This window comes from Kitasatospora sp. NPDC001159, assembly GCF_053598235.1.
In genome coordinates this window covers 55,306-112,780 of sequence record NZ_JBSFJV010000002.1, presented here as the reverse complement: position 1 = coordinate 112,780, position 57,475 = coordinate 55,306, and the positions used below count along the sequence as shown (strand labels likewise).

Sequence of the window (57,475 nt, the reverse complement as noted above, 5' to 3'; positions counted from 1 at the left end):
ACGGGTACGCGCCGGAGGCGGCGGCCCGGGCCAGCGCCGTCACCACGGCGGTGGACAGCGGCGGCGTCCACGGGGCGGCGCAGGCGCCGAGCAGTTGGAAGGCCTCGCCCAGGCCGTGCACCTCGATGAAGGCGGCCGTCCAGGCGGCCCGCTCCTCGGGCGGCAGGACCGCCAGCAGCTTGGCCGGGGCGCCGGTGACCCGCTGGGCGCGGGCACGTCCGGCGCCGCGGGCGGGTGGTACCGGGGCCGGGCCGAGCAGTGCCCGGGCCCAGTCGGCGTCGTGCTGGCGGACGGCGGCGCGGGCCCAGGCCTCGCGCAGGTCGTCGGCCCAGCTGCTGCTGGTCTCGTCCACGCTGTCGCCGACCCGCAGGGCGAGCAGCTGCTCGGGCGTCAGGCCGGTGCTCCGCGACCAGGTCGCGAGCGGCGCGGCCGCCACCACCTCGCCGAACCACCAGGCCCGTTCGCCGCGCCCGGTGGGGGACTTGGGGGCGATGCCGTCGCGCTGCATCCGCTCGTCGCACTCGACGGGCGGGGTGACCAGCAGATGGGTGCCGCTGTCGGCGAGGCGGACGGCGGTCCGGGCCCGCTCGGCCATCCGGAGCGCGAGCGCGGAGCCGGGCAGGGTGGAGAGCAGTTCCGCGGCGGTGGCCCGGACGTTCTTGCTGCGGTCGCCGAGAGCGGCCTCCAGGAACGGTTCGTCGGCGGGGGAGAGGCCGTCCTGCAGGGCGTCCAGGAAGAGCAGCCGGTCCTCGGCGCGCTCGGTGGACCAGGTGCTCCGCAGCAGCTCCAGCCCGGCGGCCGGGTCGCTGCGGCGCAGCAGGGTGAGGTGGGTGACCCGCTCGGCGAACAGGCCCTCGTGCCAGAGCCGGTGGTCGGTGGGGTCGTCAGGCCGCCCGGCCGGCTCGGGTGGCGCGGGCGGCGCGGTGCGCAGCACGAACCGCCAGTCGGGGTTCTGTTCGGCCAGCCAGCGGCCCGGTGGACCGGCCAACGCGACGGCGTCGGAGCGCAGTTCGCTGCGCGCCCGGGCGGCGTCGAGCAGCCCGGGTATCAGCGCGGCGGGCGGCCGCAGGCCCTGGGCGCGGGCGGTGGCCAGCCACTGCGGCAGCAGCTCGGCCAGGTTGGCCAGGGTGCCGCCGCCGCTGCCGCCGGTGCGCCCGGCGAGCAGCACGGCCAGCCGGCGGGCGGCGGCCTCGGGCAGCTCGGGGCGGGTGTCCTCGGGCGCGGGCGGGCCGGGCGGTTCGACGGCCGGCACGGGCAGCGCGCCGGCCCGGCGGCGGACGGTGGCCAGCGCGGCCAGCTCCAGCAGGGCGGTGGCCGGGTCGCTCGGGTCCACGGCGCCGGCGAGCGGAAGGGCGGTGGCCGGGACCGGGCGGCGGTCGGTGCCGAGCAGGGCGCTGGTCCGCAGGGTCTCCCACGGGTCCTGGGTGATCGTCATTCGGTGCTCCTAGGTGAGGCGTGTCCTGTGGATCTGGGCGGGCCCGGCAGGGATCCGCAAGACACGCCTAAGTGAGGCCGACCGGGCGGTGCTCGGCGGTCCAGGCCGTGACCGGGGCGAAGCCCTGGTGGCCGTACTCGCCGAAGACCGCCAGCGGGCGGCCGGTGGAGACCGAGGCCAGCCGCCACAGCGCCGCCTCCGGGACGGCCGAGGTGCGGACGGGGACGATGTGGTGGCCGTCCGTCAGGTGCCAGCCGTCCGGGGTGCGGACCGGGACGACCTCGGCCAGCAGCGTCGGCCAGCTGTCCAGCCACGGGTCGTCGGCCACCGCGGTGCCGTACCCGGCCACCGCCTCGGCGACGGTGAGCCCGGCGGGCGCGCCGGCCGGGCCGGGCCCGGGCGCGCCGTAGCGGGTGCCCAGGGCGGCGCGCAGCGGGCGGGCGCCGGGGTGGTAGGCCAGCTCGGCCTCCAGCAGGTGGCCGGTGGGCAGGGCGAGGTCGGGGGCCTGTCCGGGGCGACCGAAGGCGAGCAGCAGGGCGTGGCGGCCGGTCTTGGCGCCGCGCAGCCAGACCCGGCGGGTGGTGAGCCGTTCGTCGGACGTGTCCCGGCTGCCGAGCACCAGCCAGCGGTCCCGGACGGTGGGCCCGGCCAGCACCTCGGCGGCGTCCAGGGTGTAGCCGACCCGGGCGCGGACGGTCGCGGCCAGCTCGGGCGGCAGCTCGTCGATCCGGGTGGCGGCGGTGGCCAACAGGTGCAGCATCGCGTACTCCTCCAGCATCCGCTCCTGCGGCAGGGCGTCCAACTCCCGTACCCGAGTGGCCAGTCCGGGGGCCTGCGCGTCGACCATCCGGGCGGCGACCTCCTCCCAGGGCCCGGCGGTGGACTGGTCGGCCAGGCCGTGCCGGACCCGGTCGGCCAGCCGCAGCCGCAGCTCGGCCGCGCCGGCCGCGACCCGGGCGCCGCGCCGCTCGGCCCGGCGGCGGGCGGCCTCCGGGTCGGCCGGGGGCGCCGCTCGCTTCTCGGCGCGCTCCTGGCGGCTCTTGAGCCAGTCGGCCGCCCAGTCGGCGGGTTCGCCGGCCGGGACGGCCCCGGGGGTGCCGCTCCACAGCAGGAGGAGTCCGAGCGCGTGCTTGCACGGGAACTTCCGGCTGGGGCAGCTGCACTGGTAGGCGGGCGTGGCGAGTTCGATCACGGTGCGGTACGGCGTCCGGCCGCTGCCCCGGCACTCGCCCCAGAGCACGGCGCCGTCGGTGCCCGTTCCGGACCAGGGCGCGGACGAGGAGAGCTTGCCCGCGGCCTTCCGCGACGCGGCGTCAGGTGCCAGGGACAGGACGTGTTCGGTGCTCCAGCGTTCCTCCATGCGACCGACGGTAGGCGGCGGCACTGACAGCGGCTGACCGTCCGTCCGGCGCCCGACCGGTCGTTGTCAGCCGTTGTCAGTGGTGCGTTGCAGGGTTGGTTCCCACAGGCCGTGACGCCGACCTGGCTCCCCCCCCCCGATCACCCCGTTGCCGGGCCACCCGTGTGCCCGGCGGCCGACCCGAAGGAGTCTCAATGACCGACGTTCTGCGGCAGCACGCCGAGGACGCCTTCGCCGGTGAACTGGCCGCGCTGGCCGCGCAGGACGACCGTCCGCGCCCCGAGCGCTGGAAGCTCTCGCCGTGGGCCGTGGCGACCTACCTGCTCGGCGGAGACCTGCCCGACGGCACCGCGATCACCCCCAAGTACATCGGCCCGCGCCGGGTCGTGGAGGTCGCCGTCACCACCCTGGCGACGGACCGCGCGCTGCTGCTGCTCGGTGTGCCCGGCACCGCCAAGACCTGGGTGTCCGAGCACCTGGCCGCGGCGATCAGTGGCGACTCCACGCTGCTGGTGCAGGGCACCGCCGGCACCCCCGAGGAGGCCGTCCGGTACGGCTGGAACTACGCACAGCTGCTCACCCGCGGCCCAAGCCGGGACGCCCTGGTGCCCTCGCCGCTGATGCGGGCGATGGCCGACGGCAAGATCGCCCGGGTCGAGGAGCTGACCCGCATCCCGGCCGACGTGCAGGACAGCCTGATCACCATCCTGTCCGAGAAGACGCTCCCCGTACCGGAGTTGGGCACCGAGACCCAGGCGGTCCGCGGCTTCAACGTGATCGCCACCGCCAACGACCGCGACCGCGGCGTCAACGAGCTGTCCAGCGCGCTGCGCCGCCGCTTCAACACCGTGGTGCTGCCGCTGCCGGGCTCGCTGGAGGAGGAGGTCGACATCGTCACCCGCCGGGTCGACCAGCTCGGCCGCTCCCTCGAACTGCCCGAACTGCCAGGAGGCGCCGAGGAGATCAGGCGGGTGGTCACCGTCTTCCGCGAGCTGCGGGCCGGGATCACGGTGGACGGCCGGACCAAGGTGAAGACCCCGAGCGGCACCCTCTCCACCGCCGAGGCGATCTCGGTGGTGACCAACGGCCTGGCCCTGGCCACCCACTTCGGCGACGGCGTGCTGCGCGCCGGGGACGTGACGGCCGGCATCCTCGGCGCCGTCGTCCGCGACCCGGTGGCGGACCAGGCGGTGTGGCGCGAGTACCTCGAAGGGGTGGTGCGCGAGCGCGACGGCTGGAAGGACTTCTACCGCGCCGCCCGCGAGGTGGGGGCATGAGCGAGCGAACCATCAAGAGGTGCCACGTGCGCTCAATGCCTGCCGAGCGAAGCGAGGTGGGGGCATGAGCGAGCGAAGCGAGCGAATCATCAAGAGGTGCGCGTTGCGCTCAGCGCCTGCCGAGCGAAGCGAGGTGGGGGCATGAGCGAGGTCGAGGTCGCCCTGCTGGGCATCCGGCACCACGGCCCCGGCTCGGCCCGGGCGGTGGCCGCCGCGCTGACGGCGTGGCAGCCGGACGCGGTGCTGATCGAGGGACCGCCGGAGGCCGACGGCATCGTCCACCTCGCCGCCGAGAAGGACCTCGTCCCGCCGGTCGCCCTGCTCGCCCACGCGGTGGACGACCCGGCCCGGGCCGCCTTCTGGCCGTACGCCGAGTTCTCCCCGGAGTGGGTGGCGATCCGGTACGGCGTGGAGCACGACCTGCCGGTCCGCTTCATCGACCTGCCCGCCGGGTACGGCTTCGCGCCCACCGCCGAGGACGCCGACGAGCTGCCCGCCGACCCGATGGCCCTGCTCGCCGAGGCCGCCGGGCACGACGACGCCGAGCGCTGGTGGGAGGACGTGGTCGAGCACCGCGCCCCCGGCGCCGACGCGCTGGCGCCCTTCGCCGCCGTCGCCGAGGCGATGGGCGCACTCCGTGCGGAGGGTCTTGGCGAGTCCCGCCGGGACCTGCTGCGCGAGGCGTACATGCGCCAGCAGATCCGCGCCGCCCGCCGCGCCGGGCACCGCCGGATCGCCGTGGTGTGCGGGGCCTTCCACGTCCCCGCGCTGGCGGCGATGCCCACCGTCGCCCACGATCGGGCGCTGCTCGCGGAACTGCCGAAGAAGGTGAAGGCGGACATCACCTGGATCCCGTGGACGCACCGCAGGCTCTCCCAGGCCACCGGCTACGGCGCTGGCATCCAGTCACCCGGCTGGTACCACCACCTGTTCACCACCGAGGGCGACCCGGTGCCGCGCTGGCTCACCCGGGCCGCCGAACTGCTCCGCGCCGAGGACCACCCGGTCTCCTCCGCGCACGTCATCGAGGCGGTCCGGCTCGCCGAGACCCTCGCGGTGCTGCGTGGCCGCCCGCTCGCCGGGCTGACCGAGACCCTGGACGCCGTCCGCGCGGTGCTCTGCGAGGGCTCGGACGTCGCGCTGGAACTCGTCCGGGACCGCCTGGTGGTCGGCGACGAGCTCGGCGAAGTCCCGGACGCCGCACCGGCGGTGCCGCTGCAGCGCGACCTCGCCCGGCTGCAGCGCTCACTGCGGCTCAAGCCCGAGGCCGCGCCCAAGGACCTCGACCTGGACCTGCGCAAGGACACCGACGCCGCCCGCTCCCGACTGCTGCACCGGCTGCGGCTGCTGGGCGTCGAGTGGGGCATGCCCGCCCGCTCCTCGGTCGCCTCCACCGGCACCTTCCGGGAGAGCTGGCGGCTGTGCTGGCAGCCCGAGTTCGCGGTCCGGATCGCCGAGGCCGCCCAGTGGGGCACCACGGTCGAGGAGGCCGCCGTCAACAAGGCGGTCGGCACCGCCCGCGCCGCCGTCGAACTCGCCGAGCTGACCGGCCTGGTGGAGACCTGCCTGCTGGCCGGGCTGTCCGGCGCGCTGCCCGCCGTGATGCGGGTGCTCGCCGACTGCGCGGCCCTGGACACCGATGTCGCCCACCTCGCCGGCGCGCTGCCCGCGCTGGTCCGCGCGCTGCGCTACGGCGATGTGCGCGGCACCGACCACGGCGCGCTCGCCGAGGCCGCGGCGGGCCTGGCCGAACGGGTCTGCGTCGGACTGCCGCCTGCCTGCGTCGGCCTGGACGCGGAGAGCGCGGCGGCGATGCGCGCCCGGATCGACGAGGTCCACGGCGCGATCGGCCTGATCGACTCCGGTGACACCGCAGCCCCGGACGGCCTGACCGACCGCTGGGCCGCCGCCCTGCACTCGCTGGCCCGCCGCGAACCCGTCGGCGGACCGGCCACCGGCGCCCCCGGCCTGCTGCGCGGCCGGTCCGTCCGGCTGCTGCTGGACGACGGCCGGCTCGACTCCGAGGAGGCCGGCCGCCGACTGCGGCTGGTGCTGTCCGTCGCCAGCGCACCCGCGGACGCGGCCGGCTGGGTCGAGGGCTTCCTCACCGGCGGCGGCGCCCTGTTGCTGCACGACCCCCGACTGCTCGTCCTGCTCGACGAGTGGCTCACCGGCGTCAGCGCCGAGGCGTTCACCGACGTCCTGCCGTTGCTGCGCCGCACCTTCGCCGGACTGGAGGCGGGCGTGCGCACCACCATCGGCGGCCGGGTCGCGGCCGGCCCGCTCGGCGCGGCCCCGGCGGCGCCCGAGACGGCCGGGGAACTCGACCGGGCCCGCGCCGACGCCGCCGTCCCGGTGGTGGCCCTGCTGCTCGGCGTCCACCCGGAGATCCCGCGCCAGGCCACCGGCCGCAACACCTGACCGAAGGAGGAGGACCCGATGGCGACCACGACCGACGAACGGCTGCGCCGCTGGCGCCTGGTGCTCGGCGGCGAGGCCGACGGCACCGGCTGCACCCTGCGCGGCCGCGACGCCGCGATGGACGGCGCCCTCGCCGCGCTCTACCGGGGCGCACCCGAGGAGGCAGGGCGGCCCCCGCGCGGCGGACGCCGCAGCGCAGGGCTCGGCGGCTCGGCCCCGCAGGTGGCCCGCTGGCTGGGCGACATCCGCGAGTACTTCCCGTCCACCGTCGTCCAGCTGATGCAGCAGGACGCGATCACGCGGCTCGGCCTGGACCGGCTGCTGCTGGAGCCGGAGATGCTGGAGGCCGTCGAACCGGACGTGCACCTGGTCGGCACCCTGCTGTCGCTCAAGCACGCGCTGCCCGAGACCACCCGGGAGACCGCCCGCGCCGTGGTCGGCAAGGTGGTCGCCGACCTTGAGCGCCGACTCGCCGACCGGACCAGGGCCACCCTGGGCGGCGCCCTGGACCGCAGCGCCAAGGTGAACCGGCCCCGCCACCGGGACATCGACTGGGACCGGACGATCCGGGCCAACCTGAAGAACTATCTGCCCGAGCACGGGACCGTCGTCCCCGAGCGGCTGGTCGGCTACGCCCGCGCCCAGCGCGCGGTGAAGAAGGACGTCATCCTCTGCATCGACCAGTCCGGCTCGATGGCGCCCTCGGTCGTGCACTCGGCGGTCTTCGGCGCGGTGCTCTCCTCGATGCGCACCCTGTCCACCCGGCTGGTCGTCTTCGACACCTCGGTGGTCGACCTCACCGAGCAGCTCACCGACCCGGTGGACGTCCTGTTCGCCACCCAGCTCGGCGGCGGCACCGACATCAACCGCGCGCTCGCCTACTGCCAGTCGAGGATCACCCGGCCCTCCGAGACCGTCGTGGTGCTGATCAGCGACCTGTACGAGGGCGGCATCCGGGACGGCATGCTCAGGCGGGTCGCCGCGATGAAGGCGGCCGGCGTCCAGTTCATCGCCCTGCTCGCACTCTCCGACGAAGGCGCCCCGGCCTACGACCACGCCCACGCCGCCGCGCTGGCCGCCCTCGGCGCCCCGGCCTTCGCCTGCACCCCGGACGCCTTCCCCGAGATCATGGCGGCGGCGATCGAGAAACGCCCGATCCCGCGGCACCTGGTCAAGGGCGCGGACCAGGGGGTGTGACGGTCTCACCCGGGCGGGTGAACTCACCCGATCGGTGGACGGGGGGTCCGGGCTGATCTGTGACGGTTCTCACCCAAGACGGACAGGCCCCGGGCGGAACAGGCCCGTCCCTCGGGGATAACCTGCCAGACGGACGTGACGCGCGTGTTGATTGACGTGTGCGCCCGTGGCTGTGTGGGCCGCAAGGCCGTACTTCTGCGTACCCGCACCGCCCCGACGACCCGCAGCGAAGATCCTGCCGTGGCACGCTCGTAGAGACACAATCCGCGACCACGAACAAGGACAAACACGTGGACCTGTTCGAGTACCAGGCGAGGGACCTCTTCGCCAAGCACGGTGTGCCCGTGCTTGACGGCGATGTCATCGAGACCGCCGCAGACGCTGCCGCCATCGCGGAGCGCTTCGGCGGCCGCGCCGTCGTCAAGGCTCAGGTGAAGGTGGGTGGCCGAGGCAAGGCCGGTGGCGTCAAGCTCGCCGCCGACCCGGCGGACGCCGTCGCCAAGGCCGAGCAGATCCTCGGCATGGACATCAAGGGCCACACCGTCCACAAGGTGATGCTCGCCCAGACCGCCGACATCAAGGACGAGTACTACGTCTCGTTCCTGCTGGACCGCACCAACCGCACCTTCCTGGCCATGGCCAGCGTCGAGGGCGGCGTGGAGATCGAGGTCGTCGCCGAGGAGAACCCCGACGCGCTCGCCAAGATCCCGGTCGACGCCAACGAGGGCTGCACCCCGGAGAAGGCCGCCGAGATCGTCGCCGCGGCGAAGTTCCCGGCCGAGGTCGCCGACCAGGTCGCCGAGGTCCTGCAGAAGCTGTGGAAGGTCTTCATCGCCGAGGACGCCCTCCTCGTCGAGGTCAACCCGCTGATCAAGTCCGGTGACGGCAAGATCATCGCGCTCGACGGCAAGGTCTCCCTGGACGAGAACGCCGAGTTCCGTCAGCCCGAGCACGAGGCGCTGGAGGACAAGGCCGCGGCCAACCCGCTGGAGGCCGCCGCCAAGGCCAAGGGCCTGAACTACGTCAAGCTCGACGGTCAGGTCGGCATCATCGGCAACGGCGCGGGCCTCGTCATGAGCACCCTCGACGTGGTCGCCTACGCCGGTGAGAAGCACGGCGGCGTCAAGCCCGCCAACTTCCTCGACATCGGTGGCGGCGCCTCGGCCGAGGTCATGGCGAACGGCCTGGAGATCATCCTGGGCGACCCCGACGTCAAGTCGGTCTTCGTCAACGTCTTCGGTGGCATCACCGCCTGTGACGCGGTCGCCAACGGCATCGTGCAGGCCCTGGAGCTCCTGAAGAGCAAGGGCGAGAACGTCACCAAGCCGCTGGTCGTCCGCCTGGACGGCAACAACGCGGAGCTGGGTCGCAAGATCCTCGACGACGCCAACCACCCGCTGGTCCAGCGCGTGGACACCATGGACGGTGCGGCTGACCGCGCCGCCGAGCTGGCCAACAAGTAAGGAAGGGGACTTTCACACCATGGCTATCTTCCTTACCAAGGACAGCAAGGTCATCGTTCAGGGCATGACCGGCTCCGAGGGCATGAAGCACACCCGCCGCATGCTCGCCTCCGGCACCCAGATCGTCGGCGGTGTCAACCCGCGCAAGGCCGGCACCACGGTCGACGTCGACGGCACCGAGGTGCCCGTCTTCGGCTCCGTCGCCGAGGCGATGGAGAAGACCGGTGCCGATGTCACCGTCATCTTCGTGCCGCCGAAGTTCACCAAGGACGCCGTCGTCGAGGCCATCGACGCCGAGATCGGCCTGGCCGTCGTCATCACCGAGGGCGTCCCGGTGCACGACACCGCCGCCTTCTGGGCGTACGCCGGTTCGAAGGGCAACAAGACCCGCATCATCGGCCCGAACTGCCCCGGCCTGATCAGCCCCGGACAGTCGAACGCCGGCATCATCCCGGCCGACATCACCAGCTCCGGCAAGATCGGTCTGGTCTCGAAGTCCGGCACCCTGACCTACCAGCTCATGTACGAGCTGCGCGACATCGGCTTCTCCTCGGCCGTGGGCATCGGCGGTGACCCGGTCATCGGCACCACCCACATCGACGCCCTCAAGGCGTTCCAGGAGGACCCGGAGACCGAGATCATCGTCATGATCGGTGAGATCGGTGGCGACGCCGAGGAGCGGGCCGCGGCCTACATCGCCGAGCACGTCACCAAGCCGGTCGTCGGCTACGTCGCGGGCTTCACCGCCCCCGAGGGCAAGACCATGGGCCACGCCGGCGCCATCGTCTCCGGCTCCTCGGGCACCGCCCAGGCGAAGAAGGAGGCCCTCGAGGCCGCCGGTGTCAAGGTCGGCAAGACGCCGTCCGAGACCGCCCGCCTGGCCCGCGAGATCATCGCCGCCACGGCCTGATCCCCATCCTCGCGCAGTGAGCGCCCCCGCCCTTCCCGGGCGGGGGCGCTCACCCGTTTCGCTGCCTCGGCGTTTCAGCGCCTCGGGCCGGTGGTGCAGGGCCGCGGGGACCACATCGGGCAGGCCGCCGGACCCTGCCGCGGAGGCGGGGCCTGGACCCCCGTCGTGGCCGGCAACTCCCAGCGCGTCACCGCCTGCCGGCCCACCACCACGGCCTCCAGGCCCGGCGCCGGGCTGCACCACAGGCTGCTGACGCCGTTCGGCGCCCCGCCCGGCAGCAGCGGCACACCCGGCGGCCCCACGTTCGCGTCCGCGGCCGGTACGCACACCGCGGGGGGCGGCGGGTCCGACGGCTGGAACAGCGCCGCCGGGCGCAGCCCCGCCAGGGTCGCCAGCGTCGCCCCGCCCACCGCCACCGTCAGCAGCGCCGCCGCGCCCGTCCGGCTCGCCGTCCACAGCCGGTGCCGCGCCCGCAGCACCGGCACCGGCGAACGGCGCGGCTCCGGGCAACCCCGTACCGCCGCCCGGTGCAACAGCCCGCTCAGCCCGTCCGCGAACCCCGGCGCCGCCGGATCCGGCCCCACCAGCTCCGGCACCCACTGCGCCAGCGCCGCCCGCGCCGCCCACACCCGCCCCTCGGCCGCCGTTCGGGTCGACTCCACCTCCACCGCGATCGCCGCCGCGGGCAGCCCCAGCCCGTCGTGCAGCACCAGCGCCCGCCGCTGCGGCCGCGGCAGCCGCCGCAGGGCCTTCAGTAGCGCCTTGTCCCGGTCGGTCAGCCGGTCGTGGCCCGGCAGCACCGCCTGCGCCTCGTCCGCCGGCCGCACCTTGCTCCGCCAGTGCGACAGCGACCACGCGTGCGCCCACCGCGGCCCGCCCCGGTGCCACGGCGACAGCGCCGGCTCACACGCCCGCACCCGCACCCAGCCCTCCGGATCCCCCGACCCGACCACGTCGTCCCACTCCCGCCGCGCCTCCCCGAACGCCCGCCGCACACAGTGCACCGCCCGATGGCGGCACGCGGTCAGCAGGAACACCTGCTGCACCAGCCGGGTGTGCGCCTCCGCGTAGAGGTCGTCGAAGCTCGGGACGGGTTCGTCGGAGAGGTCCCGCCTGCTCCCGGCTTCGGTGAGGGCCGTGTCGATGCGCTCCCTGCGGCCGGAGAACGTGGGGGCGCACTGCTGCGGTACGGGCTGCCGCTCCGCGCTCGCACTCCGACCGGTGGCCGCGCCGCCGCGCTTCCGGGCATCGGCGGGGGCGGCCGGCAGGTCACGCCGCGCCGCGGGGCACTGCTCGTCGCGTGCCGCCTCGGCCGGGGCCGTCGGCCTCTGCCGCGGCGAGGTCGGGCCGTCGGTCCCGGCCCGGCCAGGGGCCGCACCGGTGCGCTCGGGGACGGGTGCCGTCGGCAGGTCGCGTCGGGAGGCGGGGGGCGTCGGCGCGTTCCCCTGCGGGGCCGAGGCTCCGGGCTCGGTGGGTGCGGTCGGCAGGCTGTGCCGCGAGGCCGCGCTCTCCGACGCGTTCGCGGCCTGGTCATGGGCCCCGGTGCTGCGCTCCTGGGGCGGCGCCGTCGCCGGGTCGCGCCGTGACGTGAGGTCCCGATCGTCGGCCGCGTTCGAGGTGGGGGCCGTCGGGGTGTTCCGCTGCCCGGCTGCGCTCTGCCTCCCGGTCGCAGTCGGGCCGGGCGAAGCCACTACGCGCCCCGCGCCGGGGCGGCTCACCTCCCCGGCTGAGGGTGCCTCCTGCACCACGTCGCCCGTGGCGGCCGCCCGGCCGCCGTCCCGCCGTTCCTTCGCGGCCGTGGTGACGGTCCGGGCCCCGTGTGCGCGGAGCTCCGGGGCCTCGACCACGGCCCGGGTGCGCGCAGCGCCGGCCGGCCTGGTCGCAGCGGACCCGGCCGCCGTCTCCGAGGTCGCGGCGGATCCACGCTGGCCGCCGTGCTCCGGCCGTGCCTCCGGTGCGGTCGTCCCGGGGCCGCTTCCGCCTTCCTTCCCGCGTTCGGTGCCGAGGACGGGGGAGCGGTGGTGCCGGTCGCTCCCGACGGGTTCGCCGGTTGTCGGGGGCCGGGTCGCGGAGGGGGCGGTCGTCATACCGCCGTGTTCTCCCGAGGCCGTGGGGCCCACTCGCGTGCGGGTGCCGGCGGGGGGTGCGGTTCCGAGGAGGGCGATGGCGGCGGCTTCGGTGGGGCAGCCGAGCTTCCGCAGGGCGCGGTGCAGGTAGCTGCGCGCGGTGGTGGGGGCGACACCGAGGGCGGCGGCGGTGTGGTGGATGTCGTGGCCCGCGGCGAGGTGGGCGAGGGTCTGGGCCTCACGGGGCGTCAGTTGCCGCAGCGGTTCGGGGGCGCGAGTGGGTGGCGTGGTCATCAGACGCTCCGGGCCGGGGCGTGGGCGGCTTGGGGGTAGGGTCTGAAAAGGCGCATAAGCCAATAATCTGGGACACGGCGGCGGTTTGCCGCTTCGCACAGCATGGCGAGTCGCCTTGGCAGCATGAGCCTCATGACACAGCTGATGGGCCGTCCGATCCTGGAAGCGCCGGGCCAATTGGGCGGACACCCCGTGCTGGCCGACCTGTTGGCGGGGGTGCGGACGGCACTGCTCGGACTGGCGGTGGTCACGGTACCGGTGCTCGGGCTCTGGATCGTGACACCGTACGCCGACTCGGGCGCGGCGGGTGTCACCCGGTTGGCGGGTGCGCTCTGGCTGCTGGGGCACGGCGCGCCGGTGCTGCGCGGGGGCGGGGGCGCCCCGCTGACGGTGACTCCGCTGCTGCTCGGCGTCCTGGCGGTGGTGCGGCTGTACCGGGCGGGGGCCGGGGTCGCGGCGCGGCGCGGGCTGCGTTCGCGCTGGGGCGGCCCGCTGGCGCTGTGTGCGGGCTACTGGGCGGTGGCCGCCGGGGTGGCGCTGTACTGCGCGGGTGCCGGGCCGTTCCGCAGCCGGGTGCTGCCGGACCTCCTGGTGGTCGGTCTGCTCGCCGGACTGGCGACGGCTTTCGGCGTCCGCTCGGCGCGGCCCGCACCCGTCACGGTCCTGCCGCTGCTCGACCGCGTCCCTGCGGATTGGCGGCCGACCGGTGGCGCGGTCGCGGTGCGGCGGGCGGCCGGCGCGGCCGGGGCCGGGCTGGTCGCGGCCGGCGGGGTGTTGGTGGCGGTGGCGGCGGCGCTGGACGCGGTGGCCGGCGGCGGGCGCGGGATGGCGCTGCTCAGGGGCGGGCCCGCCACTCTGTTCGGGTTGCTGCTGCTCACCGTGGTGCTGCTGCCGAACGCGGTGCTCTGGGGCGCGGCGTACGCGCTCGGCCCGGGCTTCGAGGTCGGCACCGGGACGCTGGTGTCGCCGGGCGGTACGGAGCTCGGCCCGGTGCCGGAGTTCCCGCTGTTCGCCCTGCTGCCCCAGGAGGGCCCGGGCGGCTGGCGGCTGGCGGTGCTGGTGCTGCCGCTGCTGGCGGGGCTGGTGCCGGCGGTCCTGCTGGGCCGCGCGGCGGCGGGCCGGCGCTCCCTGTACGAGGACGGTGACCCCTGGCGGCCCGCCGCGACGGTGACGGCGGCCCTGGTGGCCGCGCTGCTGCTGGGTGCCGGGGCGGCGGCGCTCGGCTGGTTGTCGGGCGGTGCGCTGGCGGGCGGGCGGATGGCCTGGCTGGGGCCGGTGCCGTGGTGGACGGGCCTGGCGGCGGCGGGCTGGCTGGCGCTGGTCGCCGTCCCGGGCGCCCTGCTGGTACGGCGCCGCGCGCTCGGCCCGAGGGTCGACCGGACCCCGGCGGCCGCCCCGGTCGGGTACGCCCGGCTCGCGGTGCACGCGCGCCGGAGCGCGCTGCGGCTGCGCGCCCGCACGTACGTCCTCGTGCTGGGGCTGTCCGGCCGGGGCCCCGCCGACTGAAGCCGACGGCTACTCCGCGTTCCCGGTGAAGTCCACGTACCACTGCGGCGCGTAGCGGTCGCAGTTCTCGGCCCCGACGTTGGTCAGCGAGTCCCGGACGCAGGTCGCGTAGTCCTGGTAGTAGACCCCGAGCCCGATCACCAGGCCGACCATGGCGACGGTCATCGCCCCGGTCAGGATCCCGGCCAGCGCGGCCGGGGTGAGCGGGTTCGGCGTCGGCACCCCGGGGGCGGCAGCGGCCTGGGCGCCATCGGCCTGGCCCGTCGGCTGCTTGGCCCGCAGCGCGCTGACGCCCCAGTAGATCCCGAGCGCCCCGACCAGCAGCGCGATCCAGTGGAACTCCGCGAACAGGCAGACGAGCGCGAACGGCCCGGCCAGTGCGGCGTTGCGGGCCCGGCGGTGGGCCGGGTTGGTCGGGTCGAGCCGGGGCGGCTGCGGCGCCGGAGGACGCTGGCCGGGGCGGCCGTCGCCGATGCCCTGGCCCCACGGCGGCGGGAGCTGCGGGCGGTCGCCGCCGCCCTGGCCGCCGTTGCCCTCCTGGCCCTGGCCGGGCCAGGAGCCGCGCGGCTGCCACGGCTGGTCCGGGGCGTCCGCCGGCGGCGGCGCGAAGGGGTTGTGCTCGCCGTTGTCGTCGCCGCTGCTCATGGGTTCAGCCATTCCTTCTCGGTCGGGGCTCGTTCGGGGGTCTCGCGTCGGAGCGGTCTTCCGCGCCCCCAATGATCCCGCAGCCGTTCGGGGGCCCGCCGGGGGCCCGTACCCCGAGCCGGGGCGGGCACGCGCAACTCCGGTGTGCCACCTGAGGAGATCCCCGTCTCAACTACGCGCGTAGCGCCGCCGGGAGGGTGCGAAGGCCGTCCGACCAGCCGTTATCGTGGTGACGGTCAGCAGCTCACATAGGTTCCCCGGGGCCCGCGTCGCGGCGGGTTCTCCTGGTGTTCCCCTTCGCTCGACCTGCCGTTCGTAGTGGCCCCACCGCCGGTGGACGTACCAGCGGACGGCGCCCGACCTACGGAGAATCGCGCAGTGGCCGCCGCCCCCGCCCAGCTCTTCCCGCCCCGAACACCCGGACCGGCCCGCCTGGTGGTGCTGGTCTCCGGCTCCGGCACCAATCTGCAGGCGCTGATCGACGCCGTCGCCGACCCGGCCTACGGCGCGGAGATCATCGCGGTGGGCGCGGACCGGGACGGGATCGTCGGCCTGGAGCGGGCCGAGAAGGCTGGCCTGCCGACCTTCGTCCACCGGGTGAAGGACTTCCCGGACCGCGCGGACTGGGACCGCGCGCTGACCGCCTCCGTCGCCGCCCACCAGCCGGACCTGGTGGTCACGGCGGGCTTCATGAAGATCCTCGGCCCCGAGTTCATCGCGGCCTTCGGTGGGCGGATCGTCAACACCCACCCTGCACTGCTGCCCTCCTTCCCCGGCGCCCACGGCGTCACCGACGCGCTCGCGCACGGGGTGAAGGTCACCGGCTGCACCGTCCACCTGGTCGACGCCGGGGTGGACACCGGGCCGATCATCGCGCAGGGCGTCGTCGAGGTCGTCGACGCCGACCACGCCGATGGCGGCGAAGCGCTGCACGAGCGCATCAAGACTGTCGAGCGCAAGCTGCTCGTCGACGTCGTGGGCCGGCTGGCCCGCGAGGGCCACCGCATCGAGGACCGAAAGGTATGGATCCCGGCACATGAGTGAGCGGAGCGAACGAATCATCGAGAAGGGTGCCTGGCGCGCAGCGCCCGCCGAGCGCAGCGAGGTGGGAGCATGAACGCCGGCTCCACCACCGCGCCCGTTTCGGAGAACGTCCGTCCGATCCGTCGCGCGCTGATCAGCGTGTACGACAAGACCGGTCTGGAGGAGCTGGCCCGGGGCCTGCACGCCGCCGGGGTCGCCATCGTCTCCACCGGCTCCACCGCCGGCCGGATCGCCGCCGCCGGGGTCCCGGTGACCGAGGTCTCCGAGCTGACCGGCTTCCCGGAGTGCCTGGACGGGCGCGTGAAGACGCTGCACCCCCGCGTGCACGCTGGCGTGCTCGCCGACCTGCGCCTGGAGTCGCACCGCGCCCAGCTGGCCGAGCTGGGCGTCGAGCCCTTCGACCTGGTCGTGGTGAACCTCTACCCGTTCAAGGCGACCGTCGCCTCGGGCGCCACCCCGGACGAGTGCGTCGAGCAGATCGACATCGGCGGCCCGAGCATGGTCCGCGCCGCCGCCAAGAACCACCCGTCGGTGGCCGTGGTGGTCGACCCGGCCCGCTACGACGACGTGCTGACGGCCGTTCAGGAGGGCGGCTTCGACCTGGCCACCCGCAAGCGCCTGGCCGGTGCCGCCTTCGCCCACACCGCCGCGTACGACGTGGCCGTCGCCTCCTGGTTCGAGGCCGGCTACGCGCCGAGCGACGAGCGTTTCCCCGAGTTCCTGGGCTCCACCTGGGAGCGGCAGAGCGTGCTGCGCTACGGCGAGAACCCGCACCAGGGCGCCGCGCTGTACAGCGACGGCACGGGCGGCCTGGCCGGCGCGCAGCAGTTGCACGGCAAGGAGATGTCGTACAACAACTACGTCGACACCGACGCCGCCCGCCGCGCCGCGTACGACCACGCCGAGCCGGCCGTCGCGATCATCAAGCACGCCAACCCGTGCGGCATCGCGACCGGCGCCGACGTCGTCGAGGCGCACCGCAAGGCGCACGAGTGCGACCCGGTCTCCGCGTACGGCGGCGTGATCGCGGTCAACCGCCCGGTCACCGTCGAGCTGGCCGAGCAGATCGCCCCGATCTTCACCGAGGTCGTCGTGGCCCCCGGCTACGAGGAGGGCGCCGTCGAGGTGCTGGCCCGCAAGAAGAACCTGCGGGTGCTCGTCGCTCCCGAGGCGCCGGCCAACCGCCAGGAGGTCCGCCCGGTCTCCGGCGGCGTGCTGCTCCAGGACGCCGACCGGGTGCAGGCCGAGGGCGACGACCCGGCGAACTGGACGCTGGCGACCGGCGAGGCGCTCTCCGAGGCCGAGCTGGCCGAGCTGGCCTTCGCCTGGCGGGCCTGCCGGGCCGTCAAGTCCAACGCGATCCTGCTGGCCAAGGACGGCGCCTCGGTCGGCGTCGGCATGGGCCAGGTCAACCGGGTCGACTCCTGCAAGCTCGCGGTCGAGCGGGCCGGCGAGCGGGCCAAGGGCTCGTACGCGGCGTCGGACGCCTTCTTCCCGTTCCCGGACGGCCCGGAGATCCTGATCGCCGCGGGCGTCAAGGCGATCGTCCAGCCGGGCGGTTCGATCCGCGACGAGCAGGTCATCGAGGCGGCCGCCAAGGCGGGCGTGACGATGTACTTCACCGGCGCGCGCCACTTCTTCCACTGAGCCGCCGACGGCTGACGGTACGACAGAGCGGCCCGGCCCCCGATGGAGGGAGCCGGGCCGCTCTGTCCGTGCTGGTGCCGGCCGGTCAGTAGCGCGGCCGGTTGAACCAGGCAATGCCGTCCTGGGTGCACATGGCGACGATCCAGATGACGGAGATCGCGATCCACAGCCCGCCGATGACCATGCCGTACCCGGCGCCCGCGCCCACCGTGGAGGCCCCGGTGATAGCGCTGATCAGCACCCCGATACCGAGCAGCACGGCGATCGAGCCGTACACGATGGTGGTGATCCTGGTGGCGTTGCCGCCACGGCCGAACTTCACCCCGAGCGTGATGGAGAGCACCGAGGCGAGCAGATAGACGATCCCGAGGACCAGGCCGATGCCCGCCGCCATGTTGCCGAAGACCGCGGCGTCGCTGGACGCGCTGTGCTTGTCGGCGTTGTTCTTGGCACCCGCGGCCACGAGCAGCAGGAAACCCGTGATGAGGACCTGCGTACCGCCCACGACGAACAGCAGCACCCGGGCGGTCATCACCAGGCCCGGCATGGACTGCGGCACGTTCGGCGGGTAGCCGTAGCCGTAGCCCGGGGCCTGCTGCGGGTAGCCGTAGCCCAGGCTGGCCTGCGGGGCCTGCTGCGGGTAGCCGTAGCCGGGCGCGGCCGGCTGCTGGCCGTACGGGTTGTTCGGGTCGGGCGGGTAACTCATGGATGCCTCCGGGCAGTTGCGGGGACAGGGCGGCGGAGGACCGGTTGCGGCCGGTGAGTCGGCCTGTCACCGGGGCCGGGTCACGGCATCAGTACCGCGGCCGGTTGAACCAGTTGACGCCGTCCTGGACGCACATGGCGGTGATCCAGATGACGCTGATCGCCAGCCACAGGAAGGCCATCACCAGGCCCACGGCCGTGCCGGCGCTGATGGCGGCCAGCAGGATCAGCAGGCCGACCAGGCCGCCGAGCGCGCCGTACACGATGGTGGTGACCCGGACGGAGTTGCCGCCCTTGCCGAACTTGGCGCCGAGCGTGATGGAGAGCGCGGCGAACAGTCCGAACAGGACGGCGACCACGATCACGACGGCGGCGGCGGCGTCGCCCATCGCGGTGAACGGGTTGTCGCTGGTCGTGTGCTTGATGCTGTTGGTGGCGTCCTTGGCGGCAGCCCCGATGATCAGGTAGATGATCGCGAGGATCGTCTGAACGCCGCCCACGATGAACAGCAGCACCCGGGCGGTCATCACCAGGCCCGGCATGGACTGCGGCACGGCCGGCGCGTAGCCGTAGCCCGGAGCGACCGGCGGGGCCTGCTGCGGGTAGCCGTAGCCCGGGGCGACCGGCGGCGGGGCCTGCTGGGGGTAGCCGTAGCCGGGAGCGGCCGGCGGCTGGCCGTACGGGTTGTTCGGGTCGGGCGGGTAACTCATGGATGCCTCCGGGCAGTTACGGGACGCGGGGACGGGACGGCGGAGGACCCGGTTGCGGCCGGCGAGTCGGGTCGGCGACAGAACGGGACGGTAGCGGGGCACAGTGACAGCCCGGCGGCGGTGACGGGCGCGGCCGGCTCAGCAGTGTGATGAGGAACGGGCGAGCAAGGGCCGGGACGGGCACGGCACGGCGAGGACGGCGCCGCGATGGTCGGGCTGCTCGGTCTGCTGTGGTCGGATCACTGGCTCTTTCCCCCGGATACGCCCCGCCGCGGGATCCGTCGGCCCGTCACCGGGCCGGGTCGCGGCAGGGAATGCCCGCATATCGTCAACCGGACGGCAGTACCGTGTCCAGCCGGTTCCGGGTGCCGGGCCAAGACTGTGGCGCAACCGCAATGTGGTGCGGACGTTCCGTGCCCGTCCGGTCGGCGGAGCGGCCCCGGTACGGACGCCGGTCGCGATCCGGGAGAATGGGGTCATGACTGCCCAGATTCTCGATGGCAAGGCCACCGCGGCCGCGATCAAGTCCGAACTCGCCGCCCGCGTGGCGGCCCTCAAGGCGAAGGGCGTCACGCCCGGCCTCGGCACCGTCCTGGTCGGCGACGACCCGGGCAGCCGCTGGTACGTCAACGGGAAGCACAAGGACTGCGCCGAGGTCGGCATCGCCTCGATCCAGCGCGAGCTGCCCGCCACCGCCACCCAGGAGGACGTCGAGAACGTCGTCCGCGAGCTCAACGCCGACCCTTCCTGCACCGGCTACATCGTCCAGCTGCCGCTGCCCAAGGGCCTGGACCAGAACCCGGTCCTGGAGCTGATGGACCCGGACAAGGACGCCGACGGCCTGCACCCGACCTCGCTGGGCCGGCTCGCCCTGGGCATCGACGGCCCGCTGCCGTGCACCCCGCTGGGCATCGTCGAGCTGCTGCGCCGCCACGACGTCGAGATCAACGGCGCCGAGGTGGTCGTGGTCGGCCGCGGCATCACCGTCGGCCGCTCGATCGGCCTGCTGCTGACCCGCCGCAGCGAGAACGCCACCGTGACCCTGTGCCACACCGGCACCCGCGACCTCAGCGCCCACCTGCGCAAGGCCGACATCATCGTGGCCGCCGCCGGTGTCCCGCACCTGGTCAAGCCGGAGGACGTCAAGCCGGGCGCGGCGGTGCTGGACGTGGGCGTCAGCCGCAGCGAGGGCAAGATCGTCGGCGACGTCCACCCGGGCGTGGCCGAGGTGGCCGGCTGGATCTCCCCGAACCCCGGCGGCGTGGGCCCGATGACCCGCGCGATGCTGCTCAACAACATCGTCGAGGCGGCCGAGCGCCGCGCCGGCGTCTGACCCCCGAGGGACGGCGAGCATGACTGAACCGCGACCGGCGCGGACCCGGCGCAGGCCGGTCAAGACCACCGGTACCCTGCCGCCCGAGGGCGCGGCCCCGGCCCTCGGGCGCGACCACGCCCTGCCGGTCCGGCAGTGGCCGATAACGCTGGTCCTGTCGGTGGTCGGTGCCGGCCTCGCGGTCACCTGGTTCGCCGACTTCAAGGACGGCTTCAAGTACGGGCTGCTGATCCTCGGCGCCGGGGTGCTGCTCGGCGCGGTGCTGCGGCTGGTGCTGCCCGAGGTCGGGATGCTGGCGGTGCGCAGCCGCTTCACCGACGTGATCGTGCTGACCTTCCTGGGCGCCTCGATCGTGCTGCTGACCCTGGTGGCGCAGCCGAACCCGTGGTTGGAGTTCCCGCTGCTCGACAACATCGGCCAGTTGATCGGTCGGCCCAAGCACTGAGGCCCACTCGCGAACGCGGCCCCCGCCCGGAGACTCCGGCCGGGGGCCGCGGTGCGTCCGTGGCGCGTCAGCCGCGCCTGCTGTGACGCATCAGCCACGCCCGCACACGCGGCGTACGCTTCCCTTTGCGATAACCTGACGCCGGTCTCTCGATGTCGAGAGATCATCCCTGGCTCCAGTGCCGGTGTGCCTGGGGCACCTGGCGATTTGCTGGAGAAGGTAGAAATGACCCGCACCCCCGTCAACGTCACCATCACCGGCGCGGCCGGCCAGATCGGCTACGCGCTGCTCTTCCGCATCGCCTCGGGCCACCTGCTCGGTGCCGACGTGCCGGTGAACCTCCGCCTCCTGGAGATCCCGCAGGGCCTCAAGGCCGCCGAGGGCACCGCCATGGAGCTCGTCGACTGCGCCTTCCCGCTGCTGCGCGACATCAAGATCACCGACAACCCGAACGAGGCCTTCGACGGCGCCAACGTCGCGCTGCTGGTCGGCGCCCGTCCGCGCACCGCCGGCATGGAGCGCGGCGACCTGCTGCAGGCCAACGGCGGCATCTTCGGCCCGCAGGGCAAGGCCATCAACGACCACGCCGCGGACGACATCAAGGTCCTGGTCGTCGGCAACCCGGCCAACACCAACGCCCTGATCGCCCAGCGCAACGCCCCGGACGTCCCGGCCGAGCGCTTCACCGCGATGACCCGCCTGGACCACAACCGCGCGGTCGGCCAGCTGTCCGCCAAGACCGGCGCCCTGGTCTCCGACATCAAGCGCGTCACCATCTGGGGCAACCACTCCGCCACCCAGTACCCGGACATCTTCCAGGCCGAGGTCGCCGGCAAGCCGGCCTTCGAGGCCGTCGGCAGCGACCTGGCCTGGCTGGAGAACGACTTCATCCCGACCGTCGCCAAGCGTGGCGCCGCCATCATCGACGCCCGCGGCGCCTCCTCGGCCGCCTCGGCCGCCAACGCCGCCATCGACCACGTGTACACCTGGGTCAACGGCACCGCCGAGGGTGACTGGACCTCCATGGGCGTCGTCTCCGACGGCTCCTACGACGTCCCGGCCGGCCTGATCTCCTCCTTCCCGGTCACCACCAAGGACGGCAAGTTCGAGATCGTCCAGGGCCTGGAGATCTCCGACTTCTCCCGCGCCCGCATCGACGCCTCGGTCAAGGAGCTGACCGAGGAGCGCGACGCGGTCCAGGAGCTGGGCCTCATCTGAGTCCCGCCCGCACGGTCCGTCCGGACGGCCCGCCGTCTCCCGAAACCGGGGGGCGGCGGGCCGCCGCCGTGTTCGGGACCCCGTACACACCGGCCACCTACACTGGCCCGCTGTGAACGAAACCCTCGGGGACGCCGCGCTCGTCCTCGTCTTCATCCTGCTGGGCGGGCTGTTCAACGTCGCCGAGATCTCGCTGATCTCGCTGCGCGAGGGCCAGATCCGGACGCTGGAGGCGCACGGCACCCGGCGCTCGGCCCGGGCCGCGCACCTGGCGGCCGACCCCAACCGCTTCCTGGCCGCCGTCCAGGTCGGGGTGACCTGCATGGGCTTCCTGTCCGCCGCCTTCGGCGCGGACACCCTGGCCGGCAAGGTCGCCCCGCTGTTCGTCGACGCCGGGCTGTCCCAGGGGGTGGCCGACGCGCTCGCCCTGGTCGGCCTCACCCTGGTGATCAGTTACGTCTCGCTGGTGCTCGGCGAGCTCACCCCCAAGCGGATCGGCCTGCAGCGCGCCGAGTCCATCGCGCTGGTCGCAGCCCCCGTGGTGGACGTGATGTCGGTGGTGCTGCGGCCGGTGATCTGGCTGCTCGGCCACTCCACCAATCTGATGGTCCGCCTGCTCGGGGGCGACCCGGCGGCCGGGCGCGGCTCGATGAGCTCCGAGGAACTGCGCGGCCTGGTCGCCGCCAACACCGAACTGGGCAGCGACGAACGGGCGTTGATCGCCGATGTGTTCGCCGCCGGGGAGCGTCAGCTGCGCGAGGTGATGGTCCCGCGCACCGAGGTGACCTTCCTGGACGCCGAGCGCCCGCTGGCCGCCGTACGGCACCAGGCCGAGACCTCGCCGCACTCCCGCTACCCGGTGGTCGAGGGCAGTGCCGACGTCGTGGTCGGCTTCGTCCACGTCCGCGACCTGTACGGCGCCCGTGGCGAGCAGGCCGCCAAGGTCCGCGACCTGGCCCGCCCGGTCAAGCTGCTGCCCGGCACCAAGCTGGTGCTGGAGGCGATGGGCGAGATGCGCCGGGAGGGCCACCACCTGGCCATCGTGGTGGACGAGTACGGCGGCACCGCCGGGATCGTCACCCTGGAGGACCTGGTCGAGGAGGTGATCGGCGAGATCCGGGACGAGTACGACCGGCCGGAGACCACCACCACCCGCCGGCTGGCCGGCGGCGGCATGGAACTGGACGGCCTGCTCAACCTGGGTGACTTCGAGGAGGAGACCGGCGTGTCCCTCCCCGAGGGCCCGTACGAGACGGTGGCCGGCTGCCTGGTCGCCTCGCTGGGCCGGTTGCCCAGGGACGGTGACCAGGCCCGCATCCCGCTCGACGGCGGGGGAGCGGTGCTGCTGACGGTGGCGAAGGTGGAGGGCCGGCGGATCGCCCGGGTGAGGGTGAGTGCCGTCACACCGGCCGAACCTCCGGGGGCGGACGTTTCCTGAGCGACCGGTGGAACTGGAACAATGGCCCGCATGGTCAACGCAGCGGTCACTGGTCCGGTCAAGGACCGTCCCCGGGTGCTCTCCGGCATCCAGCCCACCTCCGGCTCGTTCCACCTCGGCAACTACCTGGGCGCGGTGCGTCAGTGGGTCGACCTGCAGAAGGAGAACGACGCCTTCTACATGGTCGTCGACCTGCACGCGATCACCGTGCCGCAGGACCCGGCGACTCTGCGCCAGAACACCCGGATCTCCGCCGCCCAGCTGCTCGGCGCCGGCCTGGACCCGGAGCACTGCACCCTGTTCGTCCAGTCGCACGTGCCCGAGCACGCGCAGCTCGCCTGGGTGATGAACTGCCTCACCGGCTTCGGCGAGGCCTCCCGGATGACCCAGTTCAAGGACAAGTCCTCCCGGTACGGCGCCGACAGCACCACCGTCGGCCTGTTCACCTACCCGATCCTGCAGATCGCGGACATCCTGCTCTACCAGGCGGACGCCGTCCCGGTCGGCGAGGACCAGCGCCAGCACGTGGAGATCACCCGCGACATCGCGGAGCGCTTCAACTCGCGCTACAGCCCGACGTTCACGATCCCCAAGCCGTACATCCTCAAGGAGACGGCGAAGATCATGGACCTCCAGGACCCGGGCATCAAGATGAGCAAGTCGGCCTCCTCGCCCAAGGGCCTGGTCAGCCTGCTGGACGACCCGAAGGTCAGCGCCAAGAAGTTCAAGAGCGCCGTGACCGACACCGGCACCGTCGTCTCCTACGACGAGGAGCAGAAGCCGGGCGTCTCCAACCTGCTGAGCATCCACTCCGCGCTCAGCGGCCAGTCGGTCGAGCAGTTGGTCGCGCACTTCGAGGGCAAGATGTACGGCGCCCTGAAGACCGAGCTGGCCGAGCTGTTCACCGAGTGGGTCGCCCCCTTCCAGGAGCGCACCAGCACCTTCCTGGACGACCCGGCCGAGCTGGACCGGGTGCTGGCGGTCGGTGCCGGGAAGGCCCGCGCGGTGGCCTCCGAGACGCTGGCGACGGTGTACGACCGGATCGGCTTCCTCCCGGCCGCCAAGCGGTGACTCCCCTCACGCACCTGCCCGATGGGGGCGACCTTCCGGAGGTCGTCACCATCGGCGTGTCCGTGAGCGTCCCGGATCCGTACGGGGCGCGGATCCAGGACGCCCGGGCGGGGCACGGAGATCCGCAGGCCCGTTCGATACCGACGCACGTCACCCTGCTGCCGCCGACCGAGGTGCCGGCCGAGCTGCTGCCGAAGATCGAGGAGCACCTCGCCACGGTGGCGGCCGCGCACCGGCCGTTCCGGATGCTGCTGCGCGGCGGCGGCACCTTCCGCCCGGTCTCCCCGGTGGTGTTCGTCCGGGTCGAGGAGGGCGCGCAGGAGTGCCGACTGCTGGAGGCGGATGTCCGCTCCGGCCCGCTGGCCCGTGAGCTGGCCTTCCCGTACCACCCGCACGTGACGGTCGCGCACGGACTGCCGGACGACGTGCTGGACCAGGCGTACGAGCAGGCGCGCGGCTTCCGGGCGTCCTTCACCGTCCCGGGCTTCTCGCTCTCCCGCTTCGACGCGGACGAGGTCTGGCGGCCCTGGCGGGGCTACTCCTTCTCCTGAGCCGGCCTTCCTTCGGGCTGGTTTCCGTCTACCCGTGCGTCTGAAGACCCTGCGCCCGTGGAACCGCGCACCGCCCTGTCGGCGTCGCGCGCACGGGGGCAGGGCAGCGAACCATCCGTCGGCCGTGCCATCGGGCCGGAGCGCCCTCGTCGGCCAGACCCTCGACGACCAGCGCCGAGGACCTCGGAACGGTACGCGCGCAAGCTGTTCACACGTCACGTCATCCGTGCCGGTCGCTCTTCGTTACCGCTGATTGTTGCGGCAGGGGAGAAATCGCGACCGGGCCCTTTTTCATTTGCGAGTCACGTCACGTTCCAGTCGGTCGCTTTATTCGACTTCATCTGAATTGATCCCCGTTGCGACGCGCGACAGACTCCTTTCTTCTCATCGTTTTCTGATGATCTATTGACGCCGCTTTGCCTTCCTGTGGCGATCCGCTCCGCACTCTGCCCAGCCTTGCCCGTCACGCCTCTGTGCCGCCACCCGGCGCTCGCGGCGTGATCAGCCCATGACCATCACCGCCTTCCTGAAGGCGTACTTCCCCGTCCCCTCGTCCTTCGAGTAGGCCGACGCGAAAGGGGCGCCTGCTCGGCTGCCTCCGGAAGCGCCGAGGCGCCCGGCGCGAACCGCGCCGGGCGCCTCGGAGGATGCCTGTGACTACTCCTTGCGGAGCATCGCGTCGACCACCCGGGCGGAGGCCTTGCCGTCGTCCAGGTCGCAGTACGCCTCACGGAACGCGGCCGCCTTGTCGGCGTACTCGGCCGCGACCTCGTCCACCCGGCCGAGCGCGGCGACCAGCTCCTCGGAGGTGGCCAGCAGCGGACCGGGCGCCTCGGCCTCGAAGTCCAGGCTGAAGCCGCGCAGGTTGTCCCGGTAGTGCTCCAGGTCGTGGGTGAAGAAGAGCATCGGCTTGCCGGTGGTGGCGAAGTCGAACACGCTCGCCGAGTAGTCGGTCACCAGCACGTCGGCGATCAGCAGCAGTTCCGCCATGTCGGGGTAGCTGCCCACGTCCCAGATGTAGCCGTTGCCGGCGCCCGGGATCTGGCCGCACATCATGTTGTGCCGGCGCACCAGCAGCACCTGGTCGTCACCGAGCGCGGCCCTGGCCGCCGCCAGGTCGATCCGCAGGTCGATCTGGTAGCCGCCGTTCGGCCGGCGCCGGTCCTCGCGCCAGGTCGGCGCGTACAGCACGACCTGCTTGCCCTCGGGCAGGCCGAGCCGTTCGCGAACCTGTTCGGCCGTCTTCTCCCGGTCGGCCGCGAACAGAAGGTCATTCCGGGGCGAACCGCTTTCCAGGATCTCGCCCTTGAAATCGAACGCGCGCTTCAGCACCGGCGCCGACCAGCTGTTGCCGGCCACCAGCAGGCTCCAGTTCGGAATCTCGCGGATCAGGCCCTTGAGGTAGTTGGAGTCGGTGAACCAGACCTTCTCGAAGTCGAAGCCGACCTGCTTCAGCGGGGTGCCCTGCCAGGTCTGCAGGACCACCTGGCCGGGGCGGCGGACGAAGAAGTCGGGCAGGTGGGTGCCGGTGACGATGTACTTGGCGGTCGCCAGCGCCTCGAACCACTCCGGGCTCCAGAGCCGGATCGGGGTCGCCGACTGCGGCAGGTCGGCCTGCAGGTCGTCGCTGCCCCACAGGTGCTCCAGCGGCAGGCCGCGGCGGACCAGCTCCTGGTGGATCGCCTTCGGCGAGTCCGCGTACACGCTGCCGTGCCCGGCGTTGTACAGCACCGTGTCGCGAACCGGCAGCTGGCGGGCGGTCGGGTAGTGGTCCGTGCGCAGCAGGCGCTGGCGGTAGCCAGCCCGCTCCTCGGGCAGCAGCGCCGCGTGCGACTCCAGCGACAGGCCGTCGTGGTAGCGGCGTTCCAGCCCGATCCGCTTGCCGCGGGACTCCACCTCCAGCGGCAGTGCGGCGAAGCAGCCCGGGGTGACCAGCGCCGAGGAGTCCGGCAGGTCGGCCACCGGCACGCCGACCGGGCGGAAGAAGACGCTCCAGGTACCGGCGGCGAGCGGCACCCGCCCGGCGAAGGAGGCGGTCGGCACGGCGGGCAGCGCCGTGCGGAACCGGCCGTCCGAGATCTCCACCGGGTAGACGTGCTCCTCCTCGCGCCAGTGGTGCCGGACCACCAGCTCCCAGCGGTGGGCGCCGGGCAGCGGGAAGGAACCGCTGAGCAGGAAGCCGTCGGCGCCGCGCGAGGCCACCTCGTCCACCAGCGGCTGCAGCAGCTGGTCGCAGAACTGCAGGTGGCCGCCCGGGGAGGGCTTGGAGTAGAGGGCCCGGCGCGGCTCGCCCGAGGACTGCGGGTCCAGCGGCAGGTGCAGCTGCTCAGGCGCGTTGCGGTCGTCCCAGGCCAGCCGGACGGTGCTGCCGTCGGCCAGCAGCAGTGCGGCGTCCCAGCGGTCGCGGCTGCGCTCGGCGGCCACCGGGTCCAGCTCGGCCCAGGCCTCGCGGACGGCGGTCAGCTCCGCGACCGGGAAGGAAGCCGTGAACGGCTGCAGCGCGCCGACCGGCGCGCTCAGCTCCAGCGGGAAGGACAGCTCGCGGTCGGACTCGAGGTGGGTGAGCTGCAGCCGGGCCCCGGCGAAGCTCACCCCGGAGCGGGCGGCGCCGGAGACCTCCACCCGGCCGCCGTGCGCGGCCAGGCCGGTCACCCGGGCCTTGACGTTCTCCACGTGCAGGTAGACGAAGTTCTCCCGGACCCACGGCACGATCCGCACGTCCGGCTCGACCCAGTGCGCCGGGATGTACTCCGCGGTGTCGCTCCAGCCGGCCGAGACCCGGCCCTTGTACACCCCGCCCTTGCCCGCGCCGGCCACCAGGACGCGCCAGTGGCCGTCCTTCCACTGGCCGCGGTGCTTGAGCTTCTTCGGGTCCAGGGAGACGGTGAAGCCGGACCAGTCGCAGCTGTACAGGTCGTGGCTGCAGCTCGCGGTGGCCTCGGGGCTGTACTGGGTCTTCATCGGCACCGCGATGACCCGGCGGCCCTTGGCTTCGCGCAGCACCAGCGTGCGGACCATGTCGTGCTTGGTCGCCGCGCCCAGCTGCTCCGGGTACGCGTGCCCGGTCAGCCGCAGCTTCCCGCCCACCCAGGCGCTCTCGTACAGCCGGCTGCGCATGACCAGCGAATTGTCCAGCTTGAGCACGCCGGCCGGCACGCTCTTGCGCCCGCCGCGCAGGAACGGGTAGTCGGCGTACGGGCGCAGCAGACCGCGGGCCTGGACACCGCCGTTGCTCTCGCCCTCGTACTTGATCTGCTCGACGAACTCGTCGATCCGGCCCTGCAGGGTCAGGTGGTACTTCAGCCGCAGCGGCGCGCGCAGCTTGCGGACCTGCTCGGGGCCGATCGCCCGGAGCAGCCGGCCGACGTGCTGGATGTAGGCGTCCCGGTACTCCTTGTCGCCGTCCACGACGGACCAGAAGAACATCGGGATCTCCTCGACGAGGGTGTTCTCGTCGTAGGAGCGCAGGTACTGGGCGAAGCGCGGACCGGTCTGCTTCTTCAGCCAGCCGCGGACCAGCTCGACCGAGGCGACGCGGTCGACCAGGCCCTTGGGGTTGGTGCGCATCTGCGTGATCGACATCTCGCCGACCTCGCGCTCGCGCCAGTGGTAGATCGGCTCGGAGAGCACGTCCACGCTCTTGGCCAGGTAGTGGTGCGGGACGCTGACCGGCGCGTCCTCGTACAGGATTCCCTCGGGGTAGAGCAGCCCGGCCGCGTCGAAGAACGAGCGGCGGTACACCTTGTTCCACGCGGTGCGGTCGGTGACCAGCGCCGGGATCTCGGTGATGTGGGTCTTGAGCTTGGTCGCCTTGAACGGCTTCACGTGCCCGCCGGACTGGTAGTAGCCCACCGCGCGGAAGCGCAGCACGTTGCCGGTGCAGAAGTCCGAGCCGGTCTCGTCCAGCGTGTTGATCATCAGCTCGTACGCGCTGGGCGGCATCGAGTCGTCGCTGTCCACGAAGCACAGGAACTCGGCGTCCGGGTCGATGTGCCGGATGCCGGTGTTGCGGGCCGCGCCGAGGCCCTTGTTCACCTGGCGGACCAGCCGGAACCGGGAGTCCTTGGCCGCGTACGCCTCGGCGAGGGCCGCGCTGTCGTCCTTCGAACCGTCGTCGACCATGACGCACTCGAAGTCCGTGAAGGTCTGGGCGGCGATCGAGTCGAGGCATTCGACGAGATAGCGCTCGACGTTGTAGATCGGAACGACGATGGAGAGGCGGGGAGCCATCGGCTACGCAGGCCTTTCTCGGGAGGAGCGTGGCAGCCCGGTGGGGGCCTGGCCGCACATCGAATCGGTGCGTACGTGCGCCCCGATCCTACCTCCGGGCTCGGGGCCCCTCCCCGGGCCACTACGCTGGGCCCCGTGCCCCGCTTCAGCCTGATCGTCCCCGTGTACCAGGTCCAGGACTACCTCGCCGAGTGCCTCGACTCGGTCCTCGGCCAGGACGGCCCCGATGTCGAACTGATCGCGGTGGACGACCGCTCCCCGGACGGCTGCGGCGCCATGCTGGACGAGGCGGCCGCCGCCGACCCCCGGGTGCGGGTGCTGCACCTGCCGGAGAACGTCGGCCTCGGCCGGGCCCGCAACGCCGGCCTGGAGGTCGCCACCGGCGACTACGTGGTCTTCCTCGACAGCGACGACACCCTCACCCCCGGCCTGCTGAAGGCCGTCGACGACCGGCTCGCCGCCACCGGGGACCCGGACGTCCTGGTCTACGACTACGCCCGCACCTACGCCGACGGCCGGATCACCCGGGCCGCCTCCGGCCACGTCTTCGGCGCCGCCTCCCCGGACGTCTTCGACCTCGCCGCCCGCCCCGACCTGCTCGACCTGCTCCAGGTCGTCTGGAACAAGGCCTACCGCCGCGCCTTCATCGCCGAGCAGCAGCTGGTCTTCCCGGCCGGCTACTACGAGGACACCCCCTGGACGTACCCGGCGCTGCTCGCAGCCGCCAGCATCACCCTGCTCGACCGGGTCGGCGTGCACTACCGCCAGCGCCAGGAGGGCGGCAACATCCTGGCCACCGCCAGCCGCAAGCACTTCGACGTGTTCGCCCAGTACGACCTGGTCTTCGCCTTCCTCGACCGCCGCCCCGACCTGGACCGCTGGCGCCCGGTCGTCTACGGCAAGATGCTGCACCACCTCAACACCGTGGTCGCCAAGCCCGGCCGGGTCCCGGCCGGCGACCGCCGCGAGTACTTCCGCCGCGCCGCCGCGCACTGCGCCCGGCTGCGCCCGGCCGGCTACCGCCCGCCGGCCGGCGTGGACGGCGTGCGCACCGAACTGCTCAGCCAGGGCCGCTACGGCGCCTACCAGGCCGTCCGCGCCCTCGCCAAGGCCCGCCGACTCGTCAAGCGCTAGGACCTGTGCCTGACGGCCGTTCGGGGGACGGGCCGGTATAACCGGTCGGGTGGAATTCCTGACCCGCCTTCCGGTCATCGGCCCCCTGGCGACCCGGGTGCTGCGCAGCCGCCCGTACCGGGTGTACGAGTACTTCGCCGCCGCCCGCGGCAACCGGCTGGCCGGGGCCGTCACCTTCTTCGGATTCCTCGCCCTCTTCCCGCTGCTCACGGTGGGCCTGGCGATCGCCGTCGCGACGCTCGACGACAGCCAGGTGGACGCCTTGCAGAAGCGCATCTCCGAGCAGCTGCCCGGCATCTCGGACGCGCTCGACCTGCCGTCCCTGGTGGCCAACGCGGGCACGGTCGGACTGGTCAGCGGTGCGCTGCTGCTGATCTCCGGCCTCGGCTGGGTGGACACCATGCGCACCTCGATCCGGGACCTGTGGCAGCTGCCCGAGGAGAAGGGCAACCCGGTGCTGCGCAAGGCGCGGGACGTCGCGGTACTGGGCGGCCTCGGCCTAGTGTCGCTGTTCTCGCTGGCCGCCTCTGCCGCCGGGACGACGCTCGCCGGGCGGATCGCCGACGAGATCGGCCTCGGCAGCGGCTACCTGCTGACCGGGGTCGGCGTGCTGATCTCCATGGGGTGCGACACCCTGCTCTTCGCCTACCTGCTGGCGCCCTTCCCCGGGATCACCGGCCAGCACCGCCGGGACCTGCTGCGCGGCGCGCTGATCGGCGCGGTCGGCTTCGAACTGCTGAAGCTGCTGCTGGCCTCCTTCCTCGGCTCGGTCGCCGGGCGGAGCCTGTACGGGGCCTTCGCCACGCCGGTGGCGCTGCTGCTGTGGATCAACGTCGTCTGCCGGCTGCTGATGTACTGCGTGGCCTGGACGGCGACGGCCGACCCGGAGGCCGCCCGGGAGCGGACCAGGGCGCACGGCCGGGCGCTGCTGGCGGCGGCGGACGAGATGGAAGCGGCCCGACCTCCCGCGTGAGGCCGGGCCGGGGTAGGGCGACCCTCAGCCGTTCGAGGGCCAGGTCGTTCGGCGCCGCAGCACCGTCAGGGCCCACGCGCCCACCACGGCCCCGACCGCGACGACCGCGAGCCAGCCGGCGACGTCGATCCAGTCGTCCCCGTCATCCGATGCGGCCGACGCGGCCGATGCCGCCGGGGCGGACGACGACGGGTGCGGCGGCGGCTCGGGCAGTGCGGAGGCCTCACCCGCCTGGCCGGTCGGCTCGGCGTCGCCGGCCGGCAGCTCGTCCACCAGCCGGCCCACCGGCTGGACCTTGCCGGCCGCCGAGAAGCCCCAGTCCAGCAGTTCGGCCGTCTCGTCGTAGACCTTCTGGTACGACGCGGGGTGCATCACCGTCACCAGCAGCGTGCGGCCGTTTCGCTCGGCGGCGCCCACGAAGGTCGAGCCGGCGTTGGTGGTGGTGCCGTTCTTCACGCCGATCAGGCCGGGGTACTTGCCCAGCAGCCGGTCGGTGTTGGCGATCCCGAAGCTGCCGCGCTGGCCGGTGTTGCGGTCCACCGCGCCCGGGAACATCGCGGACCGGGTCGCGCAGTACGTCCGGAAGTCGGGGTTGCGCAGCCCGGCCCGGGCGAACAGCGACAGGTCGTAGGCCGAGGAGACCTGGCCGTCCATGTCGTAGCCGTCCGGGGAGATCACCTTGGTGTCCCGCGCCTGGAGGGCGTCCGCGCGCGCCTGCATCTCGGCGACGGTCCGCTGGATGCCGCCGTTCATGTGCGCGAGGACGTGCACGGCGTCGTTGCCCGAGCTGAGGAACACCCCGCGCCACAGGTCCTCGACGCGGTACTCGAGGTTTTCCTTGATCCCCACCAGGCTGCTGCCGGGGCCGATCCCCTGGATCTCCTCGTCCGCGACCTTGTGCACCGCGTTGCGGTCGAACTTCGGCAGCACGGTGTCGGCGAAGAGGATCTTCAGGGTGCTGGCCGGTGGCAGCCGCAGATGGGAGTTGTACGCCGCCAGCACGTCCCCGGTGGCGGCGTCGGAGACTATCCAGGACTGACCGGTCAGATCTCCCGGGAGCGCCGGCGCGCCGGTCAGCGGCGAGACCTGGACCCCGGACTGGCCGAGCTGGCCGCCCCCGACCACGGCCGACGGAGCCGGCTCGGACGGGGCCGCGACCGCCCCCGGGGCGGCGAGCAGCGCAGGGAGGACGGCGATGGCGGCGACGAGCCGGTGCGCGAGCTTTCGATGGCGTGCAGTCACCCGCAGACCGTACCCAGTCAGCGCCGCCACCGTTCGCCACGCCGCAGCGGTCCTCCCCACGAGGGGCCCGCCGTACGCCGATCGGCGGCCCGCGCATACTGGGGGTGCTGCACACCGCCTCCACACCGCCGCCGAGGACCCCGCATGAAGCTCAGCCGCCGCACCTCCTGGTTCCTGACCGCCTTCGGCGTCTGGTCGGTGATCATCTGGACGACCTTCGTCAAGAACCTGTGGAAGGACTCCGGAGGCCAGGCCTTCGTCAACGGCGACCACTCCCAGCCCACCGCCTTCTTCTGGATCCACCTCCTGCTCGCCGTCACCTCCTTCCTCCTCGGCATCGCCGTCGGCACCATCGGCGTGCGCGGCCTGCGCGCCACCCGCCGCAGCCCCGCCGTGGACTGAAATCCCCATTGCTGCTGTCGGTCCCCACTGGCAAGATCCTCACCGCTCTCACGCGCGTACCGGACGCGCTGATCACAAGGGGTGGGGAATCTCCATGACACTTTCGCGTGCCCGCAGGCTCGGCGGGGTCACCGCGGCGGCCGTGGCTGCGGGCCTGCTCGCGCCGACGGCGGCCGTGGCCGACACCGGGCCGGCCGTCCTCGGCACCAGCCAGGGCATCGACTACAACACCGCCGCCTGCGACTCGACCGGCGATCCGACCTGGATCGGCCGGTCCATCAACGGCCCGACGGTCAACGCCAAGGTCACCGGCACCGGCGCCCGGTTCGGCGTCTGGGACGTGACCACGGGCGCTGAGGACCCGGTGTTCACCCGCGAGGCCCAGGCGTACGGCCAGCAGGCCCAGGTCGCAGTTCCCGGCCTGGTGGACGGGCACAGCTACGCCTGGCACGCCTGGGCCCTGCAGGGACAGCAGGCCTCCGCTCCGTCGGCGGACTGCCACTTCACGGTGGACACCACGTCTCCGACCGTCACGGTCTCCTCGACCGACTTCCCGGCGAGCGGCTCCGGTGGCACCGCGACCAAGTACGCAGGCCAGAAGGGGACCTTCGTCCTCAAGACCGCCGACCCCGCCCCGGCTGGCGGGGAGGCCTCCGGCGTCGCCTGTGTCCGGTACGGATTCGACTACCTCGGGGTGGGCGGCTGCAGCTCGCCGGACGCCGTCACGCCGGAGGACGACGGTACGGTGACGCTCGATCTCAAGGTCCTGAACTGGGGTAGCAACAACCTCAACATCCAGGTGATCGACTACGCGGGCAACGTCGGCGGGGCGTCCTACAGCTTCTACGCCCCCTCGAACCCGAACCCGCCGAAGACCCTCGGCGACGTCGACGGGGACGGCGTCGCGGACATCCTGCTGCCCGATGCTCAGGGCAACCTGCAGTACATCAGCGCCAACGCGTCCGACATCACGCCCAGTTCGGTGATCGCGGGCGCCCATGCACCGCACGACGGCAGTTGGGCGCCGTTCCAGGTGGCCCACCGGGGTTGGTCGAACCAGCACGCGCCGTCCTCCGACGACCTCTTCGTCCACAAACCGGGCGACGGCTGGCTCTACCAGTACCGGAACTTCGACTACGGCTCGTTCACCCAGGGCTGGACCGGGGCTCAGCGCTCGACCCGCTGTGTGAACGACACCGGGGCTTCCGCGGCGTGCCCCGCCGACTACGCCTCCGACTGGTCGAAGGTGGACCAGCTCGTCGCGCTGGGCCCGGTGACCGGCGGCTTCACCCCGTCGCTGGTGACCCTCGAAGGCGGCAACCTCTGGCTGCACGCCGGCGGCGACTTCACCTTCGGCTTCCAGAAGGTCCGCAAGCTCACCACCTCCGGCGCCTGGAGCGGCTACGACCTGATCGCCCCCGGCCCGGACGCCTCCGGGAACCTTGCTCTGTGGGCGCGCGACCGGGCCACCGGTGAGCTGCACGCGTACCCGATCCCGAAGAAGGCCGACGGCACCTTCGACTTCTCCGCCCTCGCGGACCCGAAGGCGGACGTGGTCGCGAGCGGCTTCACGGTGGACAAGTACCCGACGCTCGGCAGCTCGGGCGACGCGGACGGCGACGGCAAGCCGGACCTGTGGGCCGTCGCGGCCGACCGGCACCTCGTGATGTACAGCGGCTGGAGCGAGCCGAACGACCTCGGTGCGCTGAACTAGCCCCATCCTCCGCACATGACACGTCCCGGCTGCCCAGGTCAAGGCGGAGGTCTACGCCGCCCTCGACACGGAGTCCGCCGAACTGGTCGACTACGTCAACGACCGCGACCGGGGGCGGAACACCCCCGCCGACCAGCGGGACTCCTACCGGGTCCTGGAGGACGTCCACGTCATGACCGGGCCGCGCAAGAGCGACCCGGTGCACCGGCTGCGCGGATCCTGGTCCACTCCACCGGCAACGCCAAGGGCCAGCAGGCCGCTCGCGCCAAACGCCTGGCCCGGGCCGCGGCTGCTCGAACTCCTCGGCATCGACGAAACCCGACCCCGCTGGCTGGAAACCTAAAACCCCACCTGCGAAGTCACGGACTAGCGGAAACCGAAGGCCCCGCCCGAGCGATCGGGCGGGGCCTTCGGCCTGTCAGACGGGGACCAGGGGATCAGAAGCGGCGTGTGACCAGCGCCCGCTTCACTTCCTGGATCGCCTTGGTGACCTCGATGCCACGCGGGCAGGCCTCGGAGCAGTTGAAGGTGGTGCGGCAACGCCACACGCCCTCACGGTCGTTGAGGATCTCCAGGCGCTGCTCGGCACCCTCGTCGCGCGAGTCGAAGATGAAGCGGTGCGCGTTGACGATGGCGGCCGGGCCGAAGTACTGGCCGTCGTTCCAGAACACCGGGCAGGACGACGTGCACGCGGCGCACAGGATGCACTTGGTGGTGTCGTCGAAGCGCTCGCGGTCCTCGGCGGACTGCAGGCGCTCGCGGGTCGGCTCGTTCCCCTTGGTGATGAGGAACGGCATGACGTCCTTGTACGCCTGGAAGAACGGGTCCATGTCCACGACCAGGTCCTTGAGGACCGTCAGGCCCTTTATGGCCTCGATCGTGATCGGCTTCTCCGGGTTGACGTCCTTGATCAGGGTCTTGCACGCCAGCCGGTTGCGGCCGTTGATCCGCATGGCGTCGGAGCCGCAGATGCCGTGCGCGCAGGAACGGCGGTAGGTGAGGGTGCCGTCCTGCTCCCACTTGATCTTGTTGAGCGCGTCCAGGACGCGCTCCTTCGGGTCCATCGTCAGCTGGTAGTCGACCCACACCGGGTCCGGGTGCTCCTCCGGGTTGAACCGGCGGATCCGGAAGGTGACGGTGATCAGCTCGGTGCCACCGGCCTCGACCGCGTCCAGAGCGGCCGAGTGCTCCACAGTCGGAGTGCTCATCAGTACTTACGCTCCATCGGCTGGTAGCGGGTCTGAACGACCGGCTTGTAGTCGAGGCGGATGGAGGTGCTGCCGTCGGCGGCGACCTCCTGGTACGCCATGGTGTGCTGCATGAACTTCACGTCGTCACGGGTCGGGAAGTCCTCGCGGTAGTGACCGCCGCGGGACTCCTCGCGGGCCAGCGCGGAGACGGCCAGCACCTCGGCCAGGTCGAGCAGGTTGCCCAGCTCGATGGCCTCCAGCAGGTCCGTGTTGTAACGGAAGCCCTTGTCCTGGATGGAGACGTTCTTGTAGCGCTCCTTCAGCGCGGCGATGTCCTCGACCGCCTGCTTCAGGGTGGCGCCGGTGCGGTACACCATCGCGTTGGCGTCCATGGTCTCCTGCAGGGCCGTGCGGATCTGCCCCACGGACTCGGTGCCGGTCGACTCGCGCAGCTTGTCGACCATGCCCTGGACCAGCTCTTCCGGGTTCTCCGGCAGCGGGACGAACTCGTTCGCGTTGGCGTAGTCGGCGGCGGCGATGCCCGCGCGACGGCCGAACACGTTGATGTCCAGCAGCGAGTTGGTGCCCAGGCGGTTGGCGCCGTGGACGGACACGCAGGCGACCTCGCCGGCCGCGTACAGGCCCGGGACGACGTCCGTGTTGTTGCGCAGGACCTCACCCTCGACGTTGGTCGGGATGCCGCCCATGGCGTAGTGCGCGGTGGGCTGGATCGGGATCGGGTCCGTGTAGGGCTCGATGCCGAGGTAGGTGCGCGCGAACTCGGTGATGTCCGGGAGCTTGGCGTCCAGCTGCTCCGGCGGCAGGTGGGTCAGGTCCAGGTAGACGTGGTCGCCGTCCGGACCGCAGCCGCGGCCCTCGCGGATCTCGGTGTAGATCGCGCGGGAGCAGACGTCACGGGACGCGAGGTCCTTCATGACCGGGGCGTAGCGCTCCATGAAGCGCTCGCCGTCCTTGTTGCGCAGGATGCCGCCCTCACCGCGGGCGCCCTCGGTGAGCAGGATGCCCATGCGCCAGATGCCGGTCGGGTGGAACTGGAAGAACTCCATGTCCTCCAGCGGCAGGCCGCGGCGGTAGGCCACCGCCTGGCCGTCACCGGTGAGGGTGTGGGCGTTCGAGGAGACCTTGAACATCTTGCCGGTGCCGCCGGAGGCGAACACGACCGACTTGGCCTGGAAGACGTGGATCTCGCCGGTGGCCAGCTCGTAGGCGACGACGCCGGCCGTCTTGCCCTCGTTGATCAGCAGGTCGAGGACGTAGTACTCGTTGAAGAACTCGACACCGTGCTTGACGCAGTTCTGGAACAGCGTCTGGAGGATCATGTGGCCGGTGCGGTCGGCCGCGTAGCACGAGCGGCGGACCGGGGCCTCGCCGTGGTTGCGGGAGTGACCGCCGAAGCGGCGCTGGTCGATCCGGCCCTGCTCGGTGCGGGAGAAGGGCAGGCCCATCTTCTCCAGGTCGAGGACGGCGTCGATGGCCTCCTTGCACATGATCTCGGCGGCGTCCTGGTCGACCAGGTAGTCACCACCCTTGACCGTGTCGAAGGTGTGCCACTCCCAGTTGTCCTCCTCGACGTTGGCGAGGGCGGCGCACATGCCGCCCTGGGCCGCGCCGGTGTGGGACCGGGTCGGGTAGAGCTTGGTCAGGACGGCGGTGCGGCTGCGCTGCGTGGACTCGATGGCCGCGCGCATGCCGGCGCCGCCGGCGCCGACGATGACGGTGTCGTACTGGTGAATCTGCATGGGGGGTTAACTCGCCTCTGGCCTCTGCCGATGGTCGATGGTGCTCGCGGCTCAGATGTTGGGGTCGAAGGTGAAGATCACCAGGGTGCCGAGCAGCACGGTGAAGACCGTGGCGGTACCCATGAGCCCCTTGAGCCAGAGCCGGGTCGAGTCCTTCTCGGCGTAGTCGTTGATGACCTGACGCATGCCGTTGGCGCCGTGCAGCATGGCGAGCCAGAGCATCAGGAGGTCCCAGCCCTGCCAGAACGGCGAGGCCCAGCGGCCGGCGACGAAGGCGAACCCGATCTTGGAGACGCCGCCGTCGAGCAGCAGCATGATGATCAGGTGGCCGAGGATCAGGGCGACCAGGACGACACCGGACAGGCGCATGAAGAGCCAGGCCAGCATCTCGAAGTTGGTGCGGGTGCGGCGCGGGGTCTTCGCGGTCCGCTTGCGGGGCGGCTCGATGACGAAGGCTTCGGCCGGGTTGCCGGTGCCGAGACCCTTGCCGGTGTGCGCCTGCTTCGAGGGGACGACGACGGCGTCGGAGATTTCCGTGGACATGTCTCAGCTCACTTCCCGAACCAGGAGATCAGCGTGTGCTGCAGGATCCCGTAGAACGAGCCGGCCATCAGGACGACCCAGACTCCGACCACGGTCCAGAGCATCTGCTTCTGGTACTTCGGGCCCTTGGACCAGAAGTCCACGGCGACGACGCGCAGGCCGTTGAGCGCGTGGAACAGGATGGCGGCGGTCAGGCCGTACTCCATCAGGTTCACGTACCAGGTTTTGTACGTCTGAATGACGGTGTCGTACGCCTCGGGCGACACTCGCACCAGGGCGGTGTCCAGGACGTGGGCGAACAGGAAGAAGAAGATGAGGACGCCGGTGACTCGATGAGCCACCCAGCTCCACATGCCTTCCCGGCCGCGGTACAGCGTTCCAGCCGGCACGGAAAAACCCTCCGGAAGCGATTGGGGGCTCGGCCGGCTTCGGTGTCGGTCAGCCCGGCCGGGTCGGTCCACCGGCCGCCAGCATCCTATCGACGCCTTGTCGGGAACCGCCTCCGGGGCCCCCATGTGTGATCAATCAGGCACTTCTGGCCTAGTGATACGGGAACCAACCCCACTTTAGTGGCGTTGGGTGACTGTCTGGCTGCACTACGGTGGCGAACCCCCGCCCGCCGACACCCTGCCGAGGCGTCCGTGCCACTTCGCCCCGCCCGTCCGTCCGCCTCGTTCACCGCGGCGGCCCCGGCACCGCCGGCCGAGAAGCCGGGCAGGATGGTGCCGATCCGCACCGGGCACCGGTTGAACCGGGGGGACGCGCCCACGCCCGAGGGAGCGGACCCGGCGATCGGATTCACCCTCACGAATGAATCGGGGACGGCCGTGCTGGCGCAGCGTGTGGTGCTCGCCCGGGTCGGGCCGGCCCCCGCGGTGTCCACCACCGTCGGGGTCGCCACCGAGCCGGCCGGCGTGCCGGACGAACGGATCGTCCGGCGGCAGGTGGTCAAGCTGCGCGTCGCGCGGGCGGAGGGGAGGAAGCCGGGGCCGGACGGGCCCTACCGGGCCCCGGCCTCCGAGTGGGTGGCGACCAGGTGCTCCAGCCGGGTGAGGGCGATCCGCCGGAGTTCGTCCGCCGAGATCAGCCGCTCCTCGTCCGGGTCGTTGGCCAGCCGGGTGCGGATGGAGGAGAGCACGGTGTCGAGCATCTCCTCCGGGTCGACGCCGTCCAGGCAGACCACGAACACGTGGCCGAACCGGGCCTCGTACGCGGCGTGCGCCGCCCGCAGCGCGGTGTGCGCGGCCTGGCTGCCGGGCGCCCGCATGCCGAGCAGCGGCTGCGGCATCCAGCTCTCGTCGGCCAGTGCCTCGGCCAGGTCGGCCGGACGAAGGTCGTAGGAGGCCTCGCTGGCGGCGGCCAGCAGGGACTCTATGTCGGGGTAGGGCCGGTGCGCGGTGAGCCTGAGCGCCCAGCGGTGGCTGCCGCAGCAGGCCAGCAGGGCTTCCTCGGCGGCGCCGGCGTCGGCCTCGTTGAAGCGGTGCAACCCGAGGAGGGTCGGCTCGGTGCTGGCGTCGAGCCGCTGTGGCGGGATGTCGCTGGCCAGCGGGTCCTCCTCGTGAGGGCGGGAAGGTGCCGGTGGAGTGGGGTGGTGAAGCAGGTGAAGTATGGGGGCTGCGGGGGGCGCGCGGCGCCGGTCAGGCAGCGACTCAACGGTAGTTGAGCCGTCATCAGTTGGGGAGGGCGCGCGCGGAATTCATCCGGACGAGCTATCAAGTTGTGACGTTGACACCTTCGCGTCATCGCCCTCCCCGCCTTCGTCCGCCGGTTCACCGCCGTGGGCTCAGGAGCAGCGGGTCCCCTCGGCCGGCATGGTCCCCTCGGTCAGGTAGGCCTCCAGGGCCCGGTCGATGCAGGTGTTCCCCTTGCCGAAGGCGCCGTGGCCCTCGCCCACCCGGGTGAGCAGGGTGGCCTTGGCGAAGCCCTTGGCCAGCGACTCGGCTGCGGCGTACGGGGTGGCCGGGTCGCTGGTGGTGCCGATCACCAGGATCGGCGCGGCGCCCTCCGCCCGGATGGTGTGCGGCTTCTCGGGTGACTGGTACGGCCAGCCCTCGCAGGCCGCGTCGGTGAAGTCCTCGGCGGTGACGCCCTTGGTCAGCAGCGGGGCCTTCTCCTGGAGCTCCTTGACCGCGGCCCGGGCGCGCTCGGGCGAGGGCGCCGGGGCGGAGCCGTCGGCGCAGCTGATCGCGGTGTGGGCGGACTCCATCGGGGAGTAGTGGCCGTTCTCGTCCCGCTCCAGGTAGCTGTCCGAGAAGGCGAGCAGGATGTCGCCGCGCTTCATGGTCATCGCCATGCCGAGGCCGACCCGCAGGTACTTCCAGTCCTCGGTCTGGTCGCCGTAGAGGGCCGCGGTGACGCCGTTCCAGGCCAGGTCGCGGCCGACCTTGCGGCCGTCCTTGGTGGGCAGCGGGCTGTCGATCAGGCCGTCCAGGAAGTCGGCGGCCTTCTTGGCGGCCTGGCCCTTGTCGGTGCCGAGCGGGCACTCGTCGGCGTGGTTCTCGACGCAGTCGGCGGCGAAGTGCTCGAAGGAGGTCTCGAAGCCGATCCGCTGCTTGATCGCGGAGTCCAGGTCGTCGGCGGCCGGGTCGACCGCGCCGTCCAGCACCAGCCGGCCGGTGTTCTGCGGGAACTCCTCGGCGTAGAGCGAGCCCAGGTAGGTGCCGTAGGAGACGCCCAGGTAGTCGAGCTTCTTGTCGCCGACCGCAGCGCGCAGCACGTCCAGGTCGCGGGCGGTGTTGCGGGTGCCGACGAAGGGCAGCAGCTTGCCGGACTTGGCCTTGCAGGCGGCGATGTACTCGGCGTTCTGCTTCTCCTCGGCGGTCCGGCGGGCGGCCGGGTCCAGCGGGGAGTCCACCTGGTTCTGGGCGTCGCGCTGCTTGTCGTCCAGGCAGAGGACGGGCGAGCTGTCGCCGGTGCCGCGCGGGTCGAAGCCGATCACGTCGAAGCGGTTGTGCAGGGCGCCGGCGAAGTCCTTGGCGCCGTACTTGACCATCTCGACGCCGGAGCCGCCGGGGCCGCCCGGGTTGACCATCAGCGAGCCGATCCGCTGGTCCTGGTCGCCGGCGGGGTACTTGACCAGCGCGAGGTCGATCGCGTCGGCGCCGGGGTCGGTGTAGTCGAGCGGGACGCGCAGCTTGCCGCACTTCATCCCGGAGATGTCGGCCTTGGCCTCCTCGGCCTTGGGGTCCGCCGGGCAGTCGGACCAGCTGATCCTCTGACCGTAGAAGGGCTTCAGCGCCGGGTCCGCCTCACCGCCGGGCCTGGACGTCGGGGTGGCCGACCGGCTCGCGGTGGCGCCGCTGGTGCCGGCGGCCTGGTCCCGGGACGGCTGCGCGGTGTCGTCGCAGGCGGAGGTGAGCAGCAGGGCGCCTGCCGCCAGCGCGGTCAACAGGACGCGTGGGCGGGCGGCCCGGAAGGTCTTCATCGCATGTGTGTACCACCCTGGGGTGGCGTGTTCGATCTTGACCCCTGTCGGTCTGCCCGCCCGTCGTCGGTCAGCCGCGGTGGACCTTGTGGTTGGCGGCCTGCGCCCGGGGACGGACCACCAGCAGGTCGATGTTCACGTGCGAGGGCCGGGTGACCGTCCACGCCACGGTGTCCGCGATGTCCTCCGAGGTCAGCGGCTCGGCCACGCCCGCGTACACGGCGGCGGCCTTCTCCTCGTCGCCGCGGAAGCGGGTGACCGCGAAGCCCTCGGACTTCACCATGCCGGGCGCGATCTCGATCACCCGGATCGGCTCCCCGCACAGCTCCAGCCGCAGCGTCGCCGCGATGGTGTGCGCCGCGTGCTTGGCCGCGACGTACCCGCCGCCGCCCTCGTACGCGGCCAGCGCGGCGGTCGAGGAGAGCACCAGCACCGTGCCGTCGCCGGTGGCGCGCAGCGCGGGCAGCAGCGCCTGCGTCATGTGCAGCACGCCGAGCACGTTCACCTCGTACATGGCCCGCCAGTCGGCCGGGTCGCCGTGCTCGATCGTCTCGGCGCCGATCGCGCCGCCGGCGTTGTTCACCAGGACGTCCACCCGGCCGACCTCGGCCGCGAAGGCGTCCACGGCGGCCCGGTCGGTGACGTCCAGGGTCACGGCCCTGGCTGAACCGCCCCGGCCGCCGATCTCCTCGGCCAGCGCCTCGATCCGCTCCGTCCGGCGGGCGGTCAGCACCACCTCGAAGCCCTCGGCGGCCAGCCGGCGGGCGGTCGCCGCACCGATTCCGCTGCTGGCACCGGTGACCACGGCCACCTTCTGCTCGGTCATTGCCACTCCCTTGGGGGCTCATCGGTCGTTCACCTGATCATCTCAACCGCGTCTGCGACCCCGCCGCCCGGTCGCGCTCTACATTTCGAGGACCGACCTGTGCCCCCGCCGATCCCCTGGAGGGACCCATGGCAGCCGAGCCGCGCCGCACCGAGTCCGGCCTCCCGATCGAGCCCCTGTACGGCCCCGACGCGCTGGCCGGCTGGGACCCGGACACCCGGCTGGGCCGGCCGGGTGAGTACCCGTACACCCGGGGCGTCTACCCGACGATGTACACCGGCCGGCCGTGGACGATGCGCCAGTACGCGGGCTTCGGCACCGCCGCCGAGTCCAACGCCCGCTACCGGCAGCTGATCGCGGGCGGCGGCACCGGCCTCTCGGTGGCCTTCGACCTGCCCACCCAGATGGGCTACGACTCGGACGCGCCGCTCGCCGCCGGGGAGGTCGGCAAGGTGGGCGTGGCGGTGGACGGCGTCGAGGACATGGCGGTGCTCTTCGACGGCATCCCGCTCGGCCGGGTGTCCACCTCGATGACCATCAACGCGCCCGCCGCCCTGCTCCTGCTGCTCTACCAGCTGGTCGGCGAGGCCCAGGGGGTCGCGCCGTCCGCGCTCACCGGCACGGTCCAGAACGACGTGCTGAAGGAGTACATCGCCCGCGGCACCTACATCTTCCCGCCGCAGCCCTCGCTGCGGCTGGTCGCGGACGTGTTCCGGTACTGCCGGGCCGAGATCCCGCGTTGGAACACCATCTCCATCTCCGGCTACCACATGGCCGAGGCCGGGGCCGATCCGGCGCAGGAGATCGCCTTCACCCTGGCCAACGGCATCGCCTACGTCCGGACCGCGCGCGCCGCCGGGATGGCCGTGGACGACTTCGCGCCCCGGCTCTCCTTCTTCTTCGTGGCCCGCACCACGCTGCTGGAGGAGGTGGCCAAGTTCCGGGCCGCGCGCCGGATCTGGGCCAGGATCATGCGTGAGGAGTTCGGCGCGAGGGACCCCCGCTCGCAGATGCTGCGCTTCCACACCCAGACCGCCGGGGTGCAGCTCACCGCCCAGCAGCCCGAGGTGAACCTGGTCCGGGTCTCGGTGCAGGCGCTGGCCGCGGTGCTCGGCGGCACCCAGTCGCTGCACACCAACAGCTTCGACGAGGCGATCGCGCTGCCCACCGAGAAGGCCGCCCGGCTCGCCCTGCGCACCCAGCAGGTGCTCGCCCACGAGACCGATGTGACCGCCACCGTCGACCCCTTCGCCGGCTCCTACGCGGTCGAGTCGCTGACCGACGGCGTGGAGGCCGCCGCGCTGGCCCTGATGGCCCGGGTCGAGGAGCGGGGCGGCGCGGTGGCCGCGATCGAACAGGGATTCCAGAAGGGCGAGATCGAGCGCACCGCCTACCGCCTCCAGCAGGAGACCGACTCCGGCGAGCGGACCGTGGTCGGCGTCAACCGCTTCCGGCTGGACGAGGAGGAGCCGTACCAGCCGCTGCGGGTGGACCCGGCGATCGAGCGGCAGCAGGCCGAGCGGCTGGCCCGGCTTCGGGCCGGCCGTTCCTCGACCGCCGTCACCCGGGCGCTGGACGTGCTGCGCCGCACCGCCGAGGGGCCGGACAACGTGCTCTACCCGATGAAGGAGGCGCTGGCCGCCCGGGCCACCGTCGGCGAGGTCTGCGACGCGCTGCGCGGGGTGTGGGGCACGTACGTCCCGGTGGAGCGCTTCTGAATCCGGTGCGCCTGATCGGTGCGCCTGATCGGCGGGTCCGGATCGGCGCGCTGAGCCGTCGTCAATGACCGGATTCCGTCAAGGCGGTGGTGGCCGTGACCACCGGCCGGGGTGATCGTTGCACAGGGCAAGCAACCCGGGGAAGGCGGCTGAAACGAGATGTCATACCCACCTGTCCGGCCGGTATGCACCCATCCGGGGACTAGTTTTCCGGAAGTCGGGCCAAATCCCCCCAACGGGCCTACTCTTGGGGAGATGAACCGTCCTGAGCCCGCTCAGTCGGGCGCTACCCTCGCCGCCGCACGCCCCGCCGCCGAACTGCGCGCGCGGGTCAGGAGGCTGGAGCCCGAGCTGGTGGCCTTCCGCCGCGATCTGCACCGGCACCCGGAGCTGGGCCGCCAGGAGTTCCGCACCACCGAGCTGCTGCGCGACCGGCTGGTGCGGGCGGGCCTGGACCCGCGGGTGCTGCCCGGCGGCACCGGCCTGCTGGTGGACATCGTCCCGGCCGGCACCGTCCCGGGCACCGAGTTCCTGGCCTTCCGCGCGGACATCGACGCGCTGCCGATCGACGACGCCAAGACCGACGTCCCCTACCGGTCGACCGTCCCCGGCCGGGCCCACGCCTGCGGCCACGACGTGCACACCTCGGTGGTGCTCGGCACCGGCCTGGTGCTGGCCGAGGCCGCCCGCACCGGTGAACTGCGCCGCCCGGTCCGGCTGGTGTTCCAGCCCGCCGAGGAGGTGATGCCCGGCGGTGCGCTGGACGTCATCAAGGCCGGCGGGATGGACGGCGTCGGCCGGATCTTCGCGGTGCACTGCGACCCGAAGGTGGAGGTCGGCCGGATCGCCCTGCGCACCGGGGCGATCACCTCGGCCTGCGACCGCCTGGTGCTGCACCTGGACGGGCCCGGCGGTCACACCGCCCGCCCACACCTGACCACCGACCTGGTGACCGCGGTCGCCAGGATGGCCGCCGAGCTCCCGGCCGCACTGGCCCGCCGGATGGACCCGCGCTGGGGCGTCAGCCTGGTCTGGGGCCGGATCGCCTCCGGCTCCGCGCCCAACGTCATCCCGCAGCACGCCGAACTGGAGGGCACCGTCCGCTGCCTGGAGCTGGACGGCTGGCGCGAGGCGCCGGACCTGCTGCACGAGCTGATCGCCAAGCTGGCCGAGACCTACCGGGCCAAGTGGACGCTGGACTACCACCGCGGGGTGCCGCCGGTGGTCAACGAGGCGGTCTCGGTCGCCCGGCTGGACGCTGCGATGACCGCCCGCTTCGGCCACGGGGGCGAGGGTCACGAGCCCTCCGACGGACTGAGTGGCGCCCAGGTGGTGGAGAGCACCGAACAGAGCCTCGGCGGTGAGGACTTCTCCTGGTACCTGGAGCACGCCCCGGGCGCGCTGGCCCGGCTCGGCGTCCGCCCCCCCGGCGACACCACGGTCCGCGACCTGCACCAGGGCCGCTTCGACGTGGACGAGCGGGCGATCGGCATCGGTGTGGAGCTGTTCGCGGCGCTGGCCCTGGAGGAAGACCGGGACTGACCGTCTACCGGCGGCTTGTGGTCGGTACGTGATCGCGTTGTTGGGATCTGGAGTTCCGGGCGGGTTCCGTAAACTGGGCCGGACCAGTCTCGGATCGCCGTCCGTGCACGGGAAAGGAGCCCTCGGAGGGCCTTCAGACCACGGTTTGATAACAACCCGAATGCTCCGGCAGCCCGTAATACAACCGTGTTCTACGCGCGTTACGGTGGCGTCCGACCACGCCAAACGGTTGCGTGTCAGAAGGAGATACTCCCTTGCGCCGTTCAATGAAGCTCGCCGCGGTTGTGCTCTCGGGTTCCCTGGGCATGGCCTCGCTCGCCGCTTGCGGCGCAAAGAGCAATGACAACACCTCCTCCTCCGCGTCCGGTGACGGCTCGCTGAAGGTCGGTATGGCCTACGACATCGGTGGCCGTGGCGACCAGTCGTTCAACGACTCCGCCGCCCGCGGTCTGGACAAGGCCAAGGCCGACCTGGGCGTCTCCGTCACCGAGGCCGAGGCCAAGCAGGGCGAGGCCGAGGCCGACAAGGAGACCCGCCTCAAGAACCTGGTCGACGCCGGCTACAAGACCATCATCGCGGTCGGCTTCGTCTACCAGCCGGCGGTCGACAAGGTCGCCAAGGACAACCCGAACGTCAAGTTCGCGATCATCGACTCCAACGACAAGGACCAGCCGTCCAACGTCACCTCGCTGCTCTTCGCCGAGCAGGAGGGTTCGTACCTGGCCGGTGTCGCCGCCGCCAACAAGTCGAAGGCCCACCACATCGGCTTCATCGGTGGTGTGCAGTCCGAGCTGATCAAGAAGTTCGAGGCCGGCTACAAGGCGGGCGCCAAGTCCGTGGACCCGAACATCCAGATCGAGACCACCTACCTGACCACCCCGCCGGACTTCAGTGGCTTCGCCTCGCCCGACAAGGGCAAGGAGGCCGCGCAGGGCCAGCTCGACAAGGGCGCGGACGTCATCTACTCCGCCGCCGGTTCGTCCGGCGCCGGCGCCATCGAGGCCGTCGCCAACGCGGGCAAGCTCGCCATCGGTGTCGACTCCGACCAGGCCAGCCAGCCGGCCCTGGCGAAGTTCAAGAACAGCATCCTGACCTCGATGGTCAAGAACGTCGACACCGCGGTCTACTCGTACATCGAGTCGGTCAAGAAGGGCTCGCCCTTCACCGGCGTCAAGCTCTTCGACCTGAAGGCCAACGGTGTCTCGCTCGCCACCACCGGCGGCAAGATCGACGACATCCAGGACAAGCTGAAGGCCGCCACCGACGCCATCACCAGCGGCGCCACCACCATCCCGACCGCGCCGCCGGCCCAGTAAGGCCCGCGCGTCTCGGACGCGACGTGCGCCGCCGCCTGCCCGGTGGCGCGATGATCGACACAGTTACGGGAGGGGCCCGGCAGGGTGCGCTCAACGGCGTACCCCCGGGCCCCGTTCCGTCTCCACGTTTCCCCGTCACCCCCCTTGGCCCTCCCAGCGCAACGACGCGCCTCCAGACCACCAGGAGATCGCCATCACCGCATCCGAACCCGTCCCCCTGCGCAAGGACGGCACCCCCAGCGCGGGGACGGCGACACCGGCCGTCGAACTGCGCGGCATCACCAAGCGCTTCCCGGGTGTCGTGGCCAACCACGACATCAACCTCACCGTCCGCACGGGCACCGTGCACGCCCTGATGGGTGAGAACGGCGCCGGCAAGTCGACGCTGATGAAGATCCTCTACGGCATGCAGAAGCCGGACGAGGGCACCATCGCGATCAACGGCGAGCAGTGCGAGTTCCACACCCCGGGCGACGCCATCGCCCGCGGCATCGGCATGGTGCACCAGCACTTCATGCTCGCCGACAACCTCACGGTGCTGGAGAACGTCGTCCTCGGCGGCGAGAAGCTCCACGGCATCGGTGCCAAGGCGAAGGCGAAGATCAAGGAGATCTCCGACCAGTACGGCCTGGGCGTGCGCCCGGACGCCCTGGTCGAGGACCTCGGCGTCGCCGACCGCCAGCGCGTCGAGATCCTCAAGGTGCTGTACCGCGGCGCCAAGATCCTCATCCTCGACGAGCCCACGGCCGTGCTGGTCCCGCAGGAGGTCGACGCGCTGTTCGACAACCTGCGCGAGCTCAAGTCCGAGGGCGTCACCGTCATCTTCATCTCGCACAAGCTGCACGAGGTGCTCGCGGTGGCCGACGCGATCAGCGTCATCCGGCGCGGCACCACGGTCGGCGACGCCGACCCGAAGGCCGTCACGGCCCGTCAGCTCGCCGAGATGATGGTCGGCGCCGAGCTGCCCTCCCCCGAGAGCCGCGAGTCGACCGTCACCACGACCGAGATGCTCACGGTCGAGGACCTGCGGATCGCCAAGACCGATGCCGAGGGCATCGAGCGCGTCGTCCTGGACGACATCTCGCTGCGCATCCACAAGGGTGAGATCCTCGGCATCGCCGGTGTCGAGGGCAACGGCCAGGCCGAACTGGTCGAGGCCATCATGGGCATGCTGCCGCTGGACGGCGGCACCGTCGCCCTGGACGGCAAGGACCTCTCCGGCACCCTCACCCGGGCCCGCCGCGAGGCCGGCATCGGCTACATCCCCGAGGACCGCCACAGGCACGGCCTGCTGCTGGAGGCCCCGCTCTGGGAGAACCGCATCCTCGGCCACGTCACCGAGGCGCCCAACTCCAGCGGCCCGCTGCTCAAGCCCGCCGCCGCCCGCGAGGACACCTGGCGGATCGTCGAGCAGTACGACGTCCGCACCCCCGGCATCGAGGTCACCGCGGCCTCGCTCTCCGGCGGCAACCAGCAGAAGCTGATCATCGGCCGCGAGATGAGCCACGAGCCCAAGCTGCTGATCGCCGCGCACCCGACCCGCGGTGTGGACATCGGCGCGCAGGCGCAGATCTGGGAGCACATCCGGACCGCGCAGCGCGAGGGCCTGGCCGTCCTGCTGATCTCCGCCGACCTGGACGAGCTGATCGGCCTCTCGGACACCATCCGGGTCATCTACCGCGGCCGCCTGGTCGCCGACGCCGACCCGGCCACCGTCACCGCCGAGGACCTCGGCACCGCGATGACCGGTGCCGCGGCAGGCCACATCGAGTCCGAGCCGGAGGCCGTCGCCGAGGCGCAGGCCGTCGCGGCCGAGGGCACCGAGGCCGAGAGCGAGCACCCGCACACCGACACCGCCGACGACTCGCAGGCGGGGGAGTAACCCATGACCAGTCCCAACCCCGCCGCCAAGCGCAGCCTGGCGCAGCGGCTCAGCGGTGAGCGGATCGTGCTCGCACTGGCGGCGCCGGTGCTCGCGGTCGCCCTCTCCGTCGCGATCTGCTCCGTCCTGCTGGCGACCTCGGGCAAGAACCCGTTCGACGCGTGGAACGTGATGATCACGTACGCCACCAAGTCGGACGGTCAGGTGGCGATCCTCAACCGGACCACCACCTACTACCTGGCCGCCGCGGCCGCCGCGTTCGGGTTCCGGATGAACCTGTTCAACATCGGCGTCGAGGGCCAGTACAAGGTCGCGGCGCTGTTCGCGGCCTTCGTCGGCGCCAAGCTCGACCTGCCGTCGTTCATCCAGATCCCGCTGCTGCTGGTCACCGCCATGCTGGTCGGCGGCCTGTACGCGAGCGTCGCCGGTCTGCTGAAGGTCTACCGCGGCGTCAGCGAAGTCATCTCGACCATCATGCTGAACTCGATCGCGCTCGCGATCATCGGTGTGCTGCTCGTCCCGGGCGTCTTCGCGCCCAAGGTCAGCGGCACCACCAACTCGATCCAGACCGACCCGGTCTCGCAGTCCAGCCACTTCTTCTCGATCGAGACGCCCGGCGGCACCCTCTGGGGCTTCATCTTCATCGCCGCCCTGGTCGGTGTGGTCTTCCAGTTCGTACTGACCCGCACCCGCTTCGGCTTCGACCTGCGCGCCACCGGCCGTTCCGAGTCCGCCGCGACCGCGTCCGGCGTGAACGTCAAGAAGATGGTGATCATCTCGATGGCGGTCTCCGGTGCGATCGCCGGTCTGATCGGCATGCCCGAGCTGCTGCAGAACTCCTTCTACTACGGGCAGACCTTCCAGCAGAACCTGGGCTTCCTCGGAATCTCGATCGCCCTGCTGGGCCGCAACAGCCCGATCGGCATGGCCTTCGCGGCCCTGCTGTTCGCCTTCTTGGACGCCACCGGCGCCCAGCTGCCGCTCAAGGGCGGCTTCCCGTCCGAGATCGTCTCGGTCATGCAGGGCACCATCGTGATCTGCGTCGTCGTCGCGTACGAGCTGGTGCGCCGCTACGGCCTGAAGCGCCAGCAGAAGCGGGTCGGTGCCCAGCTCGCCGCCCAGGCCGCGGCCACTGAGAAGAAGGAGGTGTCCGCGTGAGCACGGCGACTGCTGCTCGTCCGAAGGCGCCGGGCGCGCCCGCGAAGAACCGCAAGCTGTCCTGGCCGGTGGTCCTGCTCCTGATCGCGGGTGCCCTGGTCCTGTTCTCCGCCGTGGGCATGGCCACCGGCAACCACTCGCTGACCTCTTCCGGTCAGATCTCCGCCGCGCTCAGCGCCGCAGTGCCTATCGGCATGGCCGGTCTGGGCGGTCTCTGGTCCGAGCGGGCCGGCGTGGTCAACATCGGCCTCGAAGGCATGATGGTCGCCGGTACCTTCTGCGGCGCCTGGGCCGGCTACCTGGTCAACCCGTGGGTCGGTCTGCTGGCCGGCATGCTCGGCGGTGCGCTCGGTGGTCTTCTGCACGCGATCATCACCGTCACCTTCGGTGTCGACCACATCGTGTCCGGTGTCGGCATCAACCTGCTGATCCCCGGCATCTGCGCGTACGTCAACCGGATCTACTACAAGGACTACATCTCGGCGGGCGCCGGGCAGAACCAGTCCCCGCCGGCGGATCCGCTGCCGTACATCACCGTCCCGGGCCTGTCCTCGGGTCTGAAGAGCATCGAGAACCACCACTGGTTCCTCGTCTCGGACGTGGCCGGCGTGCTCGGCGGTTTGGTCACCAACCTCTCGGTGGTCGTGGTGCTGGCCGCCGCGCTGATCGTGGCCAGCTACTTCCTGCTCTGGCGCACGGTGTTCGGTCTGCGGCTGCGCTCCTGCGGTGAGAACCCGACCGCGGCCGAGTCGCTGGGCGTCAACGTCTACAAGTACAAGTACATGGCGGTCATCGCCTCCGGCGCCTTCGCCGGCCTCGGCGGTGCGTACCTCTCGCTGGTCGCCGCGCACTTCTACAAGGACGGCCAGACCCTCGGCCGAGGCTTCATCGGCCTCGCGGCGATGATCTTCGGCAACTGGATGCCCGGCGGTCTCGCCATGGGCGCCGGCCTGTTCGGCTTCACCGACAGCCTCCAGCTGCGCGACCCGGAGTCGGTCCACGTGCTGATCCTGATCGTCTCGATCGCGATGGCGCTGCTCGCCCTGTGGCAGCTGTACCGCCGCAAGTACACCGCGACGGTGATCTCCTTCGTGGTGGCCGGCGGTCTCGGCGCCTGGTACGCGCTGACCGACGAGGTGCAGCGTCCGCTGATCGTCGCCACGCCGTACGTGATCACCCTGGTGGTGCTCTCGCTGGCCTCGCAACGACTGCGGATGCCCAAGGCCGACGGGCAGATCTACCGCAAGGGCCAGGGCAAGTGACCGCCCCCGTGATCGACTGGCAGCGGCTGCGCGAGGCGGCGCGCGTGGCGATGGGCCGCGCGTACGCCCCGTACAGCAAGTTCCCGGTCGGCGCGGCGGCGCTGGTCGACGACGGCCGGGTGGTCAGCGGCTGCAACGTGGAGAACGCCTCGTACGGGCTCGGGCTGTGCGCCGAATGCGGTCTGGTGTCCGCGCTGCACGCCTCCGGCGGCGGCCGGCTGGTCGCCTTCACCTGCGTCGACGGCGCGGGTGAGCTGCTGATGCCGTGCGGGCGCTGCCGCCAGTTGCTGTACGAGCACGGCGGTCCCGGGCTGCTGGTCGACCTGGCCTCGGGCGTGAAGCCGATGAGCGAGGTCCTGCCCGACGCGTTCGGGCCGGAGCGGCTCTAGCATCTGCATTTGTTACGCGCGTAGAGTGTCGCGAGTGGGCCGGAACCCGGTCATCTCGCGGCATTCTTCGCTTTTCAGGCTTTTAGAAACCCCACTGGGAGCACGCATGGACGCCATCTCCGTCATCAGGACCAAGCGCGACCGCGGAGAGCTGAGCGACGCTCAGATCGACTGGGTCATCGACGCCTACACCCGTGGCGAGGTCGCCGACGAGCAGATGTCCGCGCTGGCCATGGCGATCCTGCTGAACGGCATGCAGCCGCGCGAGATCAGCCGCTGGACCGACGCCATGATCCGCTCCGGCGTCCGGATGGACTTCTCCTCGCTGCCGCTGCCCACCAGCGACAAGCACTCCACCGGCGGCGTCGGTGACAAGATCACCCTCCCGCTCGCCCCGCTGGTCGCCGCCTGCGGCGCGGCCGTCCCGCAGCTGTCCGGCCGCGGTCTCGGCCACACCGGCGGCACCCTGGACAAGCTGGAGTCCATCCCCGGCTGGCGCGCCCTGCTCTCCAACGACGAGATGATGGACGTGCTGCGCGACGCGGGCGCGGTCATCTGCGCCGCCGGCGACGGCCTCGCGCCCGCCGACAAGAAGCTGTACGCGCTGCGCGACGTCACCGGCACCGTCGAGGCCATCCCGCTGATCGCCTCCTCGATCATGTCCAAGAAGATCGCCGAGGGCACCGGCGCGCTGGTGCTGGACGTCAAGGTCGGCTCCGGGGCCTTCATGAAGAACCTGGACGACGCCCGCGAACTGGCCCGCACCATGGTCGGCCTGGGCACCACCGCCGGGGTCAACACCGTCGCCCTGCTCACCGACATGTCCACCCCGCTCGGCCTCACCGCGGGCAACGCGCTGGAGGTGCGCGAGTCCGTCGAGGTGCTGGCGGGCGGCGGCCCGGCCGACGTCGTGGAGCTGACCCTCGCGCTCGCCCGCGAGATGCTCGCCGCGGCCGGCGTGCACGGCAAGGACCCGGCCGACGCGCTGCGCGACGGCTCCGCGATGGACCACTGGCGCCGCATGATCGCCGCCCAGGGCGGCGACGTCGACGCCCCGCTCCCGGTCGCCCGCGAGCAGCACGTCATCCCTGCGCCCGCCTCCGGCGTCCTCACCGAGCTGGACGCCTACGCCGTCGGCGTCTGCGCCTGGCGCCTGGGCGCCGGCCGGGCCCGCAAGGAGGACCCGGTGCAGGCCGGCGCCGGTGTCGAGATGCACGCCAAGCCCGGCGACACCGTGGTGGCCGGCCAGCCCCTGCTGACCCTCCACACCGACACCCCCGAGCGCTACGACTACGCCATCGCGGCCCTGGAAGGCGGCATCGGGGTCTCCCCGGCCGGCACCGCGTTCACCCCGAACCCGATCGTGCTGGACCGCATCGCCTGATCGCGCCCGGGCCCTGCGGACGTGCGCTCAGGCGTACGTCCGCAGGACGCTGGTGTCGAGGGTCCAGGGGCCGACCGTGATCGTGTCGCCGAATTTGAACTTCTCGCGGGAGGTGTAGCCGGGGCCGTCGTGGATGATTCCGGTGCCCTTGCGGGGGTCCACGAGGAGATACATCGGAATGCCCATGGCCGAGTAGTCGCGGACCTTGCCGTGGTAGTCGTTCTCAGGGCTGGACTTGGAGACGATCTCCACGACCAGAAGGACCTCGTGGGGCAGGAGTGCCGGCTTGTCGTCGTCCAGATCCGCCTCGGGGAACACCATCAGGTCCGGGTTTCGGAGCCGACCGAGGCCGACATCCTCCAAGTCCGCGCCGCCGTGGGCGATGTAGCCAGGATGAGTCCGGGGTAGTTGGGCGTTGAGCTGTCGGGCCAGGCGAATGACCGCAAGTTCGTGGCGCTTCACCGGCGACATCATCATGACGATCTCGCCGTCGGCGATCTCGACCTTCCCTATTCCCGGCACCTGCGGCAGCTGATCCGCGATCTCGCGCAGCCGGGCGTACACAGCAGGATCGATGCTCATAGCCCGGAGTTTATCGGCGGGGCCTGATACGTGATGTCAGCTTCCGGTGACCGTCCGTCGCGCTGTGAGGTGCGCCTGACGGCTGGCGTAGAGGGTGACGGCGGCGGCGAGGGCCATGGCGGTGAGGCCGACGGTGGCGGCGCCGGGCCAGCCGGTGACGTGGTAGGCGTCCGCGCCGAGCGTGCCGCCGAGGCTGTTGCCGAGGTAGTAGGCGATCAGGTAGAGGGCGGAGGCCTGGGCGCGGCCCTCGGTGGCGGTGCGGCCGACGGCGGAGGAGGCGGTGGCGTGGCCGGCGAAGAAGCCCGCGGTGATCAGGACCAGGCCGAGCAGCGCGCAGGCCAGTGAGTCGGCGAGGGAGAGCAGCAGGCCGGCGGCGGTGACGCCGATCGAGACGTAGAGGGCGCCGCGGCGGCCCAGGCGGCCGGAGAGGCGGCCGGCCGCGGCGGAGGTGCCGGTGCCGACCAGGTAGACCACGAAGATCGAGGCGGCGACCGACTCCGGCAGGTGGAACGGTGCGGAGATCAACCGGTAGCCGACGGTGTTGTAGACCGCGCCGAACACGGCCATGAACAGCATCCCGAGCGCGTACAGCCGCACCAGCAGCGGGTTGCGCAGGTGCCGGCCGACCGTACGGGCGAGCGCGCGGGCGTCCACCGGGGCCGGGGCGAAGTGCCGGGCGGCGGGAATCAGCAGCCGGAAGGCGAGCGCGGCGAGCAGCGCGAGGGCGGCGGAGGCGGCCAGGCCCCAGCGCCAGCCGAGGGCGGCGGCGGTCCAACCGGAGAGCAGCCGCCCGCCCATGCCGCCGATGCTGTTGCCGGCCACGTACAGGCCCATCGCGGAGGCCAGCGCGCTGGGGTGGACCTCTTCGGCGAGGTAGGCCATCGCGGTGGCGGGCAGTCCGGCGAGGGCGGCGCCCTGCAGGACGCGCAGGGCGACCAGGGCGGTGAGGTCGGGTGCGAAGGGCAGGGCGACGGCGAGGGCGGAGGCGACGAGGGTGGAGGCGGTCATCACCGCGGTGCGGCCGAACCGGTCGGACAGCGCACTGGCCGGGAGCAGCCCGAGGGCGAGGCCGAGGGTGGCGGCGGAGGCGGTCCAACTGGCCTGGCCGGGGGTGAGGTCGAGGTCGGCCGAGAGGATCGGCAGCAGGCCCTGGGTGGAGTAGAGCAGGACGAAGGTCGCGATCCCGGCGGCGAACAGGGCGAGGTTGGCGCGGCGGAAGTCGCGCTGGCCGGGGCGGTGGCGGTCGTCCTCGGTGGGGACGGTGGCGGCGGTGGCATCCGGGGCGGGCGCGGATGCCCTGGTACTTGAGGGCTGCATGACGTCGACCGTAGGCCCGGCCTGGTTGATGCGTCCAATGCATGAAGAGTGGATGATCGATGCACTGGCGTATGAGTCGAGGTGGTGGCGGGATGGCGGTGCCGGATGTGTCGGACGGTGCGGAGCAGCGGTACCGGGCAGCCGAGTTGGGGCCGGACGGGCCGGCCGTCCTGCTGGCGCCCCGACTGGCCCAGTTCGCCGCGGTGGCCCGGCTGGAGCACGTGACCCAGGCGGCGGCGCTGCTCGGGGTGCCGCAGCCGACGTTGTCGCGCGCGGTGGCTCGGCTGGAGGAGGAGCTGGGGGTGGACCTGCTGGCCCGTCAGGGCCGGACGGTCCGGCTGACCAGGGCGGGCCGGCTGCTGCTGGCCTCGGTGGAGCGGGCGCTGGCGGAGGTGGAGCGCGGCGCGGAGGCGGCCCGGGCCGAGGCGGACCCGGCGGTGGGGCGGGTGGCCTTCGGCTTCCTGCACACGATGGGGCCGGACGCCGTCCCGGCGCTGCTGCGCGGCTTCCGGGCGGCGCACCCGCAGGTGCGGTTCCAGCTGGTGCAGGACTACGGCATGGCGATGCTGGAGCGGCTGCGGGCGGGGGAGCTGGACCTGTGCCTGGTCGCGCCGCTGCCGGACGACCCGGCGTTCACCGCCCGCCCGCTGGACGAGCAGCGGCTGCACCTGGTCGTCCCGGCCGACCACCGGCTGGCCGGCCGGCGGCGGATCCGGCTGGCGGAGGTGGCCGAGGAGCCGTTCGTCGGGCTGGAGCAGGGGTACGGGCTGCGCATGATCACGGACGGCTTCTGTGCCGAGGCAGGGTTCACGCCCCGGCTGGCCTTCGAGGGGGAGGAGACCGAGACGCTGCGCGGGCTGGTGGCGGCCGGGCTGGGGGTGGCGCTGCTGCCGCCGGCGCTGGTGCCGCGGCCCGGGGTGGTGGAACTGGAGGTGACGGCGCCGCGGACCCGGCGGGCGATCGGCCTGGCCTGGGCGGCGGGGCGGCCGTTGACCCCTCCGGTGGCGGCGTTCCGGGACTTCGTGCTGTCCCGGCGCGGGCGGCTGCTGCACCACGACTGAGGTGGCACAACCGTGACCGGTTTGGCGGATCCTATGGACCGGTCGGTGGAATTCCGGGGTGGGTTTGGACCATTCGGTGCTGTTCGCGGTGGTGAGTCTACGCGCGTAGGGGCTATATTTCCGCAATGGAGAAGCAGATCCCCGTCACCACCGCGGGCACCGGCCCGCGTATCCCCACCCCCGACCAGATCCGCCGCGCGCCGAAGGTCCTGCTGCACGACCACCTGGACGGCGGGCTGCGTCCGGAGACCGTTGTCGAGCTGGCCGCCGCGACCGGCTACGAGGGCCTCCCGACCACCGACGTCAAGGAGCTCGGCGAGTGGTTCCGCGAGGCCGCCGACTCCGGCTCGCTGGTCCGCTACCTGGAGACCTTCGCGCACACCTGCGCCGTCATGCAGACCCGTGACGCCCTGATCAAGGTCGCCGCCGACTGCGCCGAGGACCTGGCCGCCGACGGCGTCGTGTACGCCGAGGTCCGCTACGCCCCGGAGCAGCACCTGGAGGGCGGCCTGACGCTGGACGAGGTCGTCGAGGCCGTCCAGGAGGGCTTCCGTCTGGGCGAGGCCAACGCCCGCGCGGCCGGCCACCGCATCCGCATCGGCACCCTGATCACCGCGATGCGGCACGCCGCCCGCTCGCAGGAGATCGCCGAACTGGCCAACCGCCACCGGGACCAGGGCGTCGTCGGCTTCGACATCGCGGGCGCCGAGGCCGGCTACCCCCCCACCCGCCACCAGGCCGCCTTCGACTACCTCAAGGGCGAGAACAACCACTTCACCATCCACGCCGGCGAGGCGTTCGGCCTGCCGTCGATCTGGGAGGCCCTGCAGTGCTGCGGCGCCGACCGGCTCGGTCACGGCGTGCGGATCGTCGACGACATCACGGTGAACGAGGACGGCAGCGTCGAGCTCGGCCGGCTGGCCGCGTACGTGCGTGACAAGCGCATCCCGCTGGAGATGTGCCCGACCTCCAACCTCCAGACGGCGGCGGCAAGTTCGTACGCCGAGCACCCGATCGGGCTGCTCAGTCGACTGAAGTTCCGGGTCACCGTGAACACCGACAACCGGCTGATGAGCGGCACCAGCATGAGCCAGGAGTTCGGCCACCTGGTGGATGCCTTCGGCTACACCCTGGGTGACATGGAGTGGTTCACGGTGAACGCGATGAAGTCCGCGTTCCTGCCCTTCGACGAGCGGCTGGCGATGATCAACGACGTGATCAAGCCGGGCTACGCCGAGCTCAAGGCGGAGTGGCTGTTCAGCGCGGGTACCGGCGGCAACTGAGCCGACACCCGTCCCTGCGGTCGGATGAACGCGGCGTCCAGGCATGGAAGTTGGTGTTCATCCGACTACTCACTCGGGTGAGTGAACGCCCTTTGGTTCTCGCGTAACCCTGTCACTACGGTGTGCCAGTCATTGCTGACAGGCCGTGGCGTCCGCCCGTCCGGCGGCTCCGCGCGATGTTCGGCCACCGACGACGACCCAAGGGGACGAACCATGAAGCAGGCTCTCAAGGCCGCCGGCACCGCGGCGCTCGGCATCGCGATCGCGGCGGTCGGCGCCGGCACGGCCTCCGCGGCCGCCGGCCAGGCCGCCGGCGGCCTCGGGCTGCCCACCAACGCGGTGACGAACCCCGCGGTGACCGGCGCGGTCACCGACACCGCCGCCAAGCTGCCCGACGGCGACAAGGT

General features: G+C 72.2%; 46 protein-coding genes (2 of these 46 running past the window's edge). 29 read left to right on the top strand and 17 right to left on the bottom strand.

The window, feature by feature from the left end; all coding sequences use genetic code 11:
• A protein-coding gene (locus ACWC9T_RS01930; RefSeq protein ID WP_449819114.1) for a DUF5691 domain-containing protein crosses the window boundary here: on the bottom strand, window positions 1-1,435 show its 5' portion. 191 nt of this gene lie to the left of the window's left edge; the window shows 1,435 of its 1,626 coding nt (coding positions 1-1,435); it begins with the start codon at window positions 1,433-1,435; its stop codon lies beyond the left edge, outside the window.
• Between the two features lie 67 nt (window positions 1,436-1,502).
• Window positions 1,503-2,795: an SWIM zinc finger family protein gene (locus ACWC9T_RS01925; RefSeq protein ID WP_449819113.1), complete on the bottom strand. Its 1,293-nt coding sequence runs from the start codon at window positions 2,793-2,795 to the stop codon at window positions 1,503-1,505.
• Between the two features lie 194 nt (window positions 2,796-2,989).
• Here ACWC9T_RS01925 and ACWC9T_RS01920 point away from each other — a divergent pair, with 194 nt between their 5' ends.
• The 5 genes from ACWC9T_RS01920 (at window position 2,990) to sucD (ending at window position 10,063) form a co-directional block, all read left to right on the top strand.
• Window positions 2,990-4,072 carry an ATP-binding protein gene (locus ACWC9T_RS01920; RefSeq protein WP_449819112.1) on the top strand — a complete coding sequence of 361 codons (1,083 nt, stop codon included), beginning with the start codon at window positions 2,990-2,992 and terminating at the stop codon, window positions 4,070-4,072.
• Window positions 4,073-4,213: 141 nt separating this feature from the next.
• A complete protein-coding gene (locus ACWC9T_RS01915) occupies window positions 4,214-6,493 on the top strand; it encodes a DUF5682 family protein (protein WP_449819111.1) in 2,280 nt (759 codons plus the stop codon).
• Window positions 6,494-6,511: 18 nt separating this feature from the next.
• A complete protein-coding gene (locus ACWC9T_RS01910) occupies window positions 6,512-7,690 on the top strand; it encodes a VWA domain-containing protein (protein ID WP_449819110.1) in 1,179 nt (392 codons plus the stop codon).
• A gap of 290 nt (window positions 7,691-7,980) precedes the next feature.
• Window positions 7,981-9,153, top strand: a complete 1,173-nt coding sequence (gene sucC, locus ACWC9T_RS01905; RefSeq protein ID WP_355669701.1) for an ADP-forming succinate--CoA ligase subunit beta — start codon at window positions 7,981-7,983, stop codon at window positions 9,151-9,153.
• A gap of 19 nt (window positions 9,154-9,172) precedes the next feature.
• Entirely contained in the window at window positions 9,173-10,063 is an 891-nt protein-coding gene (gene sucD / locus ACWC9T_RS01900; RefSeq protein WP_449819109.1) for a succinate--CoA ligase subunit alpha, read from the top strand.
• Between the two features lie 74 nt (window positions 10,064-10,137).
• Here the strand turns inward: sucD and ACWC9T_RS01895 are convergent, their stop codons facing one another.
• Window positions 10,138-12,423 carry a LuxR C-terminal-related transcriptional regulator gene (locus tag ACWC9T_RS01895; RefSeq protein WP_449819108.1) on the bottom strand — a complete coding sequence of 762 codons (2,286 nt, stop codon included), beginning with the start codon at window positions 12,421-12,423 and terminating at the stop codon, window positions 10,138-10,140.
• A gap of 123 nt (window positions 12,424-12,546) precedes the next feature.
• On the opposite strand from ACWC9T_RS01895, the gene ACWC9T_RS01890 reads away from it, so the two are divergent.
• On the top strand, window positions 12,547-13,929 hold the full coding sequence (locus ACWC9T_RS01890) for a cell division protein PerM (RefSeq protein WP_449819107.1): 1,383 nt from the start codon (window positions 12,547-12,549) through the stop codon (window positions 13,927-13,929).
• Between the two features lie 9 nt (window positions 13,930-13,938).
• Here ACWC9T_RS01890 and ACWC9T_RS01885 read toward each other — a convergent pair whose 3' ends face one another.
• The gene (locus ACWC9T_RS01885) at window positions 13,939-14,574 is read right to left on the bottom strand and encodes a hypothetical protein (RefSeq protein WP_449819106.1); all 636 of its coding nucleotides are present in this window, start codon (window positions 14,572-14,574) and stop codon (window positions 13,939-13,941) included.
• A 378-nt stretch (window positions 14,575-14,952) separates the two neighbouring features.
• Here ACWC9T_RS01885 and purN point away from each other — a divergent pair, with 378 nt between their 5' ends.
• Together purN and purH are read left to right on the top strand one after the other, a co-directional pair.
• Window positions 14,953-15,618 carry a phosphoribosylglycinamide formyltransferase gene (gene purN, locus ACWC9T_RS01880; protein ID WP_449819105.1) on the top strand — a complete coding sequence of 222 codons (666 nt, stop codon included), beginning with the start codon at window positions 14,953-14,955 and terminating at the stop codon, window positions 15,616-15,618.
• A 69-nt stretch (window positions 15,619-15,687) separates the two neighbouring features.
• A complete protein-coding gene (purH, locus tag ACWC9T_RS01875) occupies window positions 15,688-17,265 on the top strand; it encodes a bifunctional phosphoribosylaminoimidazolecarboxamide formyltransferase/IMP cyclohydrolase (RefSeq protein ID WP_449819104.1) in 1,578 nt (525 codons plus the stop codon).
• 85 nt (window positions 17,266-17,350) lie between these two features.
• Here purH and ACWC9T_RS01870 read toward each other — a convergent pair whose 3' ends face one another.
• Window positions 17,351-17,971 (bottom strand): hypothetical protein, encoded by a 621-nt coding sequence (locus ACWC9T_RS01870; RefSeq protein WP_449819103.1) that lies wholly within the window; start codon window positions 17,969-17,971, stop codon window positions 17,351-17,353.
• An 88-nt stretch (window positions 17,972-18,059) separates the two neighbouring features.
• The gene (locus tag ACWC9T_RS01865) at window positions 18,060-18,680 is read right to left on the bottom strand and encodes a hypothetical protein (RefSeq protein ID WP_449819101.1); all 621 of its coding nucleotides are present in this window, start codon (window positions 18,678-18,680) and stop codon (window positions 18,060-18,062) included.
• Window positions 18,681-19,158: 478 nt separating this feature from the next.
• Between ACWC9T_RS01865 and ACWC9T_RS01860 the strand changes: the two genes are divergently transcribed.
• From ACWC9T_RS01860 to ACWC9T_RS01835, 6 genes are all read left to right on the top strand, one after another.
• Entirely contained in the window at window positions 19,159-20,013 is an 855-nt protein-coding gene (locus ACWC9T_RS01860) for a bifunctional methylenetetrahydrofolate dehydrogenase/methenyltetrahydrofolate cyclohydrolase (protein WP_449819100.1), read from the top strand.
• Between the two features lie 19 nt (window positions 20,014-20,032).
• Complete coding sequence (locus ACWC9T_RS01855; protein WP_355669710.1) at window positions 20,033-20,458, top strand: DUF3017 domain-containing protein; 426 nt, start codon at window positions 20,033-20,035, stop codon at window positions 20,456-20,458.
• A 225-nt stretch (window positions 20,459-20,683) separates the two neighbouring features.
• Window positions 20,684-21,676: a malate dehydrogenase gene (locus tag ACWC9T_RS01850; RefSeq protein ID WP_449819099.1), complete on the top strand. Its 993-nt coding sequence runs from the start codon at window positions 20,684-20,686 to the stop codon at window positions 21,674-21,676.
• A 112-nt stretch (window positions 21,677-21,788) separates the two neighbouring features.
• A complete protein-coding gene (locus ACWC9T_RS01845) occupies window positions 21,789-23,114 on the top strand; it encodes a hemolysin family protein (protein WP_449819098.1) in 1,326 nt (441 codons plus the stop codon).
• A gap of 30 nt (window positions 23,115-23,144) precedes the next feature.
• On the top strand, window positions 23,145-24,185 hold the full coding sequence (gene trpS, locus ACWC9T_RS01840) for a tryptophan--tRNA ligase (protein WP_449819097.1): 1,041 nt from the start codon (window positions 23,145-23,147) through the stop codon (window positions 24,183-24,185).
• A gap of 62 nt (window positions 24,186-24,247) precedes the next feature.
• A complete protein-coding gene (locus ACWC9T_RS01835) occupies window positions 24,248-24,736 on the top strand; it encodes a 2'-5' RNA ligase family protein (RefSeq protein WP_449819096.1) in 489 nt (162 codons plus the stop codon).
• Window positions 24,737-25,393: 657 nt separating this feature from the next.
• Here the strand turns inward: ACWC9T_RS01835 and ACWC9T_RS01830 are convergent.
• The gene (locus ACWC9T_RS01830) at window positions 25,394-28,966 is read right to left on the bottom strand and encodes a CDP-glycerol glycerophosphotransferase family protein (protein WP_449819095.1); all 3,573 of its coding nucleotides are present in this window, start codon (window positions 28,964-28,966) and stop codon (window positions 25,394-25,396) included.
• A 135-nt stretch (window positions 28,967-29,101) separates the two neighbouring features.
• Between ACWC9T_RS01830 and ACWC9T_RS01825 the strand changes: the two genes are divergently transcribed.
• Together ACWC9T_RS01825 and ACWC9T_RS01820 are read left to right on the top strand one after the other, a co-directional pair.
• Window positions 29,102-30,100 (top strand): glycosyltransferase family 2 protein, encoded by a 999-nt coding sequence (locus ACWC9T_RS01825; RefSeq protein ID WP_449819094.1) that lies wholly within the window; start codon window positions 29,102-29,104, stop codon window positions 30,098-30,100.
• Window positions 30,101-30,149: 49 nt separating this feature from the next.
• Window positions 30,150-31,073, top strand: coding sequence for a YihY/virulence factor BrkB family protein (locus ACWC9T_RS01820; RefSeq protein ID WP_449819093.1), 924 nt, complete (start codon window positions 30,150-30,152; stop codon window positions 31,071-31,073).
• A 24-nt stretch (window positions 31,074-31,097) separates the two neighbouring features.
• Here ACWC9T_RS01820 and ACWC9T_RS01815 read toward each other — a convergent pair whose 3' ends face one another.
• Entirely contained in the window at window positions 31,098-32,315 is a 1,218-nt protein-coding gene (locus ACWC9T_RS01815) for a D-alanyl-D-alanine carboxypeptidase family protein (protein WP_449819092.1), read from the bottom strand.
• 144 nt (window positions 32,316-32,459) lie between these two features.
• On the opposite strand from ACWC9T_RS01815, the gene ACWC9T_RS01810 reads away from it, so the two are divergent.
• Together ACWC9T_RS01810 and ACWC9T_RS01805 are read left to right on the top strand one after the other, a co-directional pair.
• Window positions 32,460-32,717 carry an SCO4848 family membrane protein gene (locus ACWC9T_RS01810; protein WP_449819091.1) on the top strand — a complete coding sequence of 86 codons (258 nt, stop codon included), beginning with the start codon at window positions 32,460-32,462 and terminating at the stop codon, window positions 32,715-32,717.
• Between the two features lie 94 nt (window positions 32,718-32,811).
• A complete protein-coding gene (locus ACWC9T_RS01805; protein WP_449819090.1) occupies window positions 32,812-34,431 on the top strand; it encodes a hypothetical protein in 1,620 nt (539 codons plus the stop codon).
• Window positions 34,432-34,868: 437 nt separating this feature from the next.
• Here ACWC9T_RS01805 and ACWC9T_RS01800 read toward each other — a convergent pair whose 3' ends face one another.
• The 7 genes from ACWC9T_RS01800 to ACWC9T_RS01770 form a co-directional block, all read right to left on the bottom strand.
• The gene (locus ACWC9T_RS01800; RefSeq protein ID WP_449819089.1) at window positions 34,869-35,639 is read right to left on the bottom strand and encodes a succinate dehydrogenase iron-sulfur subunit; all 771 of its coding nucleotides are present in this window, start codon (window positions 35,637-35,639) and stop codon (window positions 34,869-34,871) included.
• Window positions 35,639-37,381 (bottom strand): succinate dehydrogenase flavoprotein subunit, encoded by a 1,743-nt coding sequence (sdhA, locus tag ACWC9T_RS01795; RefSeq protein ID WP_449819088.1) that lies wholly within the window; start codon window positions 37,379-37,381, stop codon window positions 35,639-35,641. The genes ACWC9T_RS01800 and sdhA overlap by 1 nt, the downstream gene beginning before the upstream one ends.
• Window positions 37,382-37,432: 51 nt before the next feature.
• Window positions 37,433-37,924 carry a succinate dehydrogenase, hydrophobic membrane anchor protein gene (gene sdhD / locus ACWC9T_RS01790; RefSeq protein ID WP_396249945.1) on the bottom strand — a complete coding sequence of 164 codons (492 nt, stop codon included), beginning with the start codon at window positions 37,922-37,924 and terminating at the stop codon, window positions 37,433-37,435.
• Window positions 37,925-37,932: 8 nt separating this feature from the next.
• Entirely contained in the window at window positions 37,933-38,313 is a 381-nt protein-coding gene (gene sdhC, locus ACWC9T_RS01785) for a succinate dehydrogenase, cytochrome b556 subunit (protein WP_449819087.1), read from the bottom strand.
• A 611-nt stretch (window positions 38,314-38,924) separates the two neighbouring features.
• A complete protein-coding gene (locus ACWC9T_RS01780; RefSeq protein WP_449819086.1) occupies window positions 38,925-39,410 on the bottom strand; it encodes a 2-oxo-4-hydroxy-4-carboxy-5-ureidoimidazoline decarboxylase in 486 nt (161 codons plus the stop codon).
• Window positions 39,411-39,707: 297 nt separating this feature from the next.
• Window positions 39,708-41,348, bottom strand: a complete 1,641-nt coding sequence (locus tag ACWC9T_RS01775) for an alpha/beta hydrolase (protein WP_449819085.1) — start codon at window positions 41,346-41,348, stop codon at window positions 39,708-39,710.
• Between the two features lie 70 nt (window positions 41,349-41,418).
• Entirely contained in the window at window positions 41,419-42,174 is a 756-nt protein-coding gene (locus ACWC9T_RS01770) for an SDR family oxidoreductase (protein WP_449819084.1), read from the bottom strand.
• Between the two features lie 128 nt (window positions 42,175-42,302).
• Here ACWC9T_RS01770 and ACWC9T_RS01765 point away from each other — a divergent pair, with 128 nt between their 5' ends.
• The 8 genes from ACWC9T_RS01765 to ACWC9T_RS01730 all read left to right on the top strand — a co-directional run bounded on the left by ACWC9T_RS01765 (window position 42,303) and on the right by ACWC9T_RS01730 (window position 52,825).
• The gene (locus tag ACWC9T_RS01765) at window positions 42,303-43,892 is read left to right on the top strand and encodes an acyl-CoA mutase large subunit family protein (RefSeq protein WP_449819083.1); all 1,590 of its coding nucleotides are present in this window, start codon (window positions 42,303-42,305) and stop codon (window positions 43,890-43,892) included.
• Window positions 43,893-44,147: 255 nt separating this feature from the next.
• On the top strand, window positions 44,148-45,434 hold the full coding sequence (locus ACWC9T_RS01760) for an amidohydrolase (protein WP_449819082.1): 1,287 nt from the start codon (window positions 44,148-44,150) through the stop codon (window positions 45,432-45,434).
• Between the two features lie 254 nt (window positions 45,435-45,688).
• The gene (locus tag ACWC9T_RS01755) at window positions 45,689-46,750 is read left to right on the top strand and encodes a BMP family lipoprotein (RefSeq protein WP_449819080.1); all 1,062 of its coding nucleotides are present in this window, start codon (window positions 45,689-45,691) and stop codon (window positions 46,748-46,750) included.
• A gap of 301 nt (window positions 46,751-47,051) precedes the next feature.
• Complete coding sequence (locus ACWC9T_RS01750; RefSeq protein WP_449819079.1) at window positions 47,052-48,632, top strand: ABC transporter ATP-binding protein; 1,581 nt, start codon at window positions 47,052-47,054, stop codon at window positions 48,630-48,632.
• Window positions 48,633-48,635: 3 nt separating this feature from the next.
• Entirely contained in the window at window positions 48,636-49,790 is a 1,155-nt protein-coding gene (locus ACWC9T_RS01745) for an ABC transporter permease (protein WP_449819078.1), read from the top strand.
• Window positions 49,787-51,052, top strand: a complete 1,266-nt coding sequence (locus ACWC9T_RS01740) for an ABC transporter permease (protein ID WP_449819077.1) — start codon at window positions 49,787-49,789, stop codon at window positions 51,050-51,052. Before ACWC9T_RS01745 ends, ACWC9T_RS01740 begins: the two co-directional genes overlap by 4 nt.
• On the top strand, window positions 51,049-51,441 hold the full coding sequence (locus ACWC9T_RS01735) for a cytidine deaminase (RefSeq protein ID WP_449819076.1): 393 nt from the start codon (window positions 51,049-51,051) through the stop codon (window positions 51,439-51,441). Before ACWC9T_RS01740 ends, ACWC9T_RS01735 begins: the two co-directional genes overlap by 4 nt.
• 106 nt (window positions 51,442-51,547) lie before the next feature.
• Window positions 51,548-52,825: a thymidine phosphorylase gene (locus ACWC9T_RS01730; protein ID WP_449819075.1), complete on the top strand. Its 1,278-nt coding sequence runs from the start codon at window positions 51,548-51,550 to the stop codon at window positions 52,823-52,825.
• Window positions 52,826-52,852: 27 nt separating this feature from the next.
• On the opposite strand, the gene ACWC9T_RS01725 is transcribed toward ACWC9T_RS01730, so the two are convergent.
• Together ACWC9T_RS01725 and ACWC9T_RS01720 are read right to left on the bottom strand one after the other, a co-directional pair.
• Window positions 52,853-53,407, bottom strand: coding sequence for a Uma2 family endonuclease (locus ACWC9T_RS01725; RefSeq protein ID WP_449819074.1), 555 nt, complete (start codon window positions 53,405-53,407; stop codon window positions 52,853-52,855).
• A gap of 36 nt (window positions 53,408-53,443) precedes the next feature.
• Window positions 53,444-54,724 (bottom strand): MFS transporter, encoded by a 1,281-nt coding sequence (locus tag ACWC9T_RS01720; protein WP_449819073.1) that lies wholly within the window; start codon window positions 54,722-54,724, stop codon window positions 53,444-53,446.
• Between the two features lie 92 nt (window positions 54,725-54,816).
• Between ACWC9T_RS01720 and ACWC9T_RS01715 the strand changes: the two genes are divergently transcribed.
• The 3 genes from ACWC9T_RS01715 to ACWC9T_RS01705 form a co-directional block, all read left to right on the top strand.
• Complete coding sequence (locus tag ACWC9T_RS01715) at window positions 54,817-55,785, top strand: LysR family transcriptional regulator (protein WP_449819072.1); 969 nt, start codon at window positions 54,817-54,819, stop codon at window positions 55,783-55,785.
• Window positions 55,786-55,910: 125 nt separating this feature from the next.
• Complete coding sequence (locus tag ACWC9T_RS01710; RefSeq protein WP_449819071.1) at window positions 55,911-57,068, top strand: adenosine deaminase; 1,158 nt, start codon at window positions 55,911-55,913, stop codon at window positions 57,066-57,068.
• Between the two features lie 213 nt (window positions 57,069-57,281).
• Window positions 57,282-57,475, top strand: partial view of an ATP-binding protein gene (locus ACWC9T_RS01705; RefSeq protein WP_449819070.1) — the 5' portion only. The gene runs 172 nt beyond the window's last position; the window shows 194 of its 366 coding nt (coding positions 1-194); it begins with the start codon at window positions 57,282-57,284; the stop codon falls past the right edge of the window.

What these genes read in the sequence shown, in the direction of transcription:
- ACWC9T_RS01925 (WP_449819113.1), bottom strand. Translation starts at nt 2,795, where the DNA reads ATGGAGGAACGCTGGAGCACCGAACACGTCCTGTCCCTGGCACCTGAC.
- ACWC9T_RS01920 (WP_449819112.1), top strand. Translation starts at nt 2,990, where the DNA reads ATGACCGACGTTCTGCGGCAGCACGCCGAGGACGCCTTCGCCGGTGAA.
- ACWC9T_RS01915 (WP_449819111.1), top strand. Translation starts at nt 4,214, where the DNA reads ATGAGCGAGGTCGAGGTCGCCCTGCTGGGCATCCGGCACCACGGCCCC.
- ACWC9T_RS01910 (WP_449819110.1), top strand. Translation starts at nt 6,512, where the DNA reads ATGGCGACCACGACCGACGAACGGCTGCGCCGCTGGCGCCTGGTGCTC.
- sucD (WP_449819109.1), top strand. Translation starts at nt 9,173, where the DNA reads ATGGCTATCTTCCTTACCAAGGACAGCAAGGTCATCGTTCAGGGCATG.
- ACWC9T_RS01895 (WP_449819108.1), bottom strand. Translation starts at nt 12,423, where the DNA reads ATGACCACGCCACCCACTCGCGCCCCCGAACCGCTGCGGCAACTGACG.
- ACWC9T_RS01890 (WP_449819107.1), top strand. Translation starts at nt 12,547, where the DNA reads ATGAGCCTCATGACACAGCTGATGGGCCGTCCGATCCTGGAAGCGCCG.
- ACWC9T_RS01885 (WP_449819106.1), bottom strand. Translation starts at nt 14,574, where the DNA reads ATGAGCAGCGGCGACGACAACGGCGAGCACAACCCCTTCGCGCCGCCG.
- purH (WP_449819104.1), top strand. Translation starts at nt 15,688, where the DNA reads ATGAACGCCGGCTCCACCACCGCGCCCGTTTCGGAGAACGTCCGTCCG.
- ACWC9T_RS01870 (WP_449819103.1), bottom strand. Translation starts at nt 17,971, where the DNA reads ATGAGTTACCCGCCCGACCCGAACAACCCGTACGGCCAGCAGCCGGCC.
- ACWC9T_RS01865 (WP_449819101.1), bottom strand. Translation starts at nt 18,680, where the DNA reads ATGAGTTACCCGCCCGACCCGAACAACCCGTACGGCCAGCCGCCGGCC.
- ACWC9T_RS01860 (WP_449819100.1), top strand. Translation starts at nt 19,159, where the DNA reads ATGACTGCCCAGATTCTCGATGGCAAGGCCACCGCGGCCGCGATCAAG.
- ACWC9T_RS01855 (WP_355669710.1), top strand. Translation starts at nt 20,033, where the DNA reads ATGACTGAACCGCGACCGGCGCGGACCCGGCGCAGGCCGGTCAAGACC.
- ACWC9T_RS01850 (WP_449819099.1), top strand. Translation starts at nt 20,684, where the DNA reads ATGACCCGCACCCCCGTCAACGTCACCATCACCGGCGCGGCCGGCCAG.
- trpS (WP_449819097.1), top strand. Translation starts at nt 23,145, where the DNA reads ATGGTCAACGCAGCGGTCACTGGTCCGGTCAAGGACCGTCCCCGGGTG.
- ACWC9T_RS01830 (WP_449819095.1), bottom strand. Translation starts at nt 28,966, where the DNA reads ATGGCTCCCCGCCTCTCCATCGTCGTTCCGATCTACAACGTCGAGCGC.
- ACWC9T_RS01810 (WP_449819091.1), top strand. Translation starts at nt 32,460, where the DNA reads ATGAAGCTCAGCCGCCGCACCTCCTGGTTCCTGACCGCCTTCGGCGTC.
- ACWC9T_RS01805 (WP_449819090.1), top strand. Translation starts at nt 32,812, where the DNA reads ATGACACTTTCGCGTGCCCGCAGGCTCGGCGGGGTCACCGCGGCGGCC.
- ACWC9T_RS01800 (WP_449819089.1), bottom strand. Translation starts at nt 35,639, where the DNA reads ATGAGCACTCCGACTGTGGAGCACTCGGCCGCTCTGGACGCGGTCGAG.
- sdhA (WP_449819088.1), bottom strand. Translation starts at nt 37,381, where the DNA reads ATGCAGATTCACCAGTACGACACCGTCATCGTCGGCGCCGGCGGCGCC.
- sdhD (WP_396249945.1), bottom strand. Translation starts at nt 37,924, where the DNA reads ATGTCCACGGAAATCTCCGACGCCGTCGTCGTCCCCTCGAAGCAGGCG.
- ACWC9T_RS01775 (WP_449819085.1), bottom strand. Translation starts at nt 41,348, where the DNA reads ATGAAGACCTTCCGGGCCGCCCGCCCACGCGTCCTGTTGACCGCGCTG.
- ACWC9T_RS01770 (WP_449819084.1), bottom strand. Translation starts at nt 42,174, where the DNA reads ATGACCGAGCAGAAGGTGGCCGTGGTCACCGGTGCCAGCAGCGGAATC.
- ACWC9T_RS01765 (WP_449819083.1), top strand. Translation starts at nt 42,303, where the DNA reads ATGGCAGCCGAGCCGCGCCGCACCGAGTCCGGCCTCCCGATCGAGCCC.
- ACWC9T_RS01760 (WP_449819082.1), top strand. Translation starts at nt 44,148, where the DNA reads ATGAACCGTCCTGAGCCCGCTCAGTCGGGCGCTACCCTCGCCGCCGCA.
- ACWC9T_RS01745 (WP_449819078.1), top strand. Translation starts at nt 48,636, where the DNA reads ATGACCAGTCCCAACCCCGCCGCCAAGCGCAGCCTGGCGCAGCGGCTC.
- ACWC9T_RS01730 (WP_449819075.1), top strand. Translation starts at nt 51,548, where the DNA reads ATGGACGCCATCTCCGTCATCAGGACCAAGCGCGACCGCGGAGAGCTG.
- ACWC9T_RS01725 (WP_449819074.1), bottom strand. Translation starts at nt 53,407, where the DNA reads ATGAGCATCGATCCTGCTGTGTACGCCCGGCTGCGCGAGATCGCGGAT.
- ACWC9T_RS01720 (WP_449819073.1), bottom strand. Translation starts at nt 54,724, where the DNA reads ATGCAGCCCTCAAGTACCAGGGCATCCGCGCCCGCCCCGGATGCCACC.
- ACWC9T_RS01715 (WP_449819072.1), top strand. Translation starts at nt 54,817, where the DNA reads ATGGCGGTGCCGGATGTGTCGGACGGTGCGGAGCAGCGGTACCGGGCA.
- ACWC9T_RS01710 (WP_449819071.1), top strand. Translation starts at nt 55,911, where the DNA reads ATGGAGAAGCAGATCCCCGTCACCACCGCGGGCACCGGCCCGCGTATC.